Source organism: Nonomuraea sp. NPDC003201, from assembly GCF_053590415.1.
Window position 1 is genome coordinate 110,894 of sequence record NZ_JBSFTC010000003.1, and the last position, 47,574, is coordinate 158,467.

Sequence of the window (47,574 nt, forward strand, 5' to 3'; positions counted from 1 at the left end):
TTCGGAAACGTCGAACACATGGTGGTCCTGAACGGCGCGCAGGGCGTCGAGGAAATGCTCGCCAAGGCGCTCACGCTCGGGGGTGCCGGATTGGGCCTGGCCAGAGCCCTGCTGAACGGCGGATCGCCAAACGGCAACGAACCGGAAATCGTTCGTAAAACCACTGAATCCCGCGAATAGCGACGTTACTCGGCTGTCCGGTCGTCCATTCCTCTAGCGTTTTGACAATGCCGCTGGAGCGAATTGGAGGACGAATGCTGAAGCCCATTTCCGGTATATTCCTGAGTTTGCTGGCTATTGCCGGATGTTCCGCCGACAAGGCCCCGTCGGCGGCGCCGGCGTCCGCCGCCTCGTCCGGGCCGCAGGCCTCCGCCGAGACGGCCCGGCTGCGCGCCGCCCTGCTGCCGGTGCCCAAGGGCATGCACGTCGCGTACGGGCCCGAGCTGGGCGCGTTCGGCTCGCTCAAATCCACCCAGCAGGGCCTCGCGGCCGTCCGCGCGGCCAAGCTGCAGCGGCCGGAGTGCGCGGGCGCGGCCCAGCTCGACGCCGACAGTCCCGACGTCGCCAAGGCGCCGGCGGCGGTGATCGCCTTCGCCGCCGACCGCGGCTCGATCACGCAGGCCGTGGTGGCGCTGCCCGGGAAGGCCTTCCCGGCACCGCTGCCCAAGGAGTGCAACTCCTACACCGCGGACGTGAGCGGTACGCAGGTGACCTACAAGACGCGCATGCTCGCGATGCCGGCCAAGGGCGACGAGTCGCGGGCCTACCTCACGACGGCGGCGGGGGGCCAGAAGAACGCGCAGATCGGGTCGGTCATGATCCGGCGGGGGACGCTGATCATGAGCATGCTGGTGGTGGGGCAGCGGGTGAAGCCGCAGGGGCTCTACGAGCTCGCCCGCCTCGCCGACCAGAACCTGGCCCAGATCACCCACTGACCCGCCGCACTTCGGCCGGGGTCCTTCCGGGGACGGAGGGCGGCGCCGCCCCCCGCTGCTCTCCTCAAAGGGACGCCGGCCTAGATGAGGACGTGGTCGTCCGGGCGGCCGACGAAGGAGAACTGGGCGTTGCGGGTCAGCTTGATGTGGTCCGCCTGCCAGGTGTGCATCGACGCGTCCGCGCTGCGCCAGTAGACGAAGTTGAAGCGGTCCGCCGAGTAGATCTTGACGGAGTCCTCCTTCAGCCGCCGCACCAGGTGGGTGTCCTCACCACGGGTGATGTCCGCGAAGCCGTACGAGCGGAACATGTCCGCCTTGCCGAGGAACGTACCGCCCTGGACCAGGAAGGAGTAGCGGTGCTCCAGCCCCGGCAGGCGGAGCATGGTCGTGTTGCTGCCCTCGAAGTACGCGTAGTGCGCTCCCTTGCCGACCAGCTCGGCGTCGGAGTAGTCGAACGCGCGCACCAGGTCCGACAGGTAGTGCTCCCCGTACAGGTTGTCGTCGTCCATCTTGGCGATCAGGTCACCCTCGGCGGCCGAGATGCCCAGGTTCATGCAGGCGCCGAGCGACAGGGACGCGTCGGCGGGCAGGACGACGACGTCCGTGATGCCCGCCATGCGGGCCTTGTCGGCGACCACGACCGGGTCGATGTCCAGCCCGTGCAGCACCATGACGAGCTGGAGCGGCCGGTGGATCTGGCGGGCCACGGAGGAGATGGCGTGTTCGATCTGGGAGGCGCGGTTGGTGGGCAGCACGACCGAGATCGAGCGCGACCTGGGCTGCACCTGGTGCCCGAGGTCCTGGAGGATCTGGTCCACGCGGTGCGAGAACAGGTGCTTGTCGAAGACCTCGCGCATCGCCAGGTGCCCCATCCTGGCCCGCAGCTCGGGGCTGTTGATCAGGTGCAGGACCTGGTTGTACGACTCGACCGGCTCGCGCGCGATGGGGACGAGGTCGCCGAAGGTCTCCTCGACGGCCCGTGACCACCCCGACACGACAGGCGTGGCGCAGGCGGACAGCTCGAAGACCCGGCGGGCGCACATGGTCGGCGAGTCCAGCACCGAGTTGACGTTGAGGAAGACCTTGTACATCCGGTACGCGGCCAGCATCTGGTCGTAGGGGAGCTCGCCCACGATGTGCGGCCGGTACTTCTCCGGCCAGGCGTACTTCTCGTCCACCTCGCCGTTGCGCGCGAAGATGTGCAGACCCAGCTCCCTGACCGGGTCGATGACGGTCTCCATCTGCTCGCGGCGCTCGGGGTGCTTGTCGCGGAAGTACATCCCGGCGAAGACCACGTCGTGCAGGCGTCCCTGCCGCTGCTGGATCGGGTTGTGCACGCGGGGCTGGGCCGCGAACTGCAGCACATCAACCCGATCGTGTCCCAAAATTTCCCGATATTTCGGCACCATGTCACCGTCGCAGGTGAACACGTAGTCGAACAGCTTGGCGGTGTCGATGAAGAAGTCGAAGTTCGGCGGGTCCTCCTTGTTCCAGAAGACCGTCGGGATGCCCTCCCGCCTGCACCAGGCCACCAGCTCGCGCAGCGGCTCCTTGGGCGCGTTGGTGCCGGTCATCTGGTAGCGCCAGCGACCCTGGTTCCCGTGCCAGGCCGACTCGCAGAACAGCAGGTCGGGCCGCTTCTCGGCGAAGATCTCCGGCCAGTCCTTGAGCCCGAACTCGATCTGGTCCCACTCGTACTTGAAGGCCATCCGGGAGAAGTCGTCCAGGATCACCGCGACCTTCAGGTCCGGCCGGTTGACCGGCCCCTTCGGCCACTTCACCGCCGGCACCTCGACGAGCGGCGGCCGGTGGTTGGCGAGCTCGGTCGCCTCGGAGACCGGTACGGGCGGCTTCGGCGCCTTGTCCTTCGACCGGACCGCCTCGACGATCTTCCCCGGGCTCTTCGAGCCCAGGGCCTCACCCAGCTTGTACGTCCGCTTCGCCTGCGTGGCCTCCAGCTTCCAGCTCGCGTACGCGGCCTTGGCCTCGGCGATCTCCAGCCGCCGCCGCAGCTCCCTGACCTCGGCCTCGAATCGCTCGACGAGCTTGCGCTCCTCGGGCAGCCAGTTGACGGGCCCGAGCCGCTGGTACGTGGGCTCTTCAGGGGTTTCGGCCATGGTGATACGCCTATCGCTTAGCGGAGGTATGTCATGTTACGGCGGACAAGGCCACTATTCGGGGCGTTTGGCCTGAGAGGCGGGGGCGAGGTTGTCGCCCTTCAGCCAGGCGGAGATCACCCGTGCGATCCGCATCCCGGCCTGGCCGTCCCAGAGCACCGGCAGCTCGCCGGCCGGCGTGGCGGCGCCGTCGGCCAGCGCCTTCTCCGCGGCGGCCGGCAGGAGGGTCGGCGTGACCAGGCGGTTCGTGCCGTGCGTGATCGTGATCGGCCGCTCGGTGTTGGGCCGCACGGTCAGGCAGGGGACGCCCAGCACGGTCGTCTCCTCCTGGACGCCGCCGGAGTCCGTGACCACCAGCGCGGCGCCGCGTACGAGTGAGAGAAAGTCCACATAGCCGAGCGGGTCGACGACCTTGACCGACTCCCCGTCCACCAGGCCCGCCTCGGCCAGCCGCGCCTTGCCGCGCGGGTGGATCGGCACCACGATCGGGATCTGCCGCGAGACCTGCAGCACCGCGTCCACGAGCTCCTTGGCGGCCTCGGGGGTGTCCACGTTCGCGGGCCGGTGCAGGGTCGCCACGGCATAACGAGCCGGTATGGCCAGCCGCTCCACGACGGGCGCCGGGTCCAGCGACGGCAGCGCCGAGTACAGGCTGTCGATCATGGGGTTGCCCACCAGGTGCACCTTGGACGCGGGCACGCCCTCGTTCGCCAGGTAGGCCAGGGCCTCGGGGGAGGTGGCGAAGAGCAGGTCGGCCAGCGCGTCGGTGACGACCCGGTTGACCTCCTCCGGCATGCCCCGGTCGAACGAGCGCAGCCCCGCCTCCACGTGCGCGGTCCTGACGCCGAGCTTGGAGCAGACGAGGATCGCGGCCAGCGTCGAGTTCACGTCGCCGTAGACGACGACCAGGTCGGGGTCGTGCTCCTGGACGACCTCCTCCAGGCCGACGAGGAGCGCCGCGGTCTGCTTGGCGTGGCTGCCCGAGCCGACCCCCAGGTTCGCGACGGGCTCGGGGAGGCCGAGGTCGGCGAAGAAGACGTCCGACATCAGCGCGTCATAGTGCTGACCAGTGTGGATGATGCCCTGCCGCACGCCGAGTTCACCGAGTGCCCGCACCACCGGGGCCGCTTTCACGAAATTGGGACGGGCGCCCAATACGTGCAGGACCAGGGGGTTCTCCCTCATTGACCTCGCCTTTCATAGCGGAAGGGGAAAAACGTTGCCTATGGTACGGTCACCGCGTGGCATCCGACGCCAGTCGTCAAGACTCCTCCAAGGTTTCCGCGAAGTCCGCCCGAGCCGGCGTCGGTGGACTTCTCAAAGGTTTCGTTCAGCACCCGATCATCGTTTCCCGCGTCGTCGTGACGAAGGTCAAATCCGACCCCGTCCGGGTGGCCCAGGCCGCCGCCGACGCGCTCCCGCCCCGGCTGCGTCCCGTCGTGGGCAGCGTCGCCTGGCCCGTCGCCCGGCGCGCCCGGCGCATCGTGCGCAAGTTCGGCATGCGCGTGGTCAAGGGGCCGTGGAACGAGGCCAAAGAGCTGTGGGACGCCGGCAGGGTGACCGAGGCCGCCGAGGCACTCGAAGCCCACACCAAGTACCCGTTCGTCAAGCGCAGGGCCGCCTACTACCGGGGCGAGCTGGCCGCGATCAGCCCTGACCCGATCCCGCCCGGGCCGAAGGTGGCCATCACCGACCGCGTCGCGGGCCGGGTGCTGCACATGGTCACGAACGCGCTGCCGTACACGCAGGCCGGGTACACGGTGCGCACGCACCGTATTGTCACCTCGCAGAAAGCCGCCGGGCTCGACCCGCACGTGGTCACCAGCTGGGGCTGGCCGATGCTGCAGGGGCACGCGGACGCGGCGCCGTTCGAGGAGATCGACGGCATCCCCTACTACCGGCTGCTGCCCGACGGCCACGGCGAGATGCCGTTCGAGACGCGCGGGCGCATCATCAGGGGCGCCGACGCGGTCACCAAGCTCGTCACCGAGCTCAAGCCGCAGGTCCTGCACGCCGCCACCGACCACCGCAACGGCTCCATGGCCCACGCGGTGCGCGACAGGACGGGCACGCCGTTCGTCTACGAGGTACGCGGCTTCCTGGAGGAGACCTGGGCCTCGCGCGACCCGATCCGGGTGGGCAGCGAGCGGCAGGTGCTCCAGCGCGAGCGCGAGGCGTTCCTCATGCGTGAGGCCGACGCCGTGGTCACGCTGGCCGAGACCATGGCCACGGAGATCGTCGAGCGTGGCGTGCCGCGGGAGAAGATCCACCTGGCGCCCAACGCCGTGGACGACTCGCTGCTGACCGCCCACTACGACGGCGCCTCGTTCAGGAACGCGTACGGCATCGCCCCCGGCGAGATCGTCGTCGGCTCGGTGTCCAGCATCGTGGCCTACGAGGGCTTCGCCACCCTGCTGCGGGCCGCCGCGCTGCTGCGTGACGACGGCACCCCCGTGAAGGTCCTCATCGTGGGCGACGGCACCGAGCGCGAGAACCTTCTGGCGCTGGTCGACGAGCTGGGCCTCGGCGACGCCATCCTGCCGGGCCGGGTCGGCCCCGACGAGGCGTTGCAGGCGCAGGACGCCATCGACATCTTCGCCTGCCCGCGAGAGGACCTGCGGGTATGCCGACTTGTTACGCCATTGAAACCCGTCGAGGCGATGGCGCTCGGAAAGCCCGTCGTACTCAGCGATCTGCCCGCTCTGTCCGAGCTCGTGGGCTCGGACGGCGCCGGGATGCTCGTCCCTCCGGGCGACCCGGCCGCGCTCGCCAAGGCCATCGCGGGGCTCCGGGAGGACCCGGCCCGGCGCGCTGAGATGGGTGAGGCGGGACGGGCGGAAGTGGCGGCGAAGCGGACTTGGAGCCGCGTTGCCGAGACTTATCAAGCCCTATACCGGTCGCTTGCCTAATGTTGACCTTCGTGTTGGCTGTCACTTCTGACGTGTTCGGTCGCATTAGGCGTGAGCTAGGTGGACTTGAGATAACCTTTGCGACCATGAAGTGTTGTTTCCGGCTCTCTAAGGCGCTGCTGTGACAGAAATCGACTTGGCTGTCATCGGCCTGGGCTATGTCGGCATGCCGCTGGCCAAGGAGGCGGTCGCCGCCGGCCTGCGGGTCGTCGGCCTCGACGTCGACCGCGCCAAGGTCGACGCGCTCAACGCCGGGCAGTCGTACATCGATGACCTGGCCGACGCCGATCTCGAGCACATGCTGGCCAACGGGTTCAGCGCCACGCTCGACGAGACCGTGCTGGCCAGAAGCAACACGATCGTGATCTGCGTGCCCACCCCGCTGGACGAGGACCACCGACCGGACCTGTCCGCCGTGGAGGGCGCCACCAAGGCCGTCGGCCGCAACCTGAGCAAGGGCACGCTCGTCGTGCTCGAGTCCACCACCTGGCCGGGCACCACCGATGAGGTGGCCAGGCCGCTGCTGGAGAGCTCGGGGCTCGTCGCGGGCAAGGATTTCCACCTCGCCTTCTCGCCCGAGCGCATCGACCCCGGCAACCCCAAGTTCGGCCTGCGGAACACCCCCAAGGTCGTGGGCGGCTACACGCCGACCTGCCGCGACCGCGCCACGGCGTTCTACGGGCAGTTCATCGAGCAGGTGGTGCCGGTCAGCGGCACCCGCGAGGCCGAGATGGCCAAGCTGCTGGAGAACACCTACCGGCACGTCAACATCGCCCTCGTCAACGAGATGGCGATCTTCTGCGACGAGCTCGGCATAAACCTGTGGGAGTCGATCGAGGCCGCGGCGACCAAGCCGTTCGGGTTCCAGAAGTTCCTGCCCGGTCCGGGCGTCGGTGGGCACTGCATCCCCGTCGATCCGTCGTACCTGTCGTACACCGTGCGCAAGCTCGGCTACCCGTTCAGGTTCGTGGAGCTGGCGCAGGAGATCAACGAGCGGATGCCGTCGTACGTGGTGGCCCGCGTCCAGCGACTGCTGAACCGGCATAAGAAGGCCGTGAACGGCGCCCGGGTGGTTATGCTCGGCGTCACCTACAAACCGGACATCGCCGACGAACGCGAAACTCCGGCCCTCCCGGTGGCGCGTGCGCTGCTGGAGCTGGGCGCCGAGCTCTCGTTCGCGGACCCCTATGTCAAGGAGTGGGCGGTTGACGGCACCCCGGTGCCGCGTGAGGAGGATCTGGCCAAGGCCGTGATCGACGCGGACGTGACGCTGCTGCTGCAGCAGCACGCCGCTTTCGACCTCGACATGGTCGAGGAGAACGCCCGGCTCGTGCTCGACACCCGCGGTGTGCTCACCGAGGGTGAACGCGTCGAGCGGCTGTAGCGACGGAGGGCTGCGCGCAGTGCACGTGCTCGTCATGACGGTGGTGCATAACCCCGAGGATGCTCGAATTCTGCACAGGCAGATTCGTGCCCTTGTGGATGCCGGTCATGAGGTCACGTACGCCGCCTCGTTCACCGCCCACGGGGTCGTCCCGCGACCCTGGGTGACCGGCGTCGACCTCCCCCGTGCCGCCCAACGCAAGCGGATGTCGGCCGTCTGGGCCGCCCGGCGGCTGTTCAAACGCATGCGCGACAAGGTCGATCTCGTCCTCATCCACGACCCCGAGCTGCTGTTCGCCATCTGGGGTGTGCGCAACCGGCCGCCCGTGGTGTGGGACGTGCACGAGGACACCCCCGCCACGCTCTCGCTCAAGCCGTGGCTGCCGGCGCCGCTGCGGCCTCCCGTGCGGTTCTTCGCCCGCATGCTGGAAGGCACCGCGGAGCGCCACATGCACCTGCTGCTGGCCGAGACGGCGTACGCGGGCAGGTTCAAGCACGCCCACCTGATCGTCCCGAACGAGACCTGGGTGCCCGACTCCGTGACGCCTCCCGGCGACGACCGGGTGGTCTACCTCGGCTGGCTGTCCAGGGCCAGGGGCGTGTTCGAGGCCGTCGAGGTGGCGAAGCTGCTGCAGCCGTACCGGGTGGCCGTGGAGCTGATCGGGTACGCCGACCCGCAGAGCCGTCCGATGCTCAACCAGGCCGTCACCGAGGGACTGCTGGAGTGGCGCGACTTCATGCCCAACGACGAGGCGCTCAAGCGGCTCGACGGGGCGCTGGCCGGGCTGTCGCTGCTGCACGACGAGCCGAACTACCGCCACTCGATGCCCACGAAGATCGTGGAGTACATGGCGCACGGCATCCCCGTCATCACGACCCCGTCGCCGCGCGCCGTCGAGCTGGTGGAGCGCTATGACAGCGGCGTCGTGGTGCCCTGGGAGGACCCCAAGGCCGTGGCGCAGGCCGTCCTGACGCTGCGGGACGACGTACGGGAGCGGCGGGCGCAGGGTGCGCGCGGCTACGCGGCGGCCCGGGCCAACCACCACTGGCCCAACTCGGCCAAGCGCTTCGTGACCCAGCTTGAGTCCTGGGCCGGGGTCAAGCGGGGGTAGGTTCCTGACCGTGCGCTGGCTCTTACTCGTCGTGGGCGCAGCGATCCTGGCAGTGATCGCCGCCGTGGTCATCGTCATGCCCCCGTCCGACGAGCCGGCGCCCACGGCCTCGTCCTCGACGCCCAAGCCGTCGCCGTCGGACCCCACGCCGAAGGTGCCCGAGTTCACCGACAACTGTGGAACGTTCGAGACCAGAGAGCGGGCCCCGTACGCCGTCACCGGCTACTGGATCACCCCCAGGTCGAACCCCTGCACCTGGCGCAGCCAGCTGGAGGAGATCCACAGCGTGGGCGGCGACACGATCATCCGGATCGGGTACGGCCTGCAGTTCCGCACCGTCTCCGACTCGGGCGAGATCCTGACGAGGGACGGGGAGCTCGACCCGCTCTACAAGGCGTGTGAGGAGGACGGGCTCACCTGTCACGACGCGGCCGAGCGGGATCTGCGCGAGGCCAACCCCGGCAACCGGATCGGCCGCACGTACGTCTACCGCACGGACGAGTCGTTCGGCACCAACCTGTTCCGCTGCCCGCAGATGGAGCACCCCGTCAAGGCGGGCAAGCGGATCTACTACCGGCTCCTCACCCAGCCGGACGGCTCCGACGACGCCACGTGCGACTTCTCCGGCAAGGCCACCTCGTACGACATGATCCTGGTGGCCGGGTCGGAGGAGGACAGCCTGGCCAAGCTCCTCGACCTGGGCGACCAGTTCGGCATGCGGATCTTCCCGGCGCTGCCGCTGGCGCCGCGCGACCCCAAGACGCCCACCAGGGCGTACAAGAAGCATCTCGGCACGCTGACCACGCTGACGCGGCGCATCCTGCAGGACTACGGCGTGCGGTTCGCCAACCGCGACTCGCTCGGTGGCGTCTACCAGCCGTTCGAGGTCCAGATGGCGGACACCCTGGCCACGAACCCGACGCTGGAGGTCTACGCCGACCAGCACACGATCGTGGAGCAGGAGCTCGGCAAGCCCATCCTGATCAGCCCCTACATGGACGCGCGCAGGAGGGTGCCCTTCGGGCAGTCGCCGAAGCAGGTGGCCGAGGCGTTCAAGGCGCTGGCGAAGACCGGGGTCGGCATCATCGCGCCGCAGGACAGCCGGGGGACCGGCAAGGTGGGGCTGTTCTGGCCGGACCAGCGCGACGACGAGGTGGACGAGCGGCTGCGCCCGGTGGTGGGGGAGTCGACGTACGGGACGGCCTACTACGGCTCCACGCGGGACTACTACCGGGAGATGGCGGCGGCCCGCGCGGAGATGGTCGCGGCCGGCTTCCAGGTGGACCTGTGGGCGAACGTCGAGGCGTTCGAGCCCTCCGGCAAGGAGCCGTGCGCCCCGCAGGGCACTCGCGGCAAGACGGACAAGAAGCGCCTGGACCAGGCCGTGACCATGGCCGGGCGTTACGTACAGAAGGTCGTCTCCTACATGTGGAGCGACTTCATGACGTGCGGCACGCCGTCGCTCGAGAAGGAGATCACCACCGACTGGCGGCGGCCGATCGCGGTGGACGCGATCAGGAAGGCCCGCGACGTCCAGGACGGGGTGGAGGTACGCGGCTACAACTTCAAGGACAGCACCGTCACGATCACGTGGTCCGGCGGGACGAAGGACCTGTCCGTGCCGGCCGTCGGCTGGCTGGACGAGACCAGGCAGGAAGGGCTGGCCGAGGGCATGGTCACGGCGTGGGTGCCGTTCGACTGGACCCAGGTGCCGGCCGGCGACTGGGTGCAGGTCACCGTCAAGGGTCCGTCGGGCCAGGCCACCACGGAGCCCTTGCACGTTCGGATTGTCACGTAGGCACGGTTACCTGCCGACTACTGACAACGTGTAGCGTGCCTGCATGGTCCCGAGCATCCCGGTCAGCGTCGACCTGGTCGTGCTCACCGTGCGAAACCACGCCCTGAGCGCCCTGGTATGGCGCCGGGACAATCCCCCGTTCCTCCGGCGCTGGTCCCTGTCCGGCGGCTTCATCCAGCTCGACGAGGACCTGCCGGCCGCCGCCCACCGCATCCTCGCCGAACGTGCCGGCCTCCCGGGCGCGCCGGTCCACCTGGAGCAGCTCCAGACGTACGGCTACCCCGACCGCGACCCGCGCCAGCGCGTCCTGAGCGTCGCCTACCTGGGCCTGGCCCCCGACCTGCCGGCCTCGGAGAAGGCCCACATGAGCTGGCAGCCGGTCGACTCGCTCACGGTCATGGCCTTCGACCACCGCCGCATCATGCAGGACGGGATCGAGCGGGCCCGGGCCAAGCTGGAGTACACGCCGCTGGGGGCGGCCTTCTGCCCGCCGGAGTTCACGGTGGCGGACCTGCGCCGCGTGTACGAGATCGTCTGGGGCCGTCTCCTGGACCCGCGCAACTTCCACCGGAAGGTCACCAAGGCCGAGGGCTTCCTGGTGGAGACGGGGGCCACGACGACCAGGGACGGGGGCCGCCCGGCCAAGCTCTACCGCCGCGGCCCCGCCGAGCTCCTTCACCCGCCGATGCTGCGCAGCCTCAAGGAGTAGGGCTCCTCAGCACGGCGGCGGTCATGGGGGTGTGCAGGGTCCAGCCGAGGGTTTCGTAGAGGGCCTGGCCTTCCGCCGTGGCCACCAGGACGCCCGTATGAGCCCCCCGCGACGCCGCCGTGCTCGCCAGCGTACGCATGATCACGCTGCCGAGCCCGCGGCGGCGGTGGTTGCCCGCCGTCTCCACCTGGTCCACCACGGCCGTGCGGCCAGCCAGGGCGAACTGGCCCCTGGCGGCGACCTCGCCCCCGGCCGTCAGCAGGCGGGCCGCCGTGACCCCGGCGCGGGTCGTGACGGCCAGCGTGTAGCCGGGGGGAGCCTGGTAGGTCCCGCGGGTCAGGGGCGCCGTCATCATGAACTCCGGTTCCTGGACCGCCCACCGCTCCGGCAGGAGGGGGCCGACGTCCGCGGTGGAGGCGCACAGCTTCAGCCAGGTCCCGGGCGTCATGGGGGTGGCGGTCAGGCGGTGGAGGGCCTCCGGCGTCGGGGCGGCGACGATGTGGCGGGACACGTGGCCGGGCAGGCCCACGTCCACCCGCAGGCCCCACGGCACCGGTACGGGTCGGGGAGCGTTGCGGGAGATCACCCAGCCGTCCACCCAGGCCCGAACTGTTGCGGTATGGGCAGTTTTGAGAACCTCCGTCATGATGTCCAGCTTATGGTCTGCCCTCCACCGCTGACCGGGGCGTAGCAGGATAAAAAGGACACGGCGTGGCACCGCCGAGTCGTGACCCGGGCCAGGTAGGGTCCCCGGTGTGCGCGTTGAGATACATGGTCACAGGGGAGCTCGTGGCCTCTGGCCGGAGAACACCCTGCCGGGGATGAGCCGCGCGATGGAGCTCGGCGTCCACGCGCTCGAGCTCGACGTCGCCCTCACCGCCGATCGGCGGCTCGTGCTCACGCACGACCTCACGGTCTCCGCCGTGACCAGTGCCGACCGGCGGCCGCTCAGGGCCGACGATCCGCTCTACCCCTACGTCGGCAAGCCGATCAACGCCCTCACGCTGGCGCAGCTGCGCATGCTCGACGTGGGCGTGCGGCTGCCGCGCCACCCCGACGACCCGTTCGCGCTGACGCAGGTCGCCATGCCCGAGACCAGGATGCCGACGCTCGGCGCGGTGCTGGGGCTGGTGAACGCCTACGAGGCGGAGGGCGTACGGCTGCACGTCGAGCTGAAGTCCGACCCCACCAGGCCCCACCTGACGGCCGACCCCGAGCTGTTCACCGAGCTGGTCGTCGAGGAGCTCGACCGGCACGGCAGGCTGGACAACGTGGCCGTGCTCAGCTTCGACTGGCGGATCATCACCCATGCGGCCAGGCTCGCCCCGGGCGCGCGGCGGTTCGCACTGATCGAGCTGGACACCCTCCACTGGCACGACGACCTGGGCGACGACATCCCCGCCGCCGCCCGCGACGCCGGGGCGACCACGCTCTCGCCCGAGCACGCCATGGTGGACGAGGCGCTGATGGCCCAGGCCCGGGCCGCCGGCCTCGACGTGGCGGTGTGGACCGTCAACGAGGCCGGCCTGGCGGCGCGGATGCTGGACCTGGGGGTGGCCGGGATCGTCACCGACTACCCCGACCGGATGCGGGAGCTCTGGCGGGAGCGGGGCATGGAGCTGCCCGAGCCCGTGGGCCCGCTGAAGCCGGTGGGGGTCTAGAGCCAGCCGTTCCTGCGGAAGCCCCGATGCAGGAGCACGCAGGCGGTGACCATGACGGACAGCGCCGCGGGGTAGCCCCAGACCGAGTGGATCTCCGGCATGAAGTCGAAGTTCATGCCGTAGATCCCGGCGATCATGGTGGGCACGGCCAGGATGGCCACCCAGGACGAGATCTTGCGCATGTCCTCGTTGGCCAGGGCGTTCGAGCGGGCCAGGGCGGCCTGCAGGATCGAGCTGCACAGCTCGTTGGAGGACTCCACCTGCTCGCAGACCCGGGAGAGGTGGTCGCCGACGTCGCGGAAGTATTCGCGCATGTCCGAGGGGATGACGCGACGCTGCGGCAGCGCGGCCAGGGGGGACTGCAGCGGGGTGATGGCCCGCTTCATCTCCAGCATCTCCCGCTTGAGCTGGTAGATCCGGTTGATGTCGCGGGAGCTGACGTCGGCGAACACCGTCGCCTCGACCTCTTCCAGCTCCAGCTGCATGAGGTCGGCGACCTGGAGGTACTGGTCGACGACGTGGTCGGAGATGGCGTGCAGGACGCCGGCGGGGCCGCGGTTCATCAGCTTGGGCTTGTCCTCGAGGCGCTCGCGGACCACGGTGAGCGGGCAGTGGTGGCCGTGCCGCACCGTCACCACGAAGTCGGGGCCGAGGAACACCATGATCTCGCCGGTGGCGATGATCTCGCTGGTGGCGGTCAGCTCGTCGTGGTCGAGGTAGGCGATGGTCTTGAGCACCATGAACAGGGACTCGCCGTACCGCTCGACCTTGGGGCGCTGATGGGCCTTGACGGCGTCCTCGACGGCGAGCGGGTGCAGGTCGAACACCTCGGCCAGCCACTCGACCTCGGGGGCGTCGGGCTCGTGAAGCCCCACCCAGACGAACGCGTTGGCGCCGTCGGACTCCTTGTTGCGCTCGCGGACGAGGTTGAGCGCCTCGACGATGCCGGTGGTGGCGACCTTCCTGCCCTGGACGTAGGCGCCGTACTCGACGATGGAGTCGACGGGGGGCACGCACATGTCACGCACCGGCTCTGCGAGCTGGAGCGCGGTGCGCGTCTGAAGAGGGTGACGGTTGATGCGACGGAAAAGCGTGGACGAGCGCATGGCAGTCCCTTTCCGCCCGACCTGGCACGCTCCACGCGCGATGAAACTTCACCTCACAGAATGCGTGGAGGCACGATCAGGCTGCCGGATTGGAGTGGTCGGGGGTATACGAGGTGTACGTGAACGAGCACGTACTGCTGGGATCACCAGGATTCATCCCGGACCACCTCCAATCACATTGGGACGCCGCGAAGCCGCCCTAATTTACCACAGCCGGGTGAACTTCTTTGACGATACTCGCCAGGACCGTCTCGACTCAGGTAGAACTCCACAAAGTTATGGCCCTATTCCGGCGATTGGTGTGGCCGAGGCCCTAGCCTGTGCCAGGCTGCGGGCCTGCGACAATGGACCTCGTGCGCGTTCTAGTCATTGGTTCCGGAGGGCGTGAGCACGCCCTGTGCCGTTCCCTCAGCCTCGATCCCCAGGTCAGCGAGCTCCACTGCGCCCCGGGCAACCCGGGCATCGAGCAGGTGGCGGCCCTTCATCCCGTCGATCCGCTCGACCCCGGGCAGGTGGCCGAGCTGGCCGTGCGGCTGCGGGTCGATCTCGTGGTCGTGGGGCCCGAGGCGCCGCTCGTCGCGGGGGTGTCCGACGCCGTGCGCGACGCGGGCATCGCGTGCTTCGGGCCGTCGAAGGACGCCGCCATGATCGAGGGCTCCAAGACCTTCGCCAAGGAGGTCATGAAGGCGGCCGACGTGCCGACCGCGCGGGCCAGGACGTGCGTCACCGAGGAGGAGGCGGCCGCCGCGCTCGACGAGTTCGGGGCTCCTTACGTGGTCAAGGACGACGGGCTCGCGGCCGGCAAGGGCGTGGTCGTCACCGATGACAGGGACAGGGCACTCTCGCACGCGCGTGCGTGCGAGCGCGTGGTGATCGAGGAGTTCCTCGACGGGCCGGAGGTGTCGCTGTTCGCGCTGTGCGACGGCAGCACGGCGGTGCCGCTGCAGGTCGCGCAGGACTTCAAGCGGGCCTACGACGGCGACGAGGGTCCCAACACCGGCGGCATGGGCGCCTACACGCCGCTGCCGTGGGCGCCCGACGGGCTGACCGAGCAGGTCATGCGGGAGATCGTGCACCCGACGATCGGCGAGCTGACCCGGCGCGGGCTGCCCTTCCAGGGCGTGCTCTTCGTGGGGCTGGCGCTGACCTCGAAGGGGCCGAAGGTCGTGGAGTTCAACGCGCGCTTCGGCGACCCGGAGACGGAGGTGCTGCTCGACCGGCTGGAGACGCCGCTGGGCGGGCTGCTGATGGCGTGCGCGACGGGCGAGCTGGGGCTCGACCCGGTGTTCAAGGACGGCTCGGCCGTGACCGTGGTGATCGCTTCCGAGGGCTACCCCGAGGCGCCGGTCAAGGGCGACGTGATCAAGGGGCCGCAGGAGAGCGGCGACGCGTACGTCCTGCACGCCGGGACCGCGCGGCAGGGTGACGAGGTGGTCTCCGCCGGCGGGCGGGTGCTCGCCGTGGTCGGCCACGGGCCCGACCAGGAGAGCGCGCGCCGGGCGGCCTATGACCTCGTCGGCCGGATCGAGCTGCGCGGCTCCCACCACAGGACGGACATCGCCCGATGAAGCACGTGCACTCCGGCAAGGTACGCGACCTCTATCAGACCGACGACGGCAAGCTGCTGATGGTCGCCTCCGACCGCCTGTCGGCCTTCGACCACGTGCTGGAGCCCGAGATCCCCGACAAGGGGGCCATTCTCACGCAGATGTCGTTGTGGTGGTTCGACCAGCTCAAGGACGTCGTTCCCAACCACATCCTGGGCAAGGGCGACGACTCCCGCAGCGTGCTGTGCAAGCCGCTGACGATGGTGCAGGTCGAGTGCGTGGCGCGGGGCTACCTCACCGGTGGCGGGCTCAACGAGTACCGCGCCGACGGCACGGTCTCCGGGGTCCGGCTGCCGGACGGGCTGGAGGACGGCTCCCGGCTGCCCGAGCCGATCTTCACGCCGTCCACCAAGGCGCCCATGGGGCAGCACGACGAGCCGATCTCGTACGAGCAGGTCGTCCAGGAGGTCGGCAAGGAGACCGCCGAGGAGCTGCGGCGGATCACCCTGGCCGTCTACACGCGCGGCGCGGAGATCGCCGGGGAGCGCGGCATCATCGTGGCCGACACCAAGATCGAGCTCGGCTGGGACGCCGACGGGACGCTGACCCTGGGCGACGAGGTGCTGACCCCTGACTCGTCGCGGTTCTGGCCGGCCGACGAGTGGAAGCCGGGCCACTCACAGCCCTCTTTCGACAAGCAATTTGTACGCGATTGGCTGCTATCGCCCGAATCGGGATGGGACAAATCCTCCGGAAACCCCCCACCTGCGCTTCCTGACCACATCGTGGAGCGCACGAGGCAGCGATACCTAGAAGCATATGAGCGCATCACGGGGGCTTCCTTTAGCGGATGATTCGGCTGGGCCAGTTGGTGTTACCGACTACTGTTGGCCCGATCGAGCCTCACCGTTGATTTCAAGGAGCCGCACGAATGGTCCGTTACCGCGTGCGCGGTGGCAACGCACTGCGTGGAACCGCGTTCATCCAGGGCGCGAAGAACGCCGTGCTCCCCATGATCGGTGCGGCTCTGCTCGCCGCCAAGGGCCGCACCGTTCTACGCAACGTGCCGATCATCGAGGACGTCCGCCGCGCGGTCGAGCTGGCCGAGGCGGTCGGCGCGTACGTCGAGCTGCACGAGTCGGAGCGCACGCTGGTCATCGACGCCTCCAGGCTGACCAGCGCCGTTCTGCCGGCAGAGATCGCCAGGCGCTTCCGCGGTTCCGTGCTGTTCACCCCCGCCCTGCTCCACCGGCTGGGCGAGGCCATCATCGAGGGCATCGGCGGCTGCAACCTCGGCAGCCGCAACCTCGACTTCCACTACCTCGGCTACAAGCGGCTGGGCGCGCTCGTGGACGAGGGCGAGACCGTCATCCACGTCAAGGCGTCCGGCCTCACCGGCGCGACCCTCTACCTCGACACCCCGTCGCACACCGGCACCGAGAACCTCATCATGGCCGCCGCCCTGGCCAAGGGCACGACCGTGATCGAGAACGCGGCCCTGGAGCCCGAGGTGCTCGACGTCATCGACATGCTGACCAAGATGGGCGCGCGGATCAGCGGCGGCGGCACGGGGTTCATCACCGTGGAGGGCGTGGAGGAGCTGCACGCCGTCGAGCACACGGTGATGCCCGACCGGCTCGACGCGGGCGTGTTCGCGATGGCCGCGGCGATCACCGGGGGCGAGCTGAGCCTGGTGGGCACGGGCCTCGACCTCGGCGTCGTCCGCTACAAGCTGGAGCAGATGGGCGTCGAGTTCGCCCGGCAGGGCGCCGTCCTGCACGTGCGGTGCGAGGGCCCGCTGCGCCCGATCAACATCATCACCGACACCTACCCCGGCTTCGCCACCGACCTGCAGTCGCCGATGATGACCGTCGCCGCGCTCGCCGACGGCACCAGCTACATCCACGAGCGCATCTTCGACGGCAGGTTCGCCCTGGCCGGAGAGCTGAACAAGATGGGCGCGAACGTCGAGGTCGAGGGCAGCCGGGCCATCGTACGCGGCCGGACGCCGCTGATCGGCACCCAGGTGACGGCCCACGATCTCCGCTCCGGCATCGCCCTGGTGCTCGCCGGCCTCGCCGCCGAGGGGGAGACCCACATCGACTCCGGATACCTCATCGATCGCGGCCACGCGCATCTCGCCGCCCGAATGCGCGCTCTCGGTGCGGACATTACACGAGAGATTTCAGAGCGCTAAAAAACGCCAGAAAAACCTCGTTGAGCTGCTAGGACATCTTGTCGGGCGGTCAACCTGAACGACTTTCCGGAAAAGTCGGGCGTGACATTACGGCCCCCGCGAGCGATCGTTCCAAAAGAGAGCACTGCAACGGACGGCAGGATGGGACGAACATTGGTCGAGAGGGCCGAAGAAACTCCCCGAGTGTCACGCCCGGGCGCTATGACACCGGACCTCACCATCGGCGTGGTCGGACCCCACGACCTGGTCGAGCGAGTCATGCTGATGGGTCATGCCGCGGCTCCGCTGCCGTGTCGCCTGGTCGCGGCCGCATACCGCGACGAACAGGAGGCGCCCGACAAGGTGACGCGGCTCGGACCCGGAGTCGACGCATGCTTGTTCGCCAGCCCGGTCCCTTATGACCTGGCCAGGCGTTCCGGTGTGCTGACGATGCCGGCGACGTACGTCCAACTCGGCGGAGCAGCACTGGTGGCGGCGTTGGCCAAGGCCGCGCTCGACACTCGCATCGACCCCCAGCGGGTCAGCATCGACGTGGTGAGCAGGGCCGATGTCGAGGAGGCGTACACCGACCTCGGCATCCCCGCGACGGACGTGCACAGCCGCGACGAGCCGGGAGCCACCGGCACGATCGCGGCCTACCACGAACGTCTGGCCAGGCAGGGGGCCACCTCGGGGGCACTGACGTGCCTCCCCGCGGTGGCCGAACGCCTGCACGCCGCGGGCGTACCGGTCATCAGGATCAGGCCGACCTCGGCGGCGGTCCGCACGGCGCTGCACACCGCGGCGCTGCTGGGGGCACACCACCGGCTGGAGGAGTCACAGCTCACCGTGGTGCTGGTGGAGGTGCCGACGCTGCGCGAACCCGTGCGCCGCGCGGCCCCCCGCTACTGGCGCGACGAGCTGCGGCTGTCACTGCATCGGCTCCTGGTCCAGGAGGCGAACCGGATCAACGCCACCGTCTGGCCCATCGACGATCACAGCTATCTGGTTACCGCTACCAGGGGCTCGATCGCGGCGGCGACGGACGGGTTCAGGGTGTTGCCGTTCGCGGCCAGGATCAGGGACGAGCTGGGACTGGCGGTCGAGGTCGGCGTGGGCATGGGTCGCACGACGCATGACGCGGAGTCGCACGCCCGGGCGGCACTGGCCCGCACGCAGGCGGGCAAACAGGCACAGGGATTCGCGGTGGATCGCGAGGGGCGGGCACTCATCCCGGCCCCCCGGATGCCACCGACCGGGTCCAACGCACTCAAACCGAAGGGGGTGGAAGTACTGGCCCGGCTCGCGGCCAAGCTCGAAGGCGGAGACACCGTGGTGGACGCCGAGGGCGCGGGCAAGATGCTGGGAGTGACGCCGCGTACGGCTCGGCGGTTGCTGCGCACGTTGGTTGACGAGGGACTCGCGTGGCCGCTACCGCCGAACCGCACACCGCAGCCTGGCCGTCCGCGCCAGCTGTACCGGCTGATCGTGGAGAAGCTCGGGCCCCGATGAGGGTCCGGGACTGAGCGTTTCGGTGCCGGGCCGCCTCTCGGCACCGAGCGTCACGGGCGGGGTCCGCGCCCGCGGGCACTTCGTGCTGCCCGCCGTACGGGCCTGAGGCGTCTCTTGAGGCTGGAAACGCTCCTGGGGCTGGTCTGATCCCCGGCCGGGAGTCACCGCCCCTCTGTGTGCATTACGGAGTCGTGTGTGACTGTTGTGGGCTTTCGTATGACCTGGGGAACAGGATGGCATTGACAATCGATGTCATCTTTGCGAACTCACGCATTGACTCTTGTGAACTCATTGGTTGACCCGTGTAGATCCGGGTATGTTCTCCAGTGCCCCCGATCGACGGGATTCGGACGGGGGCGCCAATTCTTTCAGGCGTCGATCTTCCGCCCTCGCGCGCGTTCTGGCTGTGTGTTTCTGGCCGAGGTGCCGCGGTTTCGTCCAACACCACGTGGCTCGGCGCGTTTCCGCAGGTCGGAGGCCGGAAGTCGTGGTAGGGAAGCGGCCGGTTTCGGGCTGATTCGTCCGGTGTTGCGGGCCGTGCGCCGTCAGCAGGCGCAGGCGGCGCCGGACACCGGCGCCGTGAGGGCGTCCACGGGGCGCCGGGTGACGCCCGAGGCGGTCTCCACGGGGAAGCCCTCCCTCGCCCAGTACTCGAAGCCGCCGATCATCTCCTTGACCCGGTAGCCCAGCTTCGCGAACTCCAGGGCCGCCCTGGTGGCGCCGTTGCACCCCGGACCCCAGCAGTACGTCACGACCATGGCCTCGCCCGGGACCAGGCCGGGCGCCCTCGCGGCGATCTCGGCGGTCGGGAGGTGCACGGCGCCCTCGATGTGGCCCTGGTCCCAGCTCTCCCGGCTGCGCGAGTCGACGACCACGACGCCGGGGACCCCGGCGGCCAGGTCGGCGGCCACGTCCGAGACGTCGGTCTCGAAGGCGAGGCGGGCGGCGAAGTGGGCGAGCGCGGCGGAGTTGTCGGACATCGGGGGATCGTTCCCTTCGTAGCGGGTTACTGCGAAGGATCGTGTCATTTCCGCAGGTGGGAGGACAGTGGCGTGAATGCCGCTGATCGCTAATATCCCGCCATAGTGCGATGTCTGATACCTGCGAGAGTTCTGTCGGGGTCGCCCGGTACAGTCATGAGCCATGCGTACGGACACCACTGACAGTCGGCCCACAGTCCTCGTCTGGGGCGCCCTGGCGGTCGTCTACGTGGTCTGGGGTTCGACGTACCTCGGGATCGGCGTCGCCATCGAGTCGATCCCGCCGATGCTCAGCGGGGCCCTGCGGTTCATCACCGCCGCCGCCCTGCTCGCCGGCTTCCTGCTGATCCGGTCGGGGCCGTCGGCCTTCAGGATGTCGCGCCGGCAGTTCCTGGGCGCGGCCGTCGTGGGCGTGCTGCTGCTGACCACCGGCAACGGGCTGCTGGCGGTGGCCGAGCAGTACATCTCCACGGGCCTGGCGGCGCTCCTGGTGGCCTCGGTGCCGCTGTGGCTGGTCGTGTTCAGGTTCGCCGTGCGCGACCGTCCCAAGACGCTCACGCTCGCGGGCGTGCTGGTCGGGCTCGGCGGGGTCGCGGCGCTGTCGCTGACCGGCGCCGACGGCGGCAGCGGCGTCGGGATCGTGGTGGTCCTGCTCGGCTCGGTGTCCTGGGCCGTGGGCTCGTTCCTGTCGAGCAGGATCCAGATGCCCGCCAACGCGCTGGCCACCAGCGCGGTCGAGATGGTCGTGGGCGGCGCCGGGCTGCTGGTGCTCGGGACCGGGGTCGGCGAGCGGCTCGACGTGTCGGCCGTCACCACCAGATCGTGGGTGGCGCTGGCCTACCTGGTGCTGGTGGGGTCCCTGATCGGGTTCACCGCGTTCTCGTGGCTGCTCGGCAACGCCCCCATCTCGCTGGTGTCCACCTACGCCTACGTCAACCCGGCGGTGGCCGTCGCGCTCGGCGCGCTCGTGCTGGACGAGCCGATCACGACCCAGGTGGTCGTCGGCGGCCTGGTCATCCTGGTCGGCGTGGCGCTGGTGATCTCAACCGAGCGGAAGCGACCGAAGCGCGTCCTCGAAGACGTCGACGGTGGCGGCGACGTCGGCCTCGGTGTGGGCGGTGGACAGGAACCACAGCCCGCGCGGCACCATGTTGACCCCGCGGTCGAGCAGCGCGGCGTGTAGGCGGGTCATCATGGCGCGGTCGGTCCCGGCGAAGTCGCGGTAGTCGCGTACCGCGGGCGCGTCGGTGAAGTACGTCTGGAAGACCGGCCCCGGCCCGTCCACCAGCATCGGGACGCCCACCTTGGCCGCGGCCTCGCGCAGGCCGGTCATGAGCTGCCGCCCCCGCGCGTAGAGGGTGCCGTAGACCTCCTCGCGCTGCTCGTCCAGGATGCGCAGGGTGGCCTCGGCGGCGGCGATGCCGACGGGCTGGGAGTTGAACGTCCCGGCGTGCGCGACCCTGCCCGAGGAGATGGCGTCCATCACGGCCGCCCGCCCCGCCAGCGCGGACACCTGCATGCCGCCCGCCATCGCCTTGCCGAAGACCGACAGGTCGGGGCTGACGCCGAGGTACTCCTGGGCGCCGCCCGGGGCGAGCCGGAAACCGGTGATGATCTCGTCGAAGATCAGCAGGCTGCCGTGGCGGTCGCACAGCGCGCGCACCCCCTGCAGGTAGCCGGGGTCCGGCTCGATGGCGCCGGTGTTGCAGAGCACCGGCTCCGTGACGACGGCGGCGATCTGTCCCGCGTGCTCGTCCATGAGACGGGCGAGCGCGTCCAGGTCGTTCCAGGGGCAGATCACCAGGTCGGCGGCGGGCGGCTGGCCCGCGGTGCCGGGGACGGGGCGCGGGTGGTCCTGCGGTCCAGCGTCGTCCAGGGACGGGTGGACGCTGTAGAGGACCGGGTCGAGCCAGCCGTGGTAGTGGCCCTCGAACTTGAGGATCTTGGGCCGTCCCGTGAAGCCGCGCGCCAGGCGCCAGGCGGCGTGCGCGGCCTCGGAGCCGACGGTGTTGAAGCGGACGCGCTCCGCCGAGGGCACCATCGCGCACAGCCGCTCGGCGACGCGGGCCTCCGCCGCGTGCTGGGCGGAGTAGACGATGCCGCGGGCCACCTGCGCGGCGACGGCCTCCACCACGGCGGGCGGGCAGTGGCCGAGCAGCGCCGGGCCCTGGCCGAGCACGTAGTCGGTGTAGACGTTGCCGTCGACGTCCCAGAGCCTGGCTCCCGATGCCCTGTCCACGTAGAGCGGCACGCCCGCGGTGCGGCGGGCGTCGCTGGAGACGCCGCCCGCGATGTAGCGCTGGGCATGGGTGTAGAGGTCGCGGCTGACGTCCAGAGTGCGGGTCATGCCGACCATCAAACGGGGGCACCTCGCCCGGCCACAAGAAAGAGAGCAAGAAGCGGGTCTAAGCGCAAATTTCGGTGCTTGTGGAGGTCACAGGGCCTTGATGGGCTTACGGACATGTTTCTTGGACGCATTCGGCGCACCCCTTCCGGTCCCGTCGAGCTGGTGGCCCGGCGGGCGCCCGGCGAGCTCGTGAGCCTGGCCGACCTCGGGTCCGACCCGGTGGCGGCCCTGGACTCGTACGGGCTTGACCGCCTGACCGAGCTGGTGGCCGGCCACGACGGCCCCACCTTGGACGAGAGCGCGGTGATCTTCGAGCCGCCCGTCGCCACCTGCACGAAGATCTGCTGCCTCGCGCTGAACTACCAGGAGCACGCGGACGAGAGCGGCCTGGAGGTGCCGCCGGAGCCGGTGCTGTTCTTCAAGCCGCCGTCCGCGCTCGTGGGCCATGGCCACCCGGTCATCGCGCCCGCCCGCACCCGCCACCTGGAGCACGAGGTGGAGCTGGCCGTGGTCATCGGCAAGGTGACCAGGGACCTGCCGGCCGAGCGGTGGCGCGAGGCGGTCGCCGGATACACCGTGATCAACGACATGACGGCCCGCGACCTCCAGCTGGCCAACATCGCCCGCAACGTGCCGTGGGACCAGTCGAAGGGGTTCGACACCTTCGCGCCCGCGGGCCCGTACCTGGCGACGGTGGACGAGGTGCCCGACCCGCAGGAGCTGGAGCTGACCTTGGAGGTGGACGGCGAGGTCAGGCAGCGGGCCAACACCCGGCAGATGGTCTTCGGGCTGCCCAGGCTCATCGCCGACCTGTCCGACGGGATGACGCTGATGCCCGGGGACATCGTCGCGACCGGCACCATCGCCGGGATCGCCCCGCTCAAGGACGGCGACACCATGCGGGCCACGGTGGAGGGAATCGGGACGCTGGTGAATACGGTCAAATTTCGGTCCGCCTAAAGTAGAGGCATGACCTACGCCGTGGCTGCCCTGGTGGACATCGACGACTTCATGGTTTCCGAGAAGACCCGTGGCCGGCCATGGGCGCTGCGCCAGCTCCAGCGCGCCGACCACGCGGTGCGCGCCGCCGCGAGCGCCCGCCGCGACGCGACCTGCCACCCCCGGCCCCCGGAGGAGTGGCTGATCGTGTTGTCGGGCGCCGACCCGGGCGCGCTGATGTCCGACGCGGAGGAGCTGGCCGAGGAGCTGCGGGCCAGGATCGTCCGCGAGACGGCGTGGACGGCCACGGTCAGCCTGGGCGCGCCCAGCCTCGAACACCTCGCGGCGGAGCGGGACGCCAGGCGGGTCAACGACTACAAGCTCGTGCTCGGCGGCGATCGGGTGATCGCGCCACCCGCGCACGAGAGCGTCGCGCCGGCGCCTCCGGTGCGCATCGAGCAGGAGCTGACCAGGCGGGTCCGCGCCGGTGACCGCAACGGCGCGGCGGGGCTCCTGGCGGGATGGGTCGACAGGTGCGCCCGGGAGCCCGGGGTCGACCCGCGCACGCTGCGCAACTGGCTCATCGGCCAGCTGCTGTTCGTGGTGGACGTGGCCAACCGGAGCAGGCTGGCCGACGGGTCGACGGACTGGGTGGAGGCCTGCGCCCGGCTGCCGATCGAGGACATCATCATGGTCGGGGACATCCACGAACGCTCCTACCTGCACATCTGGCTGCGGGAGACGCTGGGGCGGCTCATGCCGGCCGCGCCGCGCCGCGACGTGCTCGCGCTGGCCGAGGCGTACCTGGCGGAGCACTACACCGATCCCGGGCTGCGTCTGGCGACCGTGGCGGAGGCCGTGAGCGCGAGCCCGTACTACATCTCGCACCTGTTCGCGGAGGAGCGGCGGACGACGTTCCTGCGGCACCTGACCGGGCTGCGGATGCGGCACGCCCGCCGGTTGCTGTCCACCTCGGCGCTGCCGGTGGACGTGGTCGCCGCGCACACCGGCTACCCGACCGCGAAGGCCCTGCGCAGCGCGTTCCGGCGGCACGTCGGCTGCTCCCCCACGGAATACCGCAGGGCCGGGCTCCGGCCCGGATCGTGACCAGGAGGAACGCGCATGGACCTGGCGATCGACGGCGGGCAGACGGGCCTGCGGATCGGGCTGGCCGAGTCGGGGCGGATCCGGGAGATCCGCGAGCTGCCCGGCCTGTCGTACGCGGAGGGCTCCCCGGCCGAGGCCGTGCTGGAGCGGATCGGGACGGGATGGGGGCCGCTCGGCACCGTCTGCCTCGGGCTGACCACCATCCTGGACGACCCCGGCAAGCTGGCCGCCCGGCTGCTCTCCATGGCCCGCCGCGTGCTGATCACGACCGACGTGGTCACCTCGCACGCGGGAGCGTTCGCGGGCGGCGACGGCGTGGTGCTGGCCGCGGGCACCGGAGCGATCGCCCTGGGCGTGGGTGACGGCATCCGGCAGGTGGACGGCTGGGGCTACCTCTACGGCGACGCGGGCAGCGGCTTCTGGATCGGCCGCCGCGGCCTCGACGCCGCCTTCCGGGGCTTCGACGGGCGCGCGGAGCCCGGCCCGCTCACCGAGCGCGCCCAGGCCGTGTTCGGCGACCTGGCCGGCCTGCCCGAGCGCCTCTACCTCGCCCCCGACGCGGTGGCGCGGATCGCGCGCTTCGCCGTCCACGTCCTGGAGCTGGCAGGAGACTCGGGCCGCGTCCTGGAGCCGGCGGGAGACAGGAGCCGCCCAGATCCCACGGCCCGCGCCATCGCCGAGGAGGCGGCCCGCGAGCTGGCCGGCACGGTGGCGGCGGCGGCCCGCTGCCTCGCGAAGGAGGCGGCGGTGCCCGTCGCGTGGACCGGCCGCCTGCTGCGCGACCCCGGGCTCCGCGCCGGCTTCGAGGCGGAGCTGGCCCGGCTGCTCCCTCAAGCGACCCTGCGGCCTCCCGCGGGCGACAGCCTCGCGGGCGCCGCCCTGCTGGCCGCCTCCACGGGGCCGAGCCGCTACGAGACGATGATCAGAACGGCGGAACGATGAGAGTGGGACACGGCACCGCCGAGCTGCCCGTGCCGGACGGCACGCCGATGGGCGGTTACATCGACCGGCCGGGGCCGTCCACGGGCCTGGCGGACCCGCTGTCGGTCAGCGCGGTGACCTGGTCGGACGGCGGGAGACGGTTCGCGCTGGCGATCGCCGACGTCATCTGCGTCAACGAGGACCTCGCCGCGCGGGCCAGGCAGGCGGCCGGGTGCGAGCTGTGGCTGGCGGCGAGCCACACCCACGCGGGGCCCGAGACCGGCTGCGTACCGGGCGGCGGGCCGACGCCCGAGGCGTGGCTCGGCCGGCTCACCGAGGCGGTCCGCACGGCCGTGCGGCGGGCGATCGACGCGGAGCGGCCGTGCGAAGGCGTGGCGTACCGCGGCGAGCTGCACGGGGTCGGCGCCGACCGGAGCAGGCCGGGGGCGCCGGCGGTGGTGCCGCTCGATCTGATCGCCGTGCGCGACGGCGGGCTCGCCGGGGTGCTGGCGGTGCTCCCCGTGCACCCCACCGTGCTGCCCGCGGCCAACCGCCTGGTCAGCGCCGACCTGGTCGGAGCCGTACGCGCGAGCCTGCGGCGGCGGCTCGGCGAGGACGTCTGGGTGGCGGTCGCCACCGGCGCGGCCGGCGACATCAGCACCCGCCACACCCGGCACGGCCAGGACGCGGCGGAGCTGCGACGCCTGGGCGGGCTCGTCGCGGACCGCTGCGCCGAGCTGCTGGCGGGTCCGGGGACCCCGCTCTGGCGGGCCGGACCCACCGGCATCTCCTGGGCCACGCGACGGCTGACCCTCGAACCCGCCGCCACGACGGCCGACGAGGCGGCCCTCCTCGCCGGGTACGAGCAGGCCGCGGCGTCGGGTGACCCGGTCGCCACCCGCCTGGCCCGCAGCAGGCTCGAAGGGCTGCGGGCGCGCACCGCACCGCCCGTCCGGACCGGCGTGGACGTGAACGTCGCCCGCCTCGGCGGGCTCTCCCTCGCCGGACTGCCCGGCGAGCCGTTCCTCGCCGTCGCCGAGCGCGTCGCCGACCGGCCCGGTGAGCCGACCGTGGTCCTGGGCTACGTCAACGGCTACCCCGGATACCTGCCGACGGCCGCCGCCTACCGGCGCGCCGAGTACGAGGTCCTGGCCAGCCAGGTGGCCCCGGGCAGCGCCGAACTCATCGCCGAGACCGCACGAAACCTGCTGGAGGATCTGTGATGGACCAGAGCTCGTACGCGCTGATTGCCGGATCGGCCGTGGACCGGCTGCTCACCGCCGAACGCGACGCGATCGAACAAGCAGGCGCGCTGGTCTACGCCTCGTTGCGCGCGGGCGGGGTGCTCCAGGCGTTCGGCACCGGCCATTCGAGGTCCGTCGCGCTGGAGCTCACCGGCCGGGCGGGCGGCCTGGTGCCGGTCAACCAGCTCGGCATCCGCGACCTCGCCTACTACGGCGACGCCTCGCCGCGCGACCTCCTCGACCCGAAGATCGAGCGTGCGCCCGGCCTCGCCGCACGCGTCTGGGAGCTGGCCGACATCCGGCCCGACGACGTCTTCCTGATCATCTCGAACTCCGGCGGCAACGCGGCGATCGTCGAGATGGCCCGGCTCGCGGTCCGGAACGGGCACCCGGTGATCGCCATCACCTCTCGCGCGCATACCGCCGAGGTGGCCGTCGAGGAGCGGCTGGCCGACCTGGCCCAGGTGGTCATCGACAACGGGGCGCCGTACGGCGACGCCACGCTGCCGCTGCCGGGCGGCGGCAGCGCCTGCGGCGTCTCGACCCTCACCGGCGTGCTGGTCGCGCAGCTCCTGGTCGCCGAGGTCGTCGGCCGCTTCCTCGCGGCCGGCGAGCCGCCGCCCGTCTTCAGGTCGGCCAACACCCCGGGCGGCGACGCGCACAACGCCCTGCTGCTGGACAGGTACGGCCCGCGCGTACGCCTCGGCGACGCCTAACTCCGCACGAGCCGGTACGGCTGGCGGGGCCGGCCCGCCTGGGTGCCCTTGACCGGAGGCATGGGCCAGGCCAGGCCCTCCTCCGCGAGGCTCTGCAGCACCCGGCGGGCGCTGCGCGGGGAGATCGACAGCACCTCCGCGACGATCTCGGCGTCGACCACCATCGAGTCGCCGTCGTGCAGGCCCTCCACCAGGCGTTCGAGCAGCTTGGCCGCCTTGGTGGCGACGATCGGCTCGGTGTCCTGCCGCTTGCGCCGGCGTACCGGCAGCGACAGCACGGTGCCGTCGCCCCCGACCAGGTACGCGGCGGTCGCCCCCGCGTTGCGGGCCTTCTCGACGGCCGCCATCGCGTTGGCGTCGGCGTCGCGGGCCGTGCTGCCGAGCCCGACGCCGACCTCGACGTCGACCCCCACGTCGGAGCGGATCCGGTCCATGAACGGCGCCATCCTGAACCCCTCCGTGGCCTGGCCGAGCGCGCCCACGGTGGCGGTGACGACGTAGCCGTTCTCGTCGCGGGGCGCCACGGTGGCGCCCATCAGCCGCGCGTCGGCGAGCAGCGAGCGGTGCAGCGACAGCTTCAGCTCCTGCTGCCAGTAGTTGCCCGGCCCGGAGTAGCTGGGCTTGGCGGAGGCGGCGAGCTCGACGACCACGATGGCGATCTGCGCGTCCTCCAGCCTGCTGCCGGTGCCGAGCAGGGCGGCGGTGTTGAGCGCGAGGCGCAACGTGTGGGAGGTCGGCAGCAGGCGCAGCACGGGCACGCCGGCGGCGCTCAGCTTGTTGGCGACGCTCCTTATCGTGGTGAGCGCCGCGGTGGTCTCGCCCTGGCGGTAGAGCTCCTCGTGGAAGGCGCTGAAGCCGCGCGCCGACTCCGGCCGGTCGTACTCGGAGAGGTGCACGCCGGCCGTGCTCACGCCGATCTCGCCGTACGCCTCGTCCACGTCGGCGGCGGGCAGCGAGTCGATGCTCACCCTGGCCGGGTCGATCCCGTGGGTGAGCACCCCGCGCAGCAGGCTGGCGTACAGGCTGGCCCCGCTCATGGGCACGAACGTGGCGGGGACGGTCAGCTCGCCCGCCTGCCTGGCCAGATCGTGCTGGAGGGGCCCGGTGAACAGCACCACGTCGATGCTGTCGGCGATCCGCGAGAACTTGTCGTAGGTCTCGTGCTCCTCGGCATGAGGCGCGCCGAGCAGCCGCCAGTCGGCCGCGGCCGGCAGGCCGGCGCCGATCATCATGATCTGTTCGACGAGATCGTGCGGTCCCACGACTCCGATCGTCACCCTGGGCCGCGACTCCGAACGCAGCCGGTCCATGATCTTGATCACCCCAGTCCGGATCTCCACTGCAGCAAGCGGGTCATCGTCGCACCGAGCACCGCGGCCTGGTCCCCCTCTGCGAGGCCACTGAAGATTACCCTCCCCAACGAGATCCGAAGATCGATGAAGGGGAAGTCGGACCCGTAGACGACCCGGCCGGCACCGAGCTCCCGCACCATCCTGGCGATGTCGGGCCCGGTGTTGAAGGACCCGCACACCTCCAGGATGACCCCTGGGCGCCGGTGCGCCACCTCGATGGCCCGTTCGATGCCCAGCGGGGTCGCCCCCGCGTGCCCCGCGATGATCACCACGTCGGGGTGCTCCGACGCGACGGCATCCACCGCGGCCAGGTCGTTGTAGGGGGAGCCGTCGTAGGTGTGGGTGAGCACCGGGCAGCCGGTTCGCTGCGCGAACTCCCACACGCCGGCGTAGCGCCTGCCGGTGAGCGGGTAGTCGTGCAGGTCGGGGTGGAGCTTGATGCCGCCGAAGCGCGGATCCGCGCTCCACCTGGCCAGCTCGCCGTCGGGGTCCTGCCAGGGGTTGATCGTCAGGTATCCGGTGAAGCGGTCCGGCGCGCGCTCCACCGCCTCGGCGGTCGCGGCGTTCCCCGCCGCCGCGTCGAGCTGGATCGCCAGGTGGCTGGAGATGACGGCGTGCGCCACGCCGCACCTGTCCATCACCCTGACCATCGCGTCAGGAGACGCCTCGGGGATGAAGAACAGGCTGTAGGGGCCGGCGTGCGCGTGCGCGTCGACGATCCGGACGCTGGTCTGCGGGCGGCGCTGCCACAGCGCCGAGGTGATCGCGTTCACACCGCCCCCACGGGCAGCAGTTCCAGCAGGGTGCCGGCGCCGATGGCGGCCACGGCCGCGTCGTCGAGCTCCGCCCACAGCAGCCGGGTGACCGCCTCGGCGGGGTCCCGGAGCGGCGCGCCCGTGCCGAAGACGAGACGGCGCTCGCCGTACCGCTCGACGAGCCATTCGAGCCCGCAGTGCGAGGACAGGTTGGCCAGCCCCAGGTAGACGTTGCCGGTGCGGGAGAGCACCCCGGCCGCCTGCCTGAGCTGGCGGTAGCCGATCGCGCCGACCACGACCCGCAGCTTCGGGTGCGCGGCGGCGACGGACTCCACGGCGGCCCAGCCGGTCTGGGCCGCGTCCACGAGCAGCGGCAGCCCGGCCTCGGCGACGGCGGCGAGCATGGCCGCGCAGTCGCGGCCGGCGAGGTCGTAGCCGTGGTCGGCGGGGTAGGCGCGGACGGCGCACACCCCGCCCTCCAGCGCCCCGGTCACGAACTCGTCCGGAGTGCCGGTCTCGCCGCAGGTGCCGGGCAGCATCACCCAGCAGGGACGCAGCCTGGGCCGGCCGGCGACCAGGCCGAGCAGCTCCCTGTTGCCCGTCGCGGGGTCGTGCAGCCACGACAGGGTGTGGCTGACCACGGCCTCCGCGATGCCGAAGCGGTCCATCCTGTCCAGCGCCTCCGTGATCGAGCCCGTGCCCACGTCCCTGCGGGGATAGCGGCCGAGCATCGCGTCAGCGTCGATCAGCATGTACCGTCCAATCTTCGGGGCCAATCTTCAGGCACTGCGGGAAGTTCGTCGCGGTAGGGGAAGACGCCGACGGTGAACCTGCCGTCGGCGCGCCGCAGGCCGAGCGAGTGGATCTCGCCGTACTCGGCGGTCCTGGTGGCGGGGTCCGGGATCCTGGCCGGGCCCGTCCCGTACAGGACCTCGTCGGGCGGTTCCAGCGGCACCACCAGGATTCCCGGGCCACGAGTGCCCGCGAACCCGCCGTCGCGCTCGACCCACGGCGACAGGCCGTGGATCTGCCAGATCGCCTCCGCGTCGATCCGGTCGGTGACGATCCAGTACGGGTTGTCGCCCTTGACGAAGACGATCTCCCGGTCGTGCCGCGCGCTGTAGCCGTGGTGGTGCCCCGCGAAGACGTCGGCCCGCGCGGAGACGGAGAACAGGTCACAGGCGGCGCGGCGGTCCTCGACGTAGCCCTCGCCCGGGACGAGCAGCGTGTTGTGCGCCCTGGTCGCCTGGTACCAGTCGTAGTAGCCGGGGTCGTCGTAGGACGGCGGGCCGCCCCCTTCCCAGGCCAGCGGCACACCCCAGCCCGACAGCACGAAGTCGAGCGCCGCGTGGTGGCTGTGCGGTTCGAGCTCGTGCCCGACGTAAGGGCCGTAGTTGACGACGGCGTGGAAGTCGCCGTGGCGGAAGGTGGCGTAGCCGCTGGCCTCCAGGTTGTGCGAGCCCTCGGCCGGCCCGACGCCCTCCGGCCAGATCAGGCCGCTGTCCTGCAGATGGGGCACCCAGCCGCCGGACGTCATCAGGACGCTCAGCCAGTGGTACATGGCCTGGCGGCGCGGGTGCCGCGCGAGAGCGGGCTCGACGGCCACGGCCCGTTCGAGGTTGTCCAGGCACATGAGGTGGTAGCTGGGCGAGCGCTCGTGGTGGCCGCCGTCGGCGCGCACGTCCTGTTCGAGGTGCTCCAGGATGCGGGCCATGGCGGCCTCGGCCCACTGCCCCGCCTCGGGCAGGTCCGCGAACACCCTGGCCGTGTGCAGCAGCTCGCACGCGTTGACGAACTGCCAGTTGCCGTGGCGGAACTCGTCGTGCTCCTCGGCCGACCACCTGGCGCCGCCGACGACCGTCTTCATCATCCGCAGCCAGCACCCGTCGCTCAGCGCGGGCTCGTCCGCGAAGACGGCCAGCGCCTCGGTGACGTACATGGCGCGGGCGCGGACGCCGAGCGAGTACCAGACCACGTCGAGCCCCGGCCAGTCGCCCTCGACCCGGTCGCGGTCGTCGTACCACTGGCGGAACAGGCGGTCCCACTCGGCGGCGTAGCGGGGGTCCCCGGTCCCGGCGTAGGCCGTGATCAGCGGGGACATCCAGCGCAGGTAGTGGAAGCCGTACAGCAATGAGCGGCCGTGGCCCTTGTCCAGGAAGTCGACCTCGATCCCGAGCAGGGCGTCCGCGCCCTCCGCGCCGAGGGCCGCCGGGACCGGCCGCCGCCGGCGCCAGGCCCTGGCCTCGGCGACGCCGCCCGCCCCGAGCGTTTCCAGCAGGGCCTCGTCGGTGATGTGCCGCATGCGCGTCGGATGCACGTGCGGCGGTTTCTCTACGAACATGTCACCGGCCGCCCCGTGCGGGCGGACTCGTGCGCGGCGGCGAGCACGGCGGTCACGTGGCGCGAGCTCTCCACGCTGACCAGCGGCTCGGCGCCGGTACGGGCGCAGTCCACGAAGTGGTGGATCGCGTCGCGGTAGGCGCCCGCCGGGATGCCGTGCACGACCCGCTGGAGCATGTTGCGCGGGTAGGAGTAGGACTTCTCGGTGGCGAGCTGGATGTTCTCCTTCTGCCGGTCGAGCTGGATGACACCCGACTCGCCGGCCACGGTGACGTAGCTGTCGACCATGGTCGGGAAGGTGTTCGGGTAGATCCAGGCCGACTCGAACGTGGCCACGGCGCCCCGGCTGAAGCGGGCCTGGATCTGCATCGCGTCGGGGGTGTCGATGCCCATCCCGCGCAGCTTGCCGTGGCGGGCGGTGGCGAACACCTCCACCACGTGGTCGTCGTAGAGCCAGGTGACCAGGTCGATGTCGTGGCTCGACAGGAACCAGGCGCAGGTCGTCCGATCGGCCCAGCCGATCATCTCGGTGGGCACGTGGATCGTGTCGTCCTTGCGGGCGTAGCCCACGACCGGCTCGCCGATCAGCTCCATCTGCTGCTTGGCCTGCGCGTACGCGGGCACCCAGCGATGGTTGAACAGGCACATCGCGGTGACGCCCGCCTGCCGGATCGCGGCCACGGAGCGGTCGGCGTCCTCGACCGTGGTCGTGAACGGCTTCTCGACCAGGATGTGCAGCCCTGCCTCCGCGGCCGCCACCATCACGTCCGCGTGCAGGTGGTCGGGGGTGGTGATCGACACGGCGTCGACGGCGCCGGAGTCGATCAGTTCCCGGTAGCCCGGATAGACGGCCGCCCGCGGGGCGGCGTCGAGAGGACGGCGCGCGACGGCGGTGACCTCGGCGTCCGGGTGGGCGGACAGGACTTCGGCGTGGCCGCGGCCCATGATCCCGGCGCCGACGATCCCGACTCTGAGCTTAGGCAAGTGCGTCATTCCATTGCTTCTCTGCGGCGTCGAGCGCCTCCTTGGCGCTCTTGGATCCCTGGAGGAAGGCCCTGATCTCCTCGGACAGCGACTCTCCGAGCTCGGCGTCCTTGGCCGTGCCCAGCGGGACGTACTCCAGCTTCGGCAGGCCCTTGACGATCACCCGGCGGGCGACGTCCATCGGGGAGTCGCCGGTGATGTCCGAGAAGAAGGCGTCCTTGGTGGAGGAGATCGTCGAGGGGTAGATCGGCACCAGCTTGCAGAACGCGAGCTGGTTGGCGCCGTTGGTGAAGAACTTGACGAACTCGGCCGCCGCCCGCTGGTGCTTGGACGCCTTGGGGATGGCCACGGTCTGCTGGGCGAGCAGCAGGTATCCGCCGGTCCCGGTCTGGACGGGCTCGGTGACGAGCAGGTCCTTGTAGACGTCGGGGGCGTTCTTCTCGACGTTGACCAGCGTCGCCGCCGACGCGCTCGCCGCCATCGCGATCTGGCCGTTCTCCAGGGTCTGCGGGTAGTTCCGGACGTCCTTGGAGATCGATCCCGGCGCGATGCCGTGCTTGTCGTAGCTCGCCTTGAACGTGTCCAGCAGCTTGGCGACCTCGGGCGTGTTGAACGTCGCCTTCTTCTTGTCGGCGCTCAGCAGCTCGATGCCGTAGTAGCGCAGCACCGAGGCGGCGTTGACGCCGGGGATGTCGTTGCTGCCGTAGACCTTGGTCTCGGCGTAGACCTTGTCGGCCAGGGCGAGGGCCTCGGCGTAGGACTTGGGCGGGGCCTTCTCGTCGAAGCCCGCCTTGCCGACGACGGACTTGCGGTAGATGCCCACGGGAGTGCCGCCGTTGTACCAGGGCACGGCGTACAGCTTGCCCGCCACGCGCAGCGAGTCGACCAGGTTCGGCTGGAAGTCGGCGAGGTCGGCGGGCTTGAGCAGCTCGTCGAGAGGGGCCAGCGACGGGGTGAACCGGCCGAGGTCGGAGGAGGCGATGTTGACCGCGTCGGGGACGTCGCCGCTGGCGACCGCCGCGAGCAGCTTGGTCGCGATGTCCTGCCCGGGCACGTCGACCCACTTGACGGAGACCTTGGGGTGCTCCTTCTGGTACTGGGCGATCAGCCCGTCGATGTAGGAGCCGAAGTTCTTCTTCAGGTTGATCGTCCAGAACTCGACCTCCCCCTCGAACGGCTGGTCGTCCGCCTGTCCCCCCGACGTGCTGCCCGACGTTCCGGCCACGCAGCCGGACGACATGAGAGCCAGCGCGAGCGCGCCTGCCCCCAACGCTGTTCTCCTCGACATCGGGGGACCTCCTGAGAATTATGGCCGTCCTTAATAATTCTTTCGGCACAATGACACTCCGGCGCCCGAGTCGTCAAGGGTCCCTGCTCAGATCGGCTCTTGACGGTCGAGATCGGCCATCTATAGTCTGCGTCCAAATTCTGGCCAACTCTTATCGAGGCTTTGGGCGTCACTATTAAAGACCGAAGGATGTGAGGCCGGTGGCCGCCAGCCGGATCCCAGGGCAGCGCTGGTACACGCCGTACCTCTTCCCCTTACCGGCCCTGGTGCTGTTCGGGGTGTTCTTCGCCTGGCCGGCCGTCACCGCCGTCCAGCTCTCCTTCACCGACTACGACGGCGTCAGCCCGCCCGTCTTCACCGGGCTGGACAACTTCGTCAAGATCCTCGGGGACGCCAGGTTCTGGACCGCCCTGCGCAACTCGCTGGTGTTCCTCGTGGGCCTGTTCCCGCTGCTCGTCGTGCTCCCGCTGCCGCTGGCCGTGCTGGTCAACCAGAAGCTGCCCGGCATCAGGACGTTCCGGATGCTCTACTACCTGCCGGTCGTGACCTCGATGGTCGCGGTCGCGGTGGCCTGGAACTACGTCTTCCACCAGCAGGGCGTGGTCAACTGGCTGCTCACCGGCCTGGGCATCCTGGACGAGCCCATCCAGTACCTCCTCGACCCCGTCTGGGCGCTGCCCGCGCTGATCCTGGTCGAGGGCTGGAAGAACATGGGCGTCTACATGATGGTCTACCTCGCGGGCCTCCAGACGATCCCGTCGGAGCTCTACGAGGCCGCCAAGATAGACGGCGCCAACGGCTGGCACCGGATGCGGCGCATCACCGTCCCGCTGATGGTCCCCTACATCGCGGTCACCGTCACGATGGCCATGCTCGACGCGATGCAGGCGTTCACGACCGTCTTCGTGATGACCAAGGGCGGCCCGCAGGACGCCACCCTGATGCTCGGCTACTACATCTGGGCCGAGGCGTTCGAGAAGTACGACATGGGCTACGCCAGCGCCGTCGGCCTCGTCCTGTGGGTCCTGCTGATCGTGATGGCCCTGCTCAACTATCGGCTCACCAGCGGAAGGAGGGAAACCCGGTGAACTGGTGGATACGCCGCGCGGGCATGTACGTGCTGCTCTCCGCGATCGCCCTGGCGTTCGTCGGCCCCTTTCTCATCCTGCTGTCGGCGGCGCTGAAACCGGCCGGCCAGGCCGTCTTCTCCTTCCCGCCGGACATCATCCCCCGGCCCCCGGTGCTCACCTGGGCCAAGGAGGCGTGGACGGCCATCCCGTTCCCGCGCTACCTGCTCAACTCCGCGTTCCTGGTGGCCGTGATGGTGCCGCTCTACATCCTGGTGTCGGCTCTGTGCGCGTACCCGCTGGCGCAGATGGTCTTCCGCGGCCGGAGCCTGATCTTCTTCGCGATCCTCGCCACCATGTTCCTGCCCGGCGAGGTGATGCTGCTGCCGAGGTTCCTGGTGGTCTCCCAGATCGGGATGGCCGACGGCTACCTGGGCGTGATCCTGCCCGGCCTGCTGTCGGCGTTCGGGATCTTCCTGCTCCGGCAGACCTTCGCCGGGGTGCCACGCGAGGTGGTGGACGCCGCCAGGACCGACGGCTGCCACGAACTGCGCATCTTCTGGCACGTCATGCTGCCGGCCGCCCGCCCCACCCTGGCGATCCTCGGCGTCTTCGGCTTCATCTCGGTCTGGAACAGCTTCATCTGGCCGATGGTCGTGCTGAAGGACTCCTCCCTGTATCCCATCTCGCTGGGGATCGCCTACCTGGCCGGAATCACCGGCACCGACATCCGCAGCCTGGCGGCCGGCACGATCATCTCGATCCTGCCCGTGGTCGTCTTCTTCATGATCATGCAACGACACGTCCTCGAAGGCATGCGCGGCGCGGTCAAGAGCTGACGCCGCCCGTTGTGAAAGGGTCATCCATGCTTACTCGCCGCCAATTCGGCGTGGGCGCGCTCTCCCTCGGCGCCCTGGCAGCACTGCCCGGCACGGCCCGCGCCGCGGCAGGCTACGACTACACCACGCGCGAGACGTTCGACCTGTTCGACAAGGTGTTCCACGAGAGCGGCAACGCCGGCCAGCCCACCGACACCAACGAGGCGGGCGGTCTCGGCTGGGGCGCCTCCTACGTGATGGCCGCCTACATCAGGATGTACGAGGCCTACCACGACACCACCTACCTGGACCGGCTCATCCACAACGCCGACCTCGTGCTGGGCAACCGCGACTCCGAGCGCGGCGTCACCGACTACCGCGGCCTGTCGCTGCCCGCCTGGCGCAGCCTCGTCTACAGCGCGGGCGGCGTGAGCCTGCTCGACGCGTCGGGGCAGCCGCTCCTGGAGGTGCGCAGCGCGCTCGTCAACGTCAACGACGCGGTGGCGACCGTACGGGCGGGCACCTCGGACGGGCGGTTCACGCTGGAGGTGAACAACCCCGTCAAGAGCAAGGTGTCCACCTTCACCGACCTGACGATGGACCCCGCCAGCCCCGACTACGCGGTGAAGCGGATCCTCGACGCCTACCCGTCGCCGACCATGGTGACGGCCAAGGACCTGCGTCCCTCGCCGGCGGGGGCGGCGATGCCGGCGCTCGGGACGTTCAAGCTGGCGGCCGCGCCGGTGATCTTCTCGGTGCACACCGGCATGATCACCTACCCGCTCGCGTCGTTCGTCCGGATTGTCCGCCGGGACCCGCGCCTCCTGCGCAACGCCCGCTACCGGACCAAGGCCGCCGAATACCTCAAGGCGTGCCGGGACGCCGCTGCCGCGCACGACCCCGAATGGGTGGCGGACGGCTACTACATCTGGCCGAAGGGCATGCCCGTCCCCTACGACGGCGTCGAACAGCCGATCAACCAGAGCGTCGCCCTCGGCCAGACGTACGCGGAGCTGGCGGCGGCGACCCGCGACCCGTTCTTCCGCGACCGCACCCGCCGGCTCGCCGCCACGTTCGCCCGCGACCTCAAGACCAACGACAAGGACGCCTATTACTGGCCGTACTGGCCCAGCTTCGGCAAGCTCTACAGCGGCTACACCAAGGCGGACGGCGTCTCCGAGTGGACCCCGTCCTACGGCACGCCGCCCAAGGGCGGGCAGCAGATCGAGGACCTCAGCCACGGCGGCATCGACGTCGAGTTCGCCGCCGCCGCGCACCGGTTCGGCCTCGCCTTCACCGACGCCGACATGGGCCGCTTCGCCCGCAGCTACACCAAGAACATGGCCACCACCGACAACGGCGTGGCGACGACGTTCCTGCGAGTGGACGGCACCGGCGGCCTGGCCGCCGCCGGGCAGTACCTCCAGGCGCCGCGCTACATGCCGGTGGCCCAGTGGGACCCGGCCCTGTTCACGCACGCGCTGGCGGTCTACGCCGACCACGCCGTCCAGTCGCAGTACGGCTCCACGCTGCTGTCGGTCGCCTACCTCAACTGGCAGCCCCGCCGCTGATGAGCCGCTGATGAGCCGCTGATCAGCCGCGGAAGGCCGCGGCGGCGGTGAGGAAGGCGTCGTTCGCCTCGGGGGAGCCGATGGACACCCGCGCTCCCTCCCCGGCGAACGGCCGCACCGCCACGCCCTCCACGGCGCAGGCGGCCGCGAAGTCGAGGGTGCGCCCACCGAGCCTGAGCCAGACGAAGTTGGCCTCGGTGGGCGGCACCGTCCAGCCCTGGGCGATGAGCGCCTCGCGGACCCTCGTACGCTCCTTGACCACGTGCTCGACCCGCTCCAGCAGCTCGTCCTCGGCCTTGAGCGAGGCGATGGCCGCGACCTGGGCGAGGTGGTTGACCGCGAACGGGATGATCGTCTTGCGGATCGCCGTCGCCACGGGCTCGTGCGCGACCAGGTAGCCGACCCGCAGGCCCGCCAGCCCGTACGCCTTGGAGAACGTGCGCAGCACGCAGACGTTCGGCCGGTCGCGGTAGAGGGTCAGGCCGTCGGGGACGTCCTCGTCGCGCACGTACTCCCGGTAGGCCTCGTCCAGCACCACCAGCACGTGCTCGGGCACCCGGTCCAGGAACGCCTCAAGCGCGCTCCGGCGGATCGAGGTGCCGGTCGGGTTGTTCGGGTTGCACACGAACACCATGCGCGTGCGCTCGTTGATCGCCTCCGCCATGGCGTCCAGGTCGTGGTCCTCCCCGGCCAGCGGCACCATGACCGACTTCACTCCGGCGAGGTCGGCCAGCAGCGGGTACGCCTCGAACGACCGCCACGCGTAGACGACCTCGACCCCGGGCTCCCCGATCGACTCGAACAGCTGCTGCGCCACCGTGACGGACCCCGCGCCGAGCGCGATGTTGTCGGCCGGCACCCCGAACCGCTCCGCGATGGCCTCCGTCAGCCCGACGGCGCCGGGGTCGGGGTAGCGGTTGATCTGCCGCGCCCCTTCGGCGATCGCCTCGACCACGGACGGCAGCGGGTCGTACGGGGATTCGTTGGAGGACAGCTTGAACGACCGGCCGTCGGGAGTCGCTACGACCTTGCCCGGCTTGTAGGCGGCCATGGTGTCCAGGATGTGGCGGAAACGAGGCATACCCCAACCATATGAGGCCAGGCAGGCCGAGGCACCACCTGGCCTCGCGGTGTGCCGGGGTCCGGTCTCGCCGGACCCCGGCGCCTGCTCTCAGACGAGCGGGCGCACCACCACGGTCTGGTCGCGGCCGGGGCCCACGCCGATGGCCGAGATCGGGGCGCCGCTCATCTCCTCCAGCGCCCGCACGTACGCCTGCGCGTTCGGCGGCAGATCGTCGAAGTCCTTCGCGCTCGTGATGTCCTCCTGCCACCCCGGCAGCTCTTCGTAGATCGGCACGGCGTGGTGGAAGTCCGTCTGCGTCATCGGGATCTCGTCGTGCCGCACCCCGTCCACGTCGTACGCCACGCACACCGGGATCCGCTCCAGCCCCGACAGCACGTCCAGCTTGGTGAGGAAGTAGTCGGTGATGCCGTTGATCCGGGTCGCGTAGCGGGCGATGACCGCGTCGAACCAGCCGCAGCGGCGGTTGCGGCCCGTGGTGACGCCGTACTCCCCGCCGGTCTGGCGCAGCCACTCGCCGACCTCGTCGGTGAGCTCGGTCGGGAAGGGGCCGGAGCCGACCCGGGTCGTGTACGCCTTGAGGATGCCGATGATCTTGGTGAGGCGGTTCGGCGGGATCCCGGCCCCGGCGCAGGCGCCCCCGGAGGTCGGCGAGGAGGACGTGACGAACGGGTAGGTGCCGTGGTCGATGTCCAGCAGCGTGCCCTGACCGCCCTCCAGCAGCACGAACTTGCCCTCGTCCAGCGCCTTGGAGAGCACCAGCGAGGTGTCGGCGATGTGCGGCTTGAGGCGCTCGGCGTAGGCGAGGTACTCGTCCAGGACGGCCGTGGGCTCGATGCCGCGCCGGTTGTAGACCTTGGTCAGCACCTGGTTCTTCTCGCCCAGGGCGACCTCGATCTTCTTGGCCAGGATTCCGGGGTCGAGCAGGTCCTGGACGCGCACGCCCATGCGGGCGATCTTGTCGCCGTACGCAGGCCCGATGCCGCGGCCCGTGGTGCCGATCCTGGCCTTGCCGAGGTAGCGCTCGGTGACCTTGTCGAGGGCCTTGTGGTGCGGCATGATCAGGTGCGCGTTCGAGGAGATCAGCAGGCGCTCGGCGGAGATGCCGCGCGCGGCGAGCCCGTCGATCTCGCTCAGCAGCACGCCGGGGTCGATGACCACGCCGTTGCCGATCACGGGGACCACGTCGGGCGACAGGATTCCCGTCGGTAGAAGGTGCAGCGCGTATTTCTGGTCCCCGATGACCACGGTGTGTCCCGCGTTGTTGCCACCCTGATAGCGGACGACGTAGTCGACGTCGCCACCGAGCAGGTCGGTGGCCTTGCCCTTGCCCTCATCGCCCCACTGGGCGCCTACGAGAACGGCAGCCGGCATGGTTCAGTCTCCCGTGCACAAAACGAAAACCCCTGGCGCAAGCGCGACAGGGGCTCTTGCGTAGAGAGACTACCCGAACGTGCCTATTCGTCCCAAGACAACGAGGGCTAACCCTTGGCGAGCGCCTCGTAGCCCGTCTCGGTGCTGTCCCTGAGGAACTGTACGCATCGCTCGGCCTCGTCCTTCTCGCCGATCGCCTGGGCGGCCCTGGACAGGGCGTACAGGCAGCGCAGGAAGCCCCGGTTGGGCTCGTGCTCCCAGGGGATGGGCCCGTGTCCCTTCCAGCCGCTGCGGCGGAGCGCGTCGAGCCCGCGGTGGTAGCCCGTGCGGGCGAAGGCGTAGGAAGTGACGGCGTGCCCCTGCGCGAAGTACTCTTCCGCGAGCGTTGCCCAGGCCGCCGGGTAGGCGGGGAAACGGGCGGCCACGTCCGCGGCCTTGGCTCCGGAGTCGAGCGCCTCCCTGGCCTCGGGCAGATCCGGCAGTTGAGTCGGGGGCGGCCCGGCGAGAAGGTTATCCATAGGACAAGTCATACCCGCCGGGCCATGAAACTGGCTAGGAGATCTTCGTCCCAGCGCTCTTGAGGTTCTCGCACGCCTCCACGACGCGCTTGGCCATGCCGGCCTCGGCGCTCTTGCCGTAGGAACGGGGGTCGTACGTCTTCTTGTTGCCCACGTCGCCGTCCACCTTGAGCACGCCGTCGTAGTTGCGGAACATGTGGTCCGCGATCGGCCTGGTGAAGGCGTACTGGGTGTCGGTGTCGATGTTCATCTTGACGACGCCGTACGAGATCGCCTCGTGGATCTCCTCCAGCGACGAGCCGGAGCCGCCGTGGAAGACCAGGTCGAAGGGCTTGTCCTTGCCGTACTTGGCCGCGACCGCCTCCTGGATTTCCTTCAGCACGCTCGGACGCAGCTTGACGTGGCCGGGCTTGTAGACGCCGTGGACGTTGCCGAACGTGGCGGCCAGCAGGTAGCGGCCCTTCTCGCCGATCCCGACGGCCTCGGCCGTGGCCAGGGCGTCCTCGGGGGTCGTGTAGAGCTTCTCGTTGATCTCGCCGACGACGCCGTCCTCCTCACCGCCGACGACGCCGATCTCCATCTCCAGGATGATCCGCGCCCTGGCGCACTTCTCCAGGAGCTCCTTGGCGATCTCCAGGTTCTCCTCCAGCGGCACGGCGGAGCCGTCCCACATGTGGGACTGGAAGAGCGGGTCGAGGCCCTTGGCGACCCGTTCCAGGGAGATGTCGAGCAGCGGCCTCATGAAGCCGTCGAGCTTGTCCTTCGGGCAGTGGTCGGTGTGCAGCGCCACCGTCACGGGATACTTGGCGGCCACCACCCGCGCGTACTCGGCCAGCGCCGTGGCCCCCGTGACCATGTCCTTGACGGTCGCGCCGGACAGGAACTCGGCGCCGCCCGTGGAGACCTGGACGATGCCGTCGCTCTCGGCCTCGGCGAAGCCCCGCAGAGCGGCGTTCAGCGTCTGCGATGAGGTCACGTTGATCGCCGGGTAGGCGAATCCGCCGGCCTTCGCCCGGTCGAGCATCTCAGCGTAGACCTCTGGAGTCGCAATAGGCATGATTCATCTCCCTGAGAAGTAACGGCTTCGCGCAGGCCCAGTATCCCGACTCACTACCCCGTGTGGTAGACACAACGCGTTTGTCGCCTCTACAGGTAGGCTCTCGGCGTGGACTGGCTCTGGAATCTCCTCGACCCGACGTGGTGGCTGACCGTGTTGGGGGCTTTCGCGACGATCGGCGTTCTCGCCATCATCTTCGCCGAAACGGGCTTGCTGCTCGGGTTCTTCCTCCCCGGCGACTCGCTGCTGGTGGCCGCGGGGATTTTCAGCTCGGCCTCGGTGGCGCAGGGAATGGGCATCGAGCCGCTCTCCTTTCCCGTCCTCTTGATCGGCACGCCCCTGTGCGCCATTGCGGGCGCCCAACTCGGGCATTTCCTGGGGGCCAGGTTCGGCCGCAGGCTCTTCGAGAAACCTGATTCGCGCTTGTTCAAGCGGGAGCACGTCGTCAGGGCCGAGGAGTTCTTCCAGAAGTTCGGTCCGGCCAGGGCGGTGATTCTGGCCAGGTTCGTGCCGATCGTGCGCACGTTCATGAATCCGGTCGCGGGCGTGCTGGAGATGCCGGCCAAGCGTTTCTTCCTGTGGAACGTCGTCGGCGGCGTCGTCTGGGTCGAGGGCCTGCTCCTGCTCGGCCACTTCCTCGGCAGCAAGGTCGACCCCAAGCAGATCGACAAGTACATCCTGCCGGGCGTCTTCGTCATCGTGTTCATCTCGCTGATCCCGATCATCGTCGAGGTGATCAAGAAGCGCAGGGAGCACAAGAGCCTTCCCGAGCCCAACGGCAAACACCACCGCGTCCACTGACCCGTGCACCGGGGGTTACCCGGGGTACGCTGCCCCCTGTGGGACGCCACAGGTCAGATCCGATGGGCGTCGCCCGTATGGCGCTCGCCGTCCTCGCCGCGGGCGCCGTGGTGACGCTGCTGGTCATCGGCGGACGCGCGCTGTTCGGCTCGTTCGGCGCGACGCCGCCCGAACGCGAGCGCGCGTCGGCCGTCACGCCCGGCCCCGCCGCGGAGACCACCGCGCGGGTGCCGACCGTGCACATCGAGTGCCTGGCCGACGCCTGCCCCATCGTCACCGTACGCGTGCCGGGCGGCGACGTGCTGCAGTATCGCGAGATGAGCAGGGGCGAGGAGGTCAGCTACTACGAGCCGGAGCTCGACGTCGTGCTCAGCGACGCGGGCACCGTCCGCGTCACCGAGAACGGCAAGCCGCGCGAGCAGGGGAAGGCCGGCGCCCGGGAGGCGTTCACCGTCAAGTCGTCCGGCGGCTGAGCCTGCGGTCGAGGCCCTTCAGAGCCCGAGGTCGCCGAGGGTGAAGACCGAGCGGTACTCCAGTCCCTCGCCGGTGATGCGCTCGCGCGCGCCCCGGTCGACGATCGTGGCGACGGCCACCACCTCGGCCCCCGCCTCGCGCAACGCCTCCACGGCCGTCAGCGGCGAGGATCCCGTCGTGGAGGTGTCCTCGACGGCCAGCACCCGCCGCCCCTTCACCTCGGGCCCCTCGATCCGGCGCTGCATGCCGTGCTGCTTCTGCGCCTTGCGCACCACGAACGCGTCGAGCGTGCGCCCGCGCGCCGCCGCCGCGTGCAACATCGCGCCCGCGACCGGGTCGGCCCCCAGCGTGAGCCCGCCCACCGCGTCGAACTCCAGGTCGGCCGTCAGGTCGAGCATCACCCGGCCGACGAGCGGCGCGGCCACGCCGTCGAGGGTGATGCGGCGCAGGTCGAGGTAGAAGTCTGCCTCCATGCCGGAGGAGAGGATGACCTTGCCGTGGACGACGGCCTTGCTCTTGATCTCGGCCAGCAGGTTGTCGCGATCCGTCATGCGCCCAAGCTTATGGCTCCGGCCGGAGGGCCCGTCGCGGCGCCCTCGAAACCTCTCGAAGGTAAAGGCGCGGGTGCGGTTTAGTCCCGACGGGGAGTGCGGAATGAATGCGCGAGGCAACCCCGTGTAATCGTGAGGTCACTATGGGTGGCGGAACCCCGCAAAGCGACGCAGAGCTTCTCCAGGCGGTCAGAGAGGGCAACGCCGCCGCCTACGGGCAGCTCTACGAGCGCCACGCCGCCGCCGCCCGCGCGCTGGCCAGGCAGCTCGTCCGGCGCTCCGAGGTCGAGGACGTGGTCGCGGAGTCGTTCACGAAGATCCTCGACCTGGTCGGCAGGGGCGGCGGGCCCGAGTCCGGCTTCCGCACCTATCTGCTGACGGTGGTGCGGCGTACGGTCTACGACCGCTCCAGGATCGAGAGCCGCCAGGTGGCCACGGGCGAGATCGAGGAGTACGACCCGGGGGTGCCGTTCGTCGATCCGGCGCTCGTGGAGCTGGAGAAGTCGCTGATCGCCAAGGCGTTCCTGTCGCTGCCCGAGCGGTGGCGGGCGGTGCTCTGGCACACCGAGGTCGAACGGTGCAAGCCGGCCCAGGTGGCGCCGCTGCTGGGCCTGTCGCCCAACGGCGTGGCGGCGCTGGCGTACCGGGCGAGGGAGGGGCTGCGGCAGGCGTACCTGCAGATGCACCTGGGCTCGCCGCCCAAGCACGACTGCCGGCCCGTCCTGGGCAAGATGGGCGCGTACGTCCGCGACGGGTTGACCAGGCGCGACGCCAAGGTGGTCGACGAGCACGTGGGCGTCTGCGAGGAGTGCAACGGGGTCCTGCTGGAGCTGACCGACGTCAACCGCGGGCTGCGCGTCATGGTCGGTCCGCTGGTCGCGGGGCCGATCTTCGGCGGGTACGCGACGACGCTGGCGAAGTCGGCCGCGGGCGGCGGCGGCGCGGGCGGGCTGCTGCGGGCGTTCCGCCGGCTGTGGCGGGGGCCCAGGCAGCAGTTGGCCGCGATGGCCGGCAGCATGGCCGTCACGGTGGCCGTGGCGGCCGGGCTGCTGCTGGTCACCGACGAGAAGCCGATCGCGAGGCCCACCGCCGCCGTGCCGGTCGCGGGGCCGCCGCCGTTCGCCGGCGAGCCCATGCCGGTGCCCGTGCCGTTGCAGAGCGAGGAGCCCACGCGGGTGCGGCCGCCGGCCAGGAGCCCGGTCAAGAGCCCTGTCACGAGCGGGGAGCCGGGCAAGGCGCGGCTGCGTGCCACCGTCGAGGCGCTGGGCTCGCTCGTACGCGCCCGGCCCGGCATCGTCGGCCTGCGCCTGCGCAACTACGGAGAGGCGCCCAGCGAGGAGCTGACGGCGTTCGTGGACCTGCCCTCCGGCGTGACGCTCGTCCCGCCCGCGCGGCGCGACGACCGCGACACCGTGGGCACCGTGGACGGGTGGGCGTGCCGTCCCTCGGGGCGCGACGCGCGGTGTGCCAGGGCACCGCTGGCTGCGGGGCAGGCCACGGCGCTGTTCCTGCGGGTACGGGTGGCGGCGGAGGCGCCGGAGGGCGCGGGCCCGGCCGTCCGGATCGACTCGGGCCCGCTGCACGTCACGGCGCAGGCCGAGGACGGCGTACGGACGGCCGGGGCGCCCGCCAGGTTCGCCACCGACGGGAAGGTGGCCGTCAGGGCGATCGGCAACTCGCTGCTGACCTGCCCCGAGACGGCGGACGGCTGCGCGGAGGCCCGGAAGCGCCGGCACGGCCAGCGCGACAACGACCTCTGGCCGATGACCGCGCTCGACCAGGACGACAGCTCCGGCACCGGCGCGTCCAGCGGGGCCGAGCTGAGCTTGCCCAAGGGGAGCAAGGTCGTGTGGGCCGGCCTCTACTGGTCCGCGAGCGCGACGACGGCCGGACCCATCAAGGTCAGGCCGCCGGGGCGGCGCCAGTACACGCTGGTCAAACCCGACGACGTGGCGCTCCGCGAGCTGCCGTCGGGGCCCGTCTACCAGGCGTACGCCGACGTCAGCGAGCTGGCCGCCGCCTCGAACCGGAACGGCACGTGGTGGGCGGCCGACATGCCCATGGAAGAAGGGGTGTCCCGGCATGCCGGATGGAGTCTGGTGCTGATCGTCACGGATCCCGCGGAGCCGTACAGCCAGGCCATGGTGCTCGACGCGGCCACCGTGGTCGGCGGGCCGGCGGGACGGGTGCGCATCCCGCTCGGCGGGCTGAGCCCGGCCGCCTCGCCCGCCAGGGTCGAGCTGGTGACGTGGGAGGGGGACGCCGACCTCAAGGGCGACAAGGTCTCGCTCGGGTCCGGCGCGCTCGCCCCCGAGGGCGGCGATCGGGACGCGTCGAACGTCTTCGACGAGTCCTCGACCGGCGCGGCGGAGATGACGTTCGGCGTCGACGTCGACACGGTCGGGGCCGAGCTCGGGGTGGATCCGACGCTGACGATCGCGACGGACAAGGATGTCGTGCTGTTCGGGGTGGCCGCGTTGAGCGTCCGAGCGCGATCATGACTGTGAACGGGACAAACTGGTACGGTCTGCCTGAATGCTCCGGGGTGGCAGCGGGTCGATGCCGAATCGTCGGGATTAACCCTCGCGCGATCACCAGCTTTCATTACCCTGAGAGAGGGCCGCCGAGTCCGGTCTCTGACGGTGCAGAGCCAGCCAGGACGGACCACCAGGAAAGGGGCGGTGCTAAGTGGATCGCTGTGCGCTGTTCGTGGACGCCGGCTATCTGCTGGCCGATGGCGCGATGGCCGTGCACGGCACGCGTCATCGTGAAGCGGTTGCCTGGGACTACCCGGGGCTGCTCCAGCTGATGACCAGCCTGTCGCGCGAGCGCACCGGCCTGCCGCTGCTGAGGTGCTACTGGTACGAGGCGACGGTCGAAGGCCGTCGCACGCCGGAGCACGACGCGCTGGCCGACATACCGGGCCTCAAGCTCAGGCTGTCGCGCATCCGGCCGGGCCGGCGCGAAGGCGTCGACGCCCAGGTCCACCGCGACCTCATGACGCTCGCCCGCAACAACGCCATCTGCGACGCGGTGGTCGTGAGCGGGGACGAGGACCTGGCCCAGGTCGTGTGCGACGCGCAGGACCTCGGCATCAGGGTCAGCGTGATCCACATCGCGGCCGACGGCGGCTGGGCCGTGTCGCGGTCGCTGCGCCAGGAGTGCGACGACCTGGTCGAGCTGGGCGCCGTCCACCTGCGCCCATACGTCAGCCTCGTCGCGGGCATCACGGAGTCGTCCAACGGGCACCAGCCGATCAGCAACGGGCAGGCCGCCCATTCGCTGCCGCCCGCCCAGCCGGCCCTGCCGCCGTCGCTGCCCCCGCTGCCGCCGTCCAGCGGCAGCCACGCCGCCGGCTCCTCCTCCACGCCGTCCTCGTCCAACGGGTCCTCCTCCGGGCGCGGGCAGTCGTCCACGCCGCCCGTGCTGCCGACGTACGCCAGCTACCAGCCCGAGCAGCCGCCCGTAACATCCCCGCCGCCGGCCGCTCCGGCGACCGGGCCCATCCAGTCGCAGTCGCCCAGCACCGGGCAGTTCGCCAGCCCGTCGTCCAGCGGCGCCTACCAGCCTGCTCAGCTGGGGCCGTACACGGGGCCGCAGCCCGCGCCCGTCACCCCGCCGTCCGCGGCCACCGCCGGCGCGACCACGCTGGCGGACGCGGTCAAGTCCGCCCACCGGGAGGGGCACGACTTCGGCGAGTCCGTGGCGCGCGACGCGCCCGCGCTGTGGCTGGAGGCGGTGCTGGCGCGCAAGCCGCGAATGCCTTCGGACCTGGAGGCGCGGTTGCTGCAGGGGTCTTCCCTGCCGATCGACTTCCTGCTGCACGACGAGGTACGGCACGCGCTGAGACGCGGCTTCTGGGATGCCTTGGAACGCGCCCGCCACTGACTCACCCCCCCAGGCGATTCCGCCCCGCCGGTCACTTCCCCACGCATCGGCCAGCCGCGCCGCTATCGCCTTGTCGCCTCGTCGGCCAGCCCCGCCGTTGTCGCCGTGTCGCCTCGTCGACCGGGCCCGCCGCTCCCGCCTTGTCGCCTCGTTCCCCACGCGACCCTCCGGCCAGAAGCTCCCCGGTCACCACACCCCCCACTACAGGAATCCTGGTTTTGGTGCTTCCCGTTACGCGCCCCTCCGGACTCCTGGCCGAGCCCCTTCCCGGCCGCTCCCACCCACGACACCCCGCCTCGCACGGACGCCTCCACCGCCGCTCCTTAGGCCCCCGGCATCGGCCCGCCCGTGGCACCGGCCCGCCCGTGGCACCGGTCGCACTTGTAAGGAGACCCGTGGCCAGTCCCGGCAGGCTCGACACCAGAGGCAGCGATTT

The 47,574-nt window shown here is 70.5% G+C and carries 41 protein-coding genes and 1 pseudogene (1 of these 42 running past the window's edge); 25 read left to right on the forward strand and 17 right to left on the reverse strand.

Going from position 1 to position 47,574, the window contains the following annotated elements:
• Positions 1–180, forward strand: partial view of a flotillin family protein gene (locus tag ACWDX9_RS03065; RefSeq protein ID WP_449948307.1) — the final stretch only. Its footprint begins 1,152 nt before the window's first position; 180 of the gene's 1,332 nt are visible here — the last part of the coding sequence; its start codon lies off the left edge, out of view; it ends in the stop codon at positions 178–180.
• 107 nt (positions 181–287) lie between these two features.
• On the forward strand, positions 288–935 hold the full coding sequence (locus ACWDX9_RS03070; protein WP_449948310.1) for a hypothetical protein: 648 nt from the start codon (positions 288–290) through the stop codon (positions 933–935).
• Between the two features lie 80 nt (positions 936–1,015).
• On the opposite strand, the gene ACWDX9_RS03075 is transcribed toward ACWDX9_RS03070, so the two are convergent.
• Together ACWDX9_RS03075 and wecB are read right to left on the reverse strand one after the other, a co-directional pair.
• Positions 1,016–3,052, reverse strand: coding sequence for a glycosyltransferase family protein (locus tag ACWDX9_RS03075; RefSeq protein ID WP_449948313.1), 2,037 nt, complete (start codon positions 3,050–3,052; stop codon positions 1,016–1,018).
• Between the two features lie 54 nt (positions 3,053–3,106).
• Positions 3,107–4,237, reverse strand: coding sequence for a non-hydrolyzing UDP-N-acetylglucosamine 2-epimerase (wecB, locus tag ACWDX9_RS03080; RefSeq protein ID WP_449948316.1), 1,131 nt, complete (start codon positions 4,235–4,237; stop codon positions 3,107–3,109).
• Between the two features lie 176 nt (positions 4,238–4,413).
• Between wecB and ACWDX9_RS03085 the strand changes: the two genes are divergently transcribed.
• The 5 genes from ACWDX9_RS03085 (at position 4,414) to ACWDX9_RS03105 (ending at position 10,963) form a co-directional block, all read left to right on the forward strand.
• Positions 4,414–5,961 (forward strand): glycosyltransferase family 4 protein, encoded by a 1,548-nt coding sequence (locus ACWDX9_RS03085; RefSeq protein WP_364254024.1) that lies wholly within the window; start codon positions 4,414–4,416, stop codon positions 5,959–5,961.
• Between the two features lie 121 nt (positions 5,962–6,082).
• Positions 6,083–7,345, forward strand: a complete 1,263-nt coding sequence (locus tag ACWDX9_RS03090; protein WP_449948319.1) for a nucleotide sugar dehydrogenase — start codon at positions 6,083–6,085, stop codon at positions 7,343–7,345.
• A 19-nt stretch (positions 7,346–7,364) separates the two neighbouring features.
• On the forward strand, positions 7,365–8,456 hold the full coding sequence (locus ACWDX9_RS03095; protein WP_350732575.1) for a glycosyltransferase: 1,092 nt from the start codon (positions 7,365–7,367) through the stop codon (positions 8,454–8,456).
• A 10-nt stretch (positions 8,457–8,466) separates the two neighbouring features.
• A complete protein-coding gene (locus ACWDX9_RS03100) occupies positions 8,467–10,254 on the forward strand; it encodes a DUF4434 domain-containing protein (RefSeq protein WP_449948321.1) in 1,788 nt (595 codons plus the stop codon).
• A gap of 43 nt (positions 10,255–10,297) precedes the next feature.
• Positions 10,298–10,963 carry an NUDIX hydrolase gene (locus ACWDX9_RS03105; protein WP_350732578.1) on the forward strand — a complete coding sequence of 222 codons (666 nt, stop codon included), beginning with the start codon at positions 10,298–10,300 and terminating at the stop codon, positions 10,961–10,963.
• Here the strand turns inward: ACWDX9_RS03105 and ACWDX9_RS03110 are convergent.
• Positions 10,953–11,609, reverse strand: coding sequence for a GNAT family N-acetyltransferase (locus ACWDX9_RS03110; protein WP_449948324.1), 657 nt, complete (start codon positions 11,607–11,609; stop codon positions 10,953–10,955). The two genes, ACWDX9_RS03105 and ACWDX9_RS03110, sit on opposite strands and share 11 nt — an antisense overlap.
• A gap of 109 nt (positions 11,610–11,718) precedes the next feature.
• Here ACWDX9_RS03110 and ACWDX9_RS03115 point away from each other — a divergent pair, with 109 nt between their 5' ends.
• Positions 11,719–12,624 carry a glycerophosphodiester phosphodiesterase family protein gene (locus ACWDX9_RS03115; protein WP_449948327.1) on the forward strand — a complete coding sequence of 302 codons (906 nt, stop codon included), beginning with the start codon at positions 11,719–11,721 and terminating at the stop codon, positions 12,622–12,624.
• Here the strand turns inward: ACWDX9_RS03115 and corA are convergent.
• Positions 12,621–13,643 carry a magnesium/cobalt transporter CorA gene (corA, locus tag ACWDX9_RS03120; protein ID WP_449948330.1) on the reverse strand — a complete coding sequence of 341 codons (1,023 nt, stop codon included), beginning with the start codon at positions 13,641–13,643 and terminating at the stop codon, positions 12,621–12,623. The two genes, ACWDX9_RS03115 and corA, sit on opposite strands and share 4 nt — an antisense overlap.
• A gap of 440 nt (positions 13,644–14,083) precedes the next feature.
• Here corA and purD point away from each other — a divergent pair, with 440 nt between their 5' ends.
• From purD to ACWDX9_RS03140, 4 genes are all read left to right on the forward strand, one after another.
• Positions 14,084–15,298, forward strand: a complete 1,215-nt coding sequence (purD, locus tag ACWDX9_RS03125; RefSeq protein ID WP_449948333.1) for a phosphoribosylamine--glycine ligase — start codon at positions 14,084–14,086, stop codon at positions 15,296–15,298.
• Entirely contained in the window at positions 15,295–16,131 is an 837-nt protein-coding gene (locus ACWDX9_RS03130; protein WP_449948336.1) for a phosphoribosylaminoimidazolesuccinocarboxamide synthase, read from the forward strand. The genes purD and ACWDX9_RS03130 overlap by 4 nt, the downstream gene beginning before the upstream one ends.
• A gap of 77 nt (positions 16,132–16,208) precedes the next feature.
• Positions 16,209–17,474: a UDP-N-acetylglucosamine 1-carboxyvinyltransferase gene (gene murA / locus ACWDX9_RS03135; protein WP_350732587.1), complete on the forward strand. Its 1,266-nt coding sequence runs from the start codon at positions 16,209–16,211 to the stop codon at positions 17,472–17,474.
• Between the two features lie 201 nt (positions 17,475–17,675).
• Positions 17,676–18,965 carry a GTP cyclohydrolase IIa gene (locus tag ACWDX9_RS03140; protein ID WP_185069825.1) on the forward strand — a complete coding sequence of 430 codons (1,290 nt, stop codon included), beginning with the start codon at positions 17,676–17,678 and terminating at the stop codon, positions 18,963–18,965.
• A 545-nt stretch (positions 18,966–19,510) separates the two neighbouring features.
• On the opposite strand, the gene ACWDX9_RS03145 is transcribed toward ACWDX9_RS03140, so the two are convergent.
• On the reverse strand, positions 19,511–19,945 hold the full coding sequence (locus ACWDX9_RS03145) for a rhodanese-like domain-containing protein (RefSeq protein ID WP_449948339.1): 435 nt from the start codon (positions 19,943–19,945) through the stop codon (positions 19,511–19,513).
• A 163-nt stretch (positions 19,946–20,108) separates the two neighbouring features.
• On the opposite strand from ACWDX9_RS03145, the gene ACWDX9_RS03150 reads away from it, so the two are divergent.
• Complete coding sequence (locus ACWDX9_RS03150; RefSeq protein ID WP_449948342.1) at positions 20,109–21,128, forward strand: EamA family transporter; 1,020 nt, start codon at positions 20,109–20,111, stop codon at positions 21,126–21,128.
• A gap of 12 nt (positions 21,129–21,140) precedes the next feature.
• Here ACWDX9_RS03150 and ACWDX9_RS03155 read toward each other — a convergent pair.
• A pseudogene (locus tag ACWDX9_RS03155) lies at positions 21,141–22,301 on the reverse strand (aspartate aminotransferase family protein); the annotation flags it as partial.
• Between the two features lie 105 nt (positions 22,302–22,406).
• On the opposite strand from ACWDX9_RS03155, the gene ACWDX9_RS03160 reads away from it, so the two are divergent.
• Genes ACWDX9_RS03160 through ACWDX9_RS03180 form a run of 5 tightly spaced genes read left to right on the forward strand, consistent with a single transcriptional unit; the run spans position 22,407 to position 27,219 of the window.
• Complete coding sequence (locus tag ACWDX9_RS03160) at positions 22,407–23,252, forward strand: fumarylacetoacetate hydrolase family protein (RefSeq protein WP_364253988.1); 846 nt, start codon at positions 22,407–22,409, stop codon at positions 23,250–23,252.
• Between the two features lie 9 nt (positions 23,253–23,261).
• Positions 23,262–24,338, forward strand: a complete 1,077-nt coding sequence (locus ACWDX9_RS03165; protein WP_449948345.1) for a helix-turn-helix transcriptional regulator — start codon at positions 23,262–23,264, stop codon at positions 24,336–24,338.
• 15 nt (positions 24,339–24,353) lie between these two features.
• Positions 24,354–25,280: an N-acetylglucosamine kinase gene (locus ACWDX9_RS03170; RefSeq protein WP_449948349.1), complete on the forward strand. Its 927-nt coding sequence runs from the start codon at positions 24,354–24,356 to the stop codon at positions 25,278–25,280.
• On the forward strand, positions 25,277–26,482 hold the full coding sequence (locus tag ACWDX9_RS03175; protein ID WP_449948352.1) for a hypothetical protein: 1,206 nt from the start codon (positions 25,277–25,279) through the stop codon (positions 26,480–26,482). Before ACWDX9_RS03170 ends, ACWDX9_RS03175 begins: the two co-directional genes overlap by 4 nt.
• Positions 26,482–27,219: a sugar isomerase domain-containing protein gene (locus tag ACWDX9_RS03180; protein WP_449948354.1), complete on the forward strand. Its 738-nt coding sequence runs from the start codon at positions 26,482–26,484 to the stop codon at positions 27,217–27,219. Before ACWDX9_RS03175 ends, ACWDX9_RS03180 begins: the two co-directional genes overlap by 1 nt.
• Here the strand turns inward: ACWDX9_RS03180 and ACWDX9_RS03185 are convergent.
• From ACWDX9_RS03185 to ACWDX9_RS03210, 6 genes are read right to left on the reverse strand one after another with little or no spacing between them, the layout of a single operon-like run.
• Positions 27,216–28,559, reverse strand: a complete 1,344-nt coding sequence (locus tag ACWDX9_RS03185; protein ID WP_449948357.1) for a GTP cyclohydrolase IIa — start codon at positions 28,557–28,559, stop codon at positions 27,216–27,218. The two genes, ACWDX9_RS03180 and ACWDX9_RS03185, sit on opposite strands and share 4 nt — an antisense overlap.
• A complete protein-coding gene (locus tag ACWDX9_RS03190) occupies positions 28,538–29,344 on the reverse strand; it encodes an amidohydrolase family protein (RefSeq protein WP_397369016.1) in 807 nt (268 codons plus the stop codon). Before ACWDX9_RS03190 ends, ACWDX9_RS03185 begins: the two co-directional genes overlap by 22 nt.
• On the reverse strand, positions 29,341–30,078 hold the full coding sequence (locus tag ACWDX9_RS03195; protein WP_449948361.1) for an amidohydrolase family protein: 738 nt from the start codon (positions 30,076–30,078) through the stop codon (positions 29,341–29,343). Before ACWDX9_RS03195 ends, ACWDX9_RS03190 begins: the two co-directional genes overlap by 4 nt.
• On the reverse strand, positions 30,072–31,667 hold the full coding sequence (locus ACWDX9_RS03200) for a heparinase II/III family protein (protein ID WP_449948364.1): 1,596 nt from the start codon (positions 31,665–31,667) through the stop codon (positions 30,072–30,074). The genes ACWDX9_RS03195 and ACWDX9_RS03200 overlap by 7 nt, the downstream gene beginning before the upstream one ends.
• Entirely contained in the window at positions 31,658–32,659 is a 1,002-nt protein-coding gene (locus tag ACWDX9_RS03205; RefSeq protein ID WP_449948367.1) for a Gfo/Idh/MocA family protein, read from the reverse strand. The genes ACWDX9_RS03200 and ACWDX9_RS03205 overlap by 10 nt, the downstream gene beginning before the upstream one ends.
• Positions 32,643–33,938 (reverse strand): ABC transporter substrate-binding protein, encoded by a 1,296-nt coding sequence (locus tag ACWDX9_RS03210; protein WP_449948370.1) that lies wholly within the window; start codon positions 33,936–33,938, stop codon positions 32,643–32,645. Before ACWDX9_RS03210 ends, ACWDX9_RS03205 begins: the two co-directional genes overlap by 17 nt.
• Before the next feature lie 200 nt (positions 33,939–34,138).
• Here ACWDX9_RS03210 and ACWDX9_RS03215 point away from each other — a divergent pair, with 200 nt between their 5' ends.
• The 3 genes from ACWDX9_RS03215 to ACWDX9_RS03225 are packed head-to-tail and all read left to right on the forward strand — an operon-like array spanning position 34,139 to position 37,394.
• Positions 34,139–35,026: a carbohydrate ABC transporter permease gene (locus ACWDX9_RS03215; RefSeq protein WP_364253957.1), complete on the forward strand. Its 888-nt coding sequence runs from the start codon at positions 34,139–34,141 to the stop codon at positions 35,024–35,026.
• Positions 35,023–35,844, forward strand: coding sequence for a carbohydrate ABC transporter permease (locus ACWDX9_RS03220; RefSeq protein ID WP_357750839.1), 822 nt, complete (start codon positions 35,023–35,025; stop codon positions 35,842–35,844). The genes ACWDX9_RS03215 and ACWDX9_RS03220 overlap by 4 nt, the downstream gene beginning before the upstream one ends.
• 26 nt (positions 35,845–35,870) lie before the next feature.
• Positions 35,871–37,394, forward strand: coding sequence for a hypothetical protein (locus ACWDX9_RS03225; protein ID WP_449948373.1), 1,524 nt, complete (start codon positions 35,871–35,873; stop codon positions 37,392–37,394).
• Between the two features lie 22 nt (positions 37,395–37,416).
• Here the strand turns inward: ACWDX9_RS03225 and hisC are convergent, their stop codons facing one another.
• The 4 genes from hisC to fbaA form a co-directional block, all read right to left on the reverse strand.
• A complete protein-coding gene (gene hisC / locus ACWDX9_RS03230; RefSeq protein ID WP_449948376.1) occupies positions 37,417–38,475 on the reverse strand; it encodes a histidinol-phosphate transaminase in 1,059 nt (352 codons plus the stop codon).
• Positions 38,476–38,565: 90 nt separating this feature from the next.
• On the reverse strand, positions 38,566–39,849 hold the full coding sequence (locus ACWDX9_RS03235) for an adenylosuccinate synthase (protein WP_449948378.1): 1,284 nt from the start codon (positions 39,847–39,849) through the stop codon (positions 38,566–38,568).
• Positions 39,850–39,956: 107 nt separating this feature from the next.
• Complete coding sequence (locus tag ACWDX9_RS03240) at positions 39,957–40,367, reverse strand: DUF3151 domain-containing protein (RefSeq protein WP_350732618.1); 411 nt, start codon at positions 40,365–40,367, stop codon at positions 39,957–39,959.
• A gap of 34 nt (positions 40,368–40,401) precedes the next feature.
• Positions 40,402–41,424 (reverse strand): class II fructose-bisphosphate aldolase, encoded by a 1,023-nt coding sequence (fbaA, locus tag ACWDX9_RS03245; protein WP_449948381.1) that lies wholly within the window; start codon positions 41,422–41,424, stop codon positions 40,402–40,404.
• A gap of 108 nt (positions 41,425–41,532) precedes the next feature.
• On the opposite strand from fbaA, the gene ACWDX9_RS03250 reads away from it, so the two are divergent.
• Positions 41,533–42,225, forward strand: coding sequence for a DedA family protein (locus tag ACWDX9_RS03250; RefSeq protein WP_449948384.1), 693 nt, complete (start codon positions 41,533–41,535; stop codon positions 42,223–42,225).
• Between the two features lie 62 nt (positions 42,226–42,287).
• The gene (locus ACWDX9_RS03255; protein ID WP_449948388.1) at positions 42,288–42,698 is read left to right on the forward strand and encodes a hypothetical protein; all 411 of its coding nucleotides are present in this window, start codon (positions 42,288–42,290) and stop codon (positions 42,696–42,698) included.
• Between the two features lie 18 nt (positions 42,699–42,716).
• Here the strand turns inward: ACWDX9_RS03255 and pyrE are convergent, their stop codons facing one another.
• Complete coding sequence (gene pyrE / locus ACWDX9_RS03260; protein WP_350732624.1) at positions 42,717–43,250, reverse strand: orotate phosphoribosyltransferase; 534 nt, start codon at positions 43,248–43,250, stop codon at positions 42,717–42,719.
• 143 nt (positions 43,251–43,393) lie between these two features.
• On the opposite strand from pyrE, the gene ACWDX9_RS03265 reads away from it, so the two are divergent.
• Complete coding sequence (locus ACWDX9_RS03265; protein ID WP_449948391.1) at positions 43,394–45,751, forward strand: sigma-70 family RNA polymerase sigma factor; 2,358 nt, start codon at positions 43,394–43,396, stop codon at positions 45,749–45,751.
• A 187-nt stretch (positions 45,752–45,938) separates the two neighbouring features.
• Complete coding sequence (locus ACWDX9_RS03270) at positions 45,939–47,138, forward strand: NYN domain-containing protein (protein WP_449948393.1); 1,200 nt, start codon at positions 45,939–45,941, stop codon at positions 47,136–47,138.
• Positions 47,139–47,574 lie beyond the last annotated feature (436 nt).

Coding starts and splice junctions, on each gene's coding strand:
- ACWDX9_RS03240 (WP_350732618.1), bottom strand. CDS start 40,367: ATGGATAACCTTCTCGCCGGGCCGCCCCCGACTCAACTGCCGGATCTG.
- fbaA (WP_449948381.1), bottom strand. CDS start 41,424: ATGCCTATTGCGACTCCAGAGGTCTACGCTGAGATGCTCGACCGGGCG.
- ACWDX9_RS03180 (WP_449948354.1), top strand. CDS start 26,482: ATGGACCAGAGCTCGTACGCGCTGATTGCCGGATCGGCCGTGGACCGG.
- ACWDX9_RS03160 (WP_364253988.1), top strand. CDS start 22,407: ATGTTTCTTGGACGCATTCGGCGCACCCCTTCCGGTCCCGTCGAGCTG.
- ACWDX9_RS03235 (WP_449948378.1), bottom strand. CDS start 39,849: ATGCCGGCTGCCGTTCTCGTAGGCGCCCAGTGGGGCGATGAGGGCAAG.
- ACWDX9_RS03105 (WP_350732578.1), top strand. CDS start 10,298: ATGGTCCCGAGCATCCCGGTCAGCGTCGACCTGGTCGTGCTCACCGTG.
- ACWDX9_RS03265 (WP_449948391.1), top strand. CDS start 43,394: ATGGGTGGCGGAACCCCGCAAAGCGACGCAGAGCTTCTCCAGGCGGTC.
- ACWDX9_RS03200 (WP_449948364.1), bottom strand. CDS start 31,667: ATGTTCGTAGAGAAACCGCCGCACGTGCATCCGACGCGCATGCGGCAC.
- ACWDX9_RS03175 (WP_449948352.1), top strand. CDS start 25,277: ATGAGAGTGGGACACGGCACCGCCGAGCTGCCCGTGCCGGACGGCACG.
- ACWDX9_RS03130 (WP_449948336.1), top strand. CDS start 15,295: ATGAAGCACGTGCACTCCGGCAAGGTACGCGACCTCTATCAGACCGAC.
- ACWDX9_RS03075 (WP_449948313.1), bottom strand. CDS start 3,052: ATGGCCGAAACCCCTGAAGAGCCCACGTACCAGCGGCTCGGGCCCGTC.
- ACWDX9_RS03165 (WP_449948345.1), top strand. CDS start 23,262: ATGACCTACGCCGTGGCTGCCCTGGTGGACATCGACGACTTCATGGTT.
- ACWDX9_RS03205 (WP_449948367.1), bottom strand. CDS start 32,659: ATGACGCACTTGCCTAAGCTCAGAGTCGGGATCGTCGGCGCCGGGATC.
- ACWDX9_RS03170 (WP_449948349.1), top strand. CDS start 24,354: ATGGACCTGGCGATCGACGGCGGGCAGACGGGCCTGCGGATCGGGCTG.
- ACWDX9_RS03225 (WP_449948373.1), top strand. CDS start 35,871: ATGCTTACTCGCCGCCAATTCGGCGTGGGCGCGCTCTCCCTCGGCGCC.
- ACWDX9_RS03255 (WP_449948388.1), top strand. CDS start 42,288: ATGGGCGTCGCCCGTATGGCGCTCGCCGTCCTCGCCGCGGGCGCCGTG.
- ACWDX9_RS03140 (WP_185069825.1), top strand. CDS start 17,676: ATGACACCGGACCTCACCATCGGCGTGGTCGGACCCCACGACCTGGTC.
- corA (WP_449948330.1), bottom strand. CDS start 13,643: ATGTGCGTGCCCCCCGTCGACTCCATCGTCGAGTACGGCGCCTACGTC.
- wecB (WP_449948316.1), bottom strand. CDS start 4,237: ATGAGGGAGAACCCCCTGGTCCTGCACGTATTGGGCGCCCGTCCCAAT.
- ACWDX9_RS03145 (WP_449948339.1), bottom strand. CDS start 19,945: ATGTCCGACAACTCCGCCGCGCTCGCCCACTTCGCCGCCCGCCTCGCC.
- ACWDX9_RS03150 (WP_449948342.1), top strand. CDS start 20,109: ATGCGTACGGACACCACTGACAGTCGGCCCACAGTCCTCGTCTGGGGC.
- hisC (WP_449948376.1), bottom strand. CDS start 38,475: ATGCCTCGTTTCCGCCACATCCTGGACACCATGGCCGCCTACAAGCCG.
- ACWDX9_RS03110 (WP_449948324.1), bottom strand. CDS start 11,609: ATGACGGAGGTTCTCAAAACTGCCCATACCGCAACAGTTCGGGCCTGG.
- ACWDX9_RS03195 (WP_449948361.1), bottom strand. CDS start 30,078: ATGCTGATCGACGCTGACGCGATGCTCGGCCGCTATCCCCGCAGGGAC.
- pyrE (WP_350732624.1), bottom strand. CDS start 43,250: ATGACGGATCGCGACAACCTGCTGGCCGAGATCAAGAGCAAGGCCGTC.
- ACWDX9_RS03210 (WP_449948370.1), bottom strand. CDS start 33,938: ATGTCGAGGAGAACAGCGTTGGGGGCAGGCGCGCTCGCGCTGGCTCTC.
- murA (WP_350732587.1), top strand. CDS start 16,209: ATGGTCCGTTACCGCGTGCGCGGTGGCAACGCACTGCGTGGAACCGCG.